Origin of the sequence: Actinomadura sp. 6K520, assembly GCF_004349245.1 — a bacterium.
GTDB lineage: Bacteria > Actinomycetota > Actinomycetes > Streptosporangiales > Streptosporangiaceae > Spirillospora.
In genome coordinates this window covers 1-42,678 of sequence record NZ_SMLC01000051.1, presented here as the reverse complement: position 1 = coordinate 42,678, position 42,678 = coordinate 1, and the positions used below count along the sequence as shown (strand labels likewise).

Annotated in this window: 42 protein-coding genes and 3 pseudogenes; 19 read left to right on the top strand and 26 right to left on the bottom strand. The window is 72.8% G+C overall.

What is annotated here, in order from left to right; translation table 11 throughout:
* On the bottom strand, positions 1 to 617 hold a 617-nt coding region (locus E1289_RS16120), incomplete at its 3' end, for a hypothetical protein (RefSeq protein ID WP_207928995.1).
* Positions 618 to 778: 161 nt separating this feature from the next.
* The gene (locus E1289_RS16115) at positions 779 to 1,063 is read right to left on the bottom strand and encodes an antibiotic biosynthesis monooxygenase family protein (RefSeq protein ID WP_131980852.1); all 285 of its coding nucleotides are present in this window, start codon (positions 1,061 to 1,063) and stop codon (positions 779 to 781) included.
* 90 nt (positions 1,064 to 1,153) lie between these two features.
* Between E1289_RS16115 and E1289_RS16110 the strand changes: the two genes are divergently transcribed.
* From E1289_RS16110 to E1289_RS16085, 6 genes are read left to right on the top strand one after another with little or no spacing between them, the layout of a single operon-like run.
* Entirely contained in the window at positions 1,154 to 1,474 is a 321-nt protein-coding gene (locus tag E1289_RS16110) for a DUF6703 family protein (RefSeq protein WP_131980850.1), read from the top strand.
* A gap of 32 nt (positions 1,475 to 1,506) precedes the next feature.
* On the top strand, positions 1,507 to 2,481 hold the full coding sequence (locus E1289_RS16105) for a metal ABC transporter substrate-binding protein (RefSeq protein WP_243712853.1): 975 nt from the start codon (positions 1,507 to 1,509) through the stop codon (positions 2,479 to 2,481).
* Positions 2,478 to 3,215, top strand: coding sequence for an ATP-binding cassette domain-containing protein (locus tag E1289_RS16100; protein WP_131980848.1), 738 nt, complete (start codon positions 2,478 to 2,480; stop codon positions 3,213 to 3,215). Before E1289_RS16105 ends, E1289_RS16100 begins: the two co-directional genes overlap by 4 nt.
* Complete coding sequence (locus E1289_RS16095; RefSeq protein ID WP_131980846.1) at positions 3,212 to 4,117, top strand: metal ABC transporter permease; 906 nt, start codon at positions 3,212 to 3,214, stop codon at positions 4,115 to 4,117. Before E1289_RS16100 ends, E1289_RS16095 begins: the two co-directional genes overlap by 4 nt.
* Positions 4,114 to 4,500, top strand: coding sequence for a transcriptional repressor (locus E1289_RS16090; RefSeq protein WP_131980844.1), 387 nt, complete (start codon positions 4,114 to 4,116; stop codon positions 4,498 to 4,500). The genes E1289_RS16095 and E1289_RS16090 overlap by 4 nt, the downstream gene beginning before the upstream one ends.
* 53 nt (positions 4,501 to 4,553) lie before the next feature.
* A complete protein-coding gene (locus E1289_RS16085; RefSeq protein ID WP_131980842.1) occupies positions 4,554 to 4,979 on the top strand; it encodes an OsmC family protein in 426 nt (141 codons plus the stop codon).
* 26 nt (positions 4,980 to 5,005) lie between these two features.
* On the opposite strand, the gene E1289_RS16080 is transcribed toward E1289_RS16085, so the two are convergent.
* Both E1289_RS16080 and recO read right to left on the bottom strand, forming a co-directional pair.
* Positions 5,006 to 5,812 carry an isoprenyl transferase gene (locus E1289_RS16080; protein WP_131950688.1) on the bottom strand — a complete coding sequence of 269 codons (807 nt, stop codon included), beginning with the start codon at positions 5,810 to 5,812 and terminating at the stop codon, positions 5,006 to 5,008.
* Positions 5,809 to 6,615 carry a DNA repair protein RecO gene (gene recO, locus E1289_RS16075; protein ID WP_243712852.1) on the bottom strand — a complete coding sequence of 269 codons (807 nt, stop codon included), beginning with the start codon at positions 6,613 to 6,615 and terminating at the stop codon, positions 5,809 to 5,811. The genes E1289_RS16080 and recO overlap by 4 nt, the downstream gene beginning before the upstream one ends.
* A 288-nt stretch (positions 6,616 to 6,903) precedes the next feature.
* On the opposite strand from recO, the gene E1289_RS16070 reads away from it, so the two are divergent.
* Positions 6,904 to 7,155: a protealysin inhibitor emfourin gene (locus E1289_RS16070; RefSeq protein WP_229808125.1), complete on the top strand. Its 252-nt coding sequence runs from the start codon at positions 6,904 to 6,906 to the stop codon at positions 7,153 to 7,155.
* A gap of 90 nt (positions 7,156 to 7,245) precedes the next feature.
* Here the strand turns inward: E1289_RS16070 and leuA are convergent, their stop codons facing one another.
* The 3 genes from leuA to E1289_RS16055 all read right to left on the bottom strand — a co-directional run bounded on the left by leuA (position 7,246) and on the right by E1289_RS16055 (position 10,657).
* Complete coding sequence (leuA, locus tag E1289_RS16065) at positions 7,246 to 8,973, bottom strand: 2-isopropylmalate synthase (protein ID WP_131980840.1); 1,728 nt, start codon at positions 8,971 to 8,973, stop codon at positions 7,246 to 7,248.
* Between the two features lie 243 nt (positions 8,974 to 9,216).
* A complete protein-coding gene (gene ddaH, locus E1289_RS16060) occupies positions 9,217 to 9,990 on the bottom strand; it encodes a dimethylargininase (RefSeq protein WP_131980858.1) in 774 nt (257 codons plus the stop codon).
* Positions 9,991 to 10,045: 55 nt separating this feature from the next.
* Positions 10,046 to 10,657, bottom strand: coding sequence for a hypothetical protein (locus E1289_RS16055; RefSeq protein WP_131980838.1), 612 nt, complete (start codon positions 10,655 to 10,657; stop codon positions 10,046 to 10,048).
* A gap of 101 nt (positions 10,658 to 10,758) precedes the next feature.
* Here E1289_RS16055 and E1289_RS16050 point away from each other — a divergent pair, with 101 nt between their 5' ends.
* Positions 10,759 to 11,550: a hypothetical protein gene (locus E1289_RS16050; RefSeq protein ID WP_131980836.1), complete on the top strand. Its 792-nt coding sequence runs from the start codon at positions 10,759 to 10,761 to the stop codon at positions 11,548 to 11,550.
* On the opposite strand, the gene era is transcribed toward E1289_RS16050, so the two are convergent.
* The 3 genes from era to E1289_RS16035 form a co-directional block, all read right to left on the bottom strand.
* The gene (gene era / locus E1289_RS16045) at positions 11,541 to 12,455 is read right to left on the bottom strand and encodes a GTPase Era (RefSeq protein WP_131980833.1); all 915 of its coding nucleotides are present in this window, start codon (positions 12,453 to 12,455) and stop codon (positions 11,541 to 11,543) included. The two genes, E1289_RS16050 and era, sit on opposite strands and share 10 nt — an antisense overlap.
* 109 nt (positions 12,456 to 12,564) lie before the next feature.
* Positions 12,565 to 15,918 (bottom strand): AfsR/SARP family transcriptional regulator, encoded by a 3,354-nt coding sequence (locus E1289_RS16040; RefSeq protein WP_131980831.1) that lies wholly within the window; start codon positions 15,916 to 15,918, stop codon positions 12,565 to 12,567.
* 53 nt (positions 15,919 to 15,971) lie between these two features.
* Positions 15,972 to 18,104 carry an MMPL family transporter gene (locus E1289_RS16035; protein ID WP_131980829.1) on the bottom strand — a complete coding sequence of 711 codons (2,133 nt, stop codon included), beginning with the start codon at positions 18,102 to 18,104 and terminating at the stop codon, positions 15,972 to 15,974.
* Between the two features lie 132 nt (positions 18,105 to 18,236).
* On the opposite strand from E1289_RS16035, the gene E1289_RS16030 reads away from it, so the two are divergent.
* Positions 18,237 to 18,569 carry a cytidine deaminase gene (locus E1289_RS16030; RefSeq protein ID WP_131980827.1) on the top strand — a complete coding sequence of 111 codons (333 nt, stop codon included), beginning with the start codon at positions 18,237 to 18,239 and terminating at the stop codon, positions 18,567 to 18,569.
* An 18-nt stretch (positions 18,570 to 18,587) separates the two neighbouring features.
* Here the strand turns inward: E1289_RS16030 and E1289_RS16025 are convergent, their stop codons facing one another.
* The 6 genes and pseudogenes from E1289_RS16025 to E1289_RS16010 all read right to left on the bottom strand — a co-directional run bounded on the left by E1289_RS16025 (position 18,588) and on the right by E1289_RS16010 (position 23,030).
* Entirely contained in the window at positions 18,588 to 19,919 is a 1,332-nt protein-coding gene (locus E1289_RS16025; protein ID WP_207928994.1) for a hemolysin family protein, read from the bottom strand.
* Positions 19,919 to 20,392 carry an rRNA maturation RNase YbeY gene (ybeY, locus tag E1289_RS16020; protein ID WP_131980825.1) on the bottom strand — a complete coding sequence of 158 codons (474 nt, stop codon included), beginning with the start codon at positions 20,390 to 20,392 and terminating at the stop codon, positions 19,919 to 19,921. The genes E1289_RS16025 and ybeY overlap by 1 nt, the downstream gene beginning before the upstream one ends.
* A pseudogene (locus E1289_RS39615) lies at positions 20,392 to 20,733 on the bottom strand (PhoH family protein); the annotation flags it as partial. The gene ybeY and the pseudogene E1289_RS39615, both read right to left, overlap by 1 nt.
* A 279-nt stretch (positions 20,734 to 21,012) precedes the next feature.
* Positions 21,013 to 21,243 (bottom strand): annotated as a pseudogene (locus tag E1289_RS39610) (LAGLIDADG family homing endonuclease); the annotation flags it as partial.
* A 564-nt stretch (positions 21,244 to 21,807) separates the two neighbouring features.
* A pseudogene (locus E1289_RS39605) lies at positions 21,808 to 22,542 on the bottom strand (PhoH family protein); the annotation flags it as partial.
* A 143-nt stretch (positions 22,543 to 22,685) separates the two neighbouring features.
* The gene (locus tag E1289_RS16010) at positions 22,686 to 23,030 is read right to left on the bottom strand and encodes a histidine triad nucleotide-binding protein (RefSeq protein ID WP_131980823.1); all 345 of its coding nucleotides are present in this window, start codon (positions 23,028 to 23,030) and stop codon (positions 22,686 to 22,688) included.
* 346 nt (positions 23,031 to 23,376) lie between these two features.
* On the opposite strand from E1289_RS16010, the gene E1289_RS16005 reads away from it, so the two are divergent.
* Complete coding sequence (locus E1289_RS16005; protein ID WP_229808129.1) at positions 23,377 to 23,919, top strand: SigE family RNA polymerase sigma factor; 543 nt, start codon at positions 23,377 to 23,379, stop codon at positions 23,917 to 23,919.
* Positions 23,916 to 24,641 (top strand): hypothetical protein, encoded by a 726-nt coding sequence (locus tag E1289_RS16000; protein WP_131980821.1) that lies wholly within the window; start codon positions 23,916 to 23,918, stop codon positions 24,639 to 24,641. The genes E1289_RS16005 and E1289_RS16000 overlap by 4 nt, the downstream gene beginning before the upstream one ends.
* A gap of 21 nt (positions 24,642 to 24,662) precedes the next feature.
* Here the strand turns inward: E1289_RS16000 and E1289_RS15995 are convergent, their stop codons facing one another.
* The 3 genes from E1289_RS15995 to hrcA all read right to left on the bottom strand — a co-directional run bounded on the left by E1289_RS15995 (position 24,663) and on the right by hrcA (position 27,643).
* On the bottom strand, positions 24,663 to 25,394 hold the full coding sequence (locus E1289_RS15995; RefSeq protein WP_131980819.1) for a 16S rRNA (uracil(1498)-N(3))-methyltransferase: 732 nt from the start codon (positions 25,392 to 25,394) through the stop codon (positions 24,663 to 24,665).
* A 100-nt stretch (positions 25,395 to 25,494) separates the two neighbouring features.
* Entirely contained in the window at positions 25,495 to 26,628 is a 1,134-nt protein-coding gene (gene dnaJ / locus E1289_RS15990) for a molecular chaperone DnaJ (protein ID WP_131980817.1), read from the bottom strand.
* Between the two features lies 1 nt (position 26,629).
* On the bottom strand, positions 26,630 to 27,643 hold the full coding sequence (gene hrcA, locus E1289_RS15985) for a heat-inducible transcriptional repressor HrcA (protein ID WP_131980815.1): 1,014 nt from the start codon (positions 27,641 to 27,643) through the stop codon (positions 26,630 to 26,632).
* A gap of 250 nt (positions 27,644 to 27,893) precedes the next feature.
* On the opposite strand from hrcA, the gene E1289_RS15980 reads away from it, so the two are divergent.
* A complete protein-coding gene (locus E1289_RS15980; RefSeq protein ID WP_243712851.1) occupies positions 27,894 to 28,739 on the top strand; it encodes a DUF3097 domain-containing protein in 846 nt (281 codons plus the stop codon).
* Between the two features lie 191 nt (positions 28,740 to 28,930).
* Here the strand turns inward: E1289_RS15980 and hemW are convergent, their stop codons facing one another.
* Together hemW and E1289_RS15970 are read right to left on the bottom strand one after the other, a co-directional pair.
* Positions 28,931 to 30,139 carry a radical SAM family heme chaperone HemW gene (gene hemW, locus E1289_RS15975; protein ID WP_131980811.1) on the bottom strand — a complete coding sequence of 403 codons (1,209 nt, stop codon included), beginning with the start codon at positions 30,137 to 30,139 and terminating at the stop codon, positions 28,931 to 28,933.
* 38 nt (positions 30,140 to 30,177) lie between these two features.
* On the bottom strand, positions 30,178 to 30,630 hold the full coding sequence (locus E1289_RS15970; protein ID WP_131980809.1) for a hypothetical protein: 453 nt from the start codon (positions 30,628 to 30,630) through the stop codon (positions 30,178 to 30,180).
* Between the two features lie 344 nt (positions 30,631 to 30,974).
* On the opposite strand from E1289_RS15970, the gene E1289_RS15965 reads away from it, so the two are divergent.
* From E1289_RS15965 to E1289_RS15955, 3 genes are all read left to right on the top strand, one after another.
* A complete protein-coding gene (locus E1289_RS15965; RefSeq protein WP_131980807.1) occupies positions 30,975 to 31,889 on the top strand; it encodes a hypothetical protein in 915 nt (304 codons plus the stop codon).
* A gap of 75 nt (positions 31,890 to 31,964) precedes the next feature.
* The gene (locus tag E1289_RS15960) at positions 31,965 to 33,371 is read left to right on the top strand and encodes a hypothetical protein (protein WP_131980805.1); all 1,407 of its coding nucleotides are present in this window, start codon (positions 31,965 to 31,967) and stop codon (positions 33,369 to 33,371) included.
* Positions 33,372 to 33,515: 144 nt separating this feature from the next.
* Entirely contained in the window at positions 33,516 to 34,040 is a 525-nt protein-coding gene (locus E1289_RS15955; RefSeq protein WP_131980803.1) for a DUF4870 domain-containing protein, read from the top strand.
* Between the two features lie 52 nt (positions 34,041 to 34,092).
* Here the strand turns inward: E1289_RS15955 and lepA are convergent, their stop codons facing one another.
* Positions 34,093 to 35,937: a translation elongation factor 4 gene (lepA, locus tag E1289_RS15950; RefSeq protein ID WP_131980801.1), complete on the bottom strand. Its 1,845-nt coding sequence runs from the start codon at positions 35,935 to 35,937 to the stop codon at positions 34,093 to 34,095.
* Between the two features lie 241 nt (positions 35,938 to 36,178).
* Between lepA and rpsT the strand changes: the two genes are divergently transcribed.
* Both rpsT and E1289_RS15940 read left to right on the top strand, forming a co-directional pair.
* On the top strand, positions 36,179 to 36,448 hold the full coding sequence (gene rpsT, locus E1289_RS15945; protein ID WP_131980799.1) for a 30S ribosomal protein S20: 270 nt from the start codon (positions 36,179 to 36,181) through the stop codon (positions 36,446 to 36,448).
* Positions 36,449 to 36,502: 54 nt separating this feature from the next.
* The gene (locus E1289_RS15940) at positions 36,503 to 37,039 is read left to right on the top strand and encodes an RNA 2'-phosphotransferase (protein WP_131980797.1); all 537 of its coding nucleotides are present in this window, start codon (positions 36,503 to 36,505) and stop codon (positions 37,037 to 37,039) included.
* Here E1289_RS15940 and E1289_RS15935 read toward each other — a convergent pair.
* Positions 36,981 to 37,511, bottom strand: coding sequence for a hypothetical protein (locus E1289_RS15935; protein WP_207928993.1), 531 nt, complete (start codon positions 37,509 to 37,511; stop codon positions 36,981 to 36,983). The two genes, E1289_RS15940 and E1289_RS15935, sit on opposite strands and share 59 nt — an antisense overlap.
* A gap of 69 nt (positions 37,512 to 37,580) precedes the next feature.
* Here E1289_RS15935 and E1289_RS15930 point away from each other — a divergent pair, with 69 nt between their 5' ends.
* Positions 37,581 to 38,501 (top strand): LysR family transcriptional regulator, encoded by a 921-nt coding sequence (locus E1289_RS15930; RefSeq protein ID WP_131980795.1) that lies wholly within the window; start codon positions 37,581 to 37,583, stop codon positions 38,499 to 38,501.
* On the top strand, positions 38,441 to 38,860 hold the full coding sequence (locus E1289_RS15925) for an SRPBCC family protein (RefSeq protein ID WP_131980793.1): 420 nt from the start codon (positions 38,441 to 38,443) through the stop codon (positions 38,858 to 38,860). Before E1289_RS15930 ends, E1289_RS15925 begins: the two co-directional genes overlap by 61 nt.
* 67 nt (positions 38,861 to 38,927) lie before the next feature.
* On the opposite strand, the gene holA is transcribed toward E1289_RS15925, so the two are convergent.
* The 3 genes from holA to E1289_RS15910 form a co-directional block, all read right to left on the bottom strand.
* A complete protein-coding gene (gene holA, locus E1289_RS15920) occupies positions 38,928 to 39,881 on the bottom strand; it encodes a DNA polymerase III subunit delta (protein WP_131980791.1) in 954 nt (317 codons plus the stop codon).
* Between the two features lie 232 nt (positions 39,882 to 40,113).
* Positions 40,114 to 42,459: a ComEC/Rec2 family competence protein gene (locus E1289_RS15915; RefSeq protein ID WP_131980789.1), complete on the bottom strand. Its 2,346-nt coding sequence runs from the start codon at positions 42,457 to 42,459 to the stop codon at positions 40,114 to 40,116.
* The coding region (locus E1289_RS15910) for a ComEA family DNA-binding protein (RefSeq protein ID WP_131980787.1) at positions 42,456 to 42,678 on the bottom strand (223 nt) is incomplete at its 5' end. The genes E1289_RS15910 and E1289_RS15915, both read right to left, overlap by 4 nt.

The window sequence follows — 42,678 nt, the reverse complement described above, 5'->3', positions numbered from 1 at the left end:
GGCGGGGCCGGTTCGCGGGTGCCGGGCCGCTCGCGCTCGGCGTCCGTCCGTGACGGCTCGGGGACGCGCGACGCGCGCCCGACCGCACCGTGGGGCGGCCGCCCGGTCAGTCGGGCGCCGCGCAGCATCCGCTGGAGCGCCGCCGGGTCCGTCCCGTACACGCCGGTGATCGTGACTCCGGCCTGGCGAAGGTCGAGCCGCAGCTCCTGGTCGACGGTCCGCGGGACCGTGAGCCGGGCAAGCGAGTCGCCGGTGACGACCCGGCCGGACACCGGCGGCGCCGGGCCGCCGGAGGGCTGGACGTGCACGGCCTCGGTGCGGCCGACGATGCGCGCCGGGCAGTCGGGCTCCGGTCCCGGGCGGCCGAGATAGAGGGCGCGCCGGTCGTAGCGGACGCAGCGGAGCGGGTCCCGGTCGAGGTCGTGGACCTCCCAGCCGGCCGGGACGGGGATGCGCAGCCCCCGGTACTCGACGACGCGGGCCGGCCCGGCGTCGCGCGACAGCGCGGAGGCCCGCCCGGACGCGGTCGGCGCAGGGGCCGTGCCGAGTACGGCCAGCACGGGTACGGCGGTCGCCGCCCCGCACAGGACTACGCTGAACAGGACGCCATGGCGCATCGGTTGTCCCCCGGAGAACACGGGTCCCCCGGGCGGTCGTCCCCCGCAGGACCCACGGCATGATCGTGACGCCGCAAAGATGACCTTGGCGGGGGACGCGAAACCGGTGCCGGAGGCTTCTTGCCGCAGCCTTGACCCGCGAGGTCAGGTGCGCCACGCCGTCAGGCGGAGCTGACGACCTCGTAGGCGCCGGGTTCGTCGACGGCCATGGCGGCGAGCGGGATGAACTGCAACCGCACCTCGTAGGCGCCGAGCGCGCGGCGGTAGTGCCCGGCGCCGTCCCACTCGGTGACCAGGGCCCACAGCTCGGGGTCGTCGACGGTCCTGCCGAGCCGGCCCGAGCGGAAGCCCGGGCTTGCCGCCAGCGCCGTCAGCACCGCGCCCATGCGCCCCGCGAAGTCGTCGGAGTCCTCGCCCGGCACGCGGTACCGGGTTATCGCGATCATCCGTCAATCTTGGCAGCCGTTCCGCCGTGGTCCGTCCTGACCTCCCCGTGACCTCCCCGGAGAGCGCGCGGGGTCGGTACGTTGGGGCACGTGGATGCGCGAGGCGACCAGGCGGGGACGCAGGCGACCGGGCTGCGGGCGACGATCGAGCGGTGGAGCGCGGCACCGGTGGTGTTCCTGCACCGGATACCGCGGTGGACGCTGCTCGCCGCGGTGTTCGTGCTCCTGGCGATCGGCATGATCGGGTCCGGCTGGGTCGCGGCCGCCGGGCTGCTGGTGCTGGCGGCGGTGCTGGCCTGGTTCGCCTACCTGAACTGGCCCGCCCTGGACGGCTCGGGAAGAATTCTGCGGATCGTGGCGCTGGTGATACTTGTCGGCTTTGCCGTGGGACGTGCACTTGAGCAGTTTTGACAACGATTTTCATCTTCGTCCATAATTGCGGGGTGTCCCGCTCTCCTGAACCGCCGCGCCCGCGCCGCCCGCTGCACACCCTCCCGGCCACGGTGCTGGCCCTCGCCGGGCTTGCGGCCGGGCTGACGGCCTGCGGCGGGGGCGCCGACGCCCCGCCCGGCAAGACCGAGGTCGTCGCGTCCATCTACCCGGTGGCCTGGCTGGCGGAGCAGGTCGGCGGCGACGACGTCTTCGTCCGGACGCTCACCGAGCCCGGGACCGAGCCGCACGACCTGGAACTGACGGCCCGCAAGGCCGCGGACATCACGAAGGCCGACTTCGCCGTCTACATCGGAGGCGTCCAGCCGGCCGTGGACGACGCCGTCCGGCGCCACGCCGCGGACAAGTCCCTGGACGCCGTGAGCGTGGTGAAGACGCTGCCGGCGCAGACCGGGGAAGAGGACCACGGGCACGAGGGCGAGGACCACGGGCACGAGGACGAAGAGGCGGACCACGACCCGCACATCTGGCTCGACCCGGCACGCATGGCCACGGTCGCGACCGCCCTCGGCGACCGGCTCGCCGACGCCGACCCCGCCCATGCCTCCGGCTACCGGAAGCGCGCCGGGTCCACCGCGGCCGCACTCGCCGAGCTCGACCGCACCTACCGGGACGGCCTGAAGACCTGCGAGCGCCGGGAGATCATCACCGCGCACGGCGCGTTCGGCTACCTCGCCGACCGCTACGAACTGAAGCAGATCCCCATCGCCGGGGTCGACCCGGGTGACGAGCCCTCTCCCCGGCGGCTGGCCGACCTGGCACGGCGGGTCTCCGCCACCGGCGCGACGACGGTCTTCACCGAGACGCTCGTCAGCCCCAAGGTCGCCGAGTCCCTGGCGCGGGCGGCGGGCGTGCGCACCGCCGTGCTCGACCCCATCGAGGGCATCGAGGACGGCTCATCCGACGACTACCTGACGATCATGCAGCGGAACCTGCGGACGCTGCGTCCCGCACTGGAGTGCACATGACGGATCCGCCGAACGCCCCGCCGTTCGAGATGACCGGGGCGCGCGTCCGGCGCGACGGCCGCGAGGTTCTCGCCGGCATCGACCTGCGGGTCGCGGCCGGCGACGTGCTCGCGGTCCTCGGGCCGAACGGCTCCGGCAAGTCCACCCTGGTCAAGGCGCTGCTCGGGCTCGTCCCGCTGGCGGTCGGCCGCACCGAGATCTTCGGCGAGCCGCCCGCGCGGTTCCGCGGCTGGCGGCGGATCGGCTACGTCCCGCAGCGGCTGCCGGCGGGCGGCGGCGTCCCGGCGACCGTCGGGGAGGTCGTGGCGTCCGGGCGGGTGGCCCGGCGGTCCCGGTGGCTGCCCGCCCTGCCCGGCGACCGGGCGGCCGAGCGGGACGCCGTGGACCGCGCCCTGCGGGCGGTGGACCTCACCCGCCACGCCCGCGACTCGGCCCACCTGCTGTCGGGCGGCGAGCAGCGGCGCGTGCTGATCGCCCGCGCCCTCGCCGGCGAACCCGACGTGTTCGTAATGGACGAGCCCACCGCGGGCGTGGACGCGCGCAGCCAGGCGGCGCTCGCCTCGGCGCTGCACGAGCTCACCCGCGGCGGGCGCACCGTCGTCCTGGTCGCGCACGAGCTCGGCCCGATGGAGCCGCTCCTCACCCGCACGATCGAGCTGGGCCAGGGACGCGTCGTCCGCGAGACCCGGGCCGACGACGCGCCCGAGACGACCGCGGCGGGAAGGCCCGCATGAGCGAGATGCTGCAGTACCCCTTCATGCGGGTCGCCCTGGTGATGGCGGTGCTCATCGGGCTGGCCGCGCCCGCGGTGGGCACGTTCCTCGTCCAGCGCAGGCTGTCGCTGCTCGGCGACGGCATCGGGCACATCGCGCTGACCGGCATCGGGCTCGGCCTGCTCACCAGCACCTCCCCCGTGCTCGGCGCGCTGGTGGTGTCGGTGGCCGGCGCCGCCGCGATCGAGATCCTGCGCGCCCGCAGCCGCAGCGGCGCGGACGTCGCGCTGGCCCTACTGTTCTACGGCGGCCTCGCGGGCGGCGTCATCCTCACCAGCGCGGGCGGCGGCAGCGGGACGACCCTGCACGCGTACCTGTTCGGCTCGATCACCAGCGTGACGGTCACCGACCTGTACCTGGTCGCGGGGCTCACCGCCGCGGTGCTAGGGATCGTCGCGTTCTTCGGCCGGGAGATGTTCCTGCTGTGCCAGGACGAGGAACTGGCACGCGCGTCCGGGCTGCCCGTCCGCTTCCTCAGCGTGCTGATCGCCGCGACCGCCGCGGTCACCGTCGTGATCTCCATGCGCGCGATCGGGCTGCTCCTCGTCAGCGCGCTGATGATCGTCCCGGTGGCGGCGGCGCAGCAGCTCGCCCGCGGATTTCGGGGGACCATGCTGGTGGCGATGGCGGCCGGTGTACTGTCGGCCGTGACGGGCCTGGCGGGCTCCTTTCAGTACGATCTGCCCCCGGGCCCATCGATCGTGCTGCTGGCGCTCGCGCTGTTCGCGGTCGCGGTCGCCGGGGGCTCGGCGATGCGCCGCAGGCGGGCGCGGGCCGTCCCGGCCGGGGCCACCGCTCCCACCGCGGCCGGCCAGGGCGCCGACACGCGCGTGGACGCCGAGGCGGAGGTGCTAGGGGGATGACGACGGCCCGCCGGAACGCGGTGCGGCAGGTGCTGGCCGGTTCCGAGGGGTTCCGCAGCGCGCAGGACATCTACGCCGACCTGCGCGCCGACGGCTCCAAGATCGGCCTCACCACGGTGTACCGGGCGCTGCAGGCGCTCACCGACGCCGGTGAGGTCGACGTGCTGCGCACGGACGAGGGCGAGGCCGTCTACCGGGCCTGCCGCACCGAGCAACACCACCACCACCTGGTGTGCCGCGAGTGCGGACGGACGGTCGAGGTCGAGGGCCCGGCCGTGGAGCGCTGGGCGGACGCGATCGCCGCCGAGCACGGCTTCACCGACATCACCCACACGGTCGAGGTGTTCGGCACCTGCGCGGAGTGCACCCGGAAGACCCGCTGACGCTACCTGCGGGTTCATGATCCGTACGGCCCGCGGCGTGGGAGGATCGGGGCATGGCTACGACACGAACCGCTAACGCGCACTGGGAAGGGCCGCTCACCAGCGGCCAGGGGACCGTCTCTCTCGACTCCTCTAAGCTCGGCACCTACGACGTGACCTGGCCGGCGCGGTCCGAGGAGCCGAACGGGAAGACGAGCCCCGAGGAGCTCATCGCCGCGGCGCACTCCACCTGCTACTCGATGGCGCTCTCGCACGGCCTCGCCGGCGCGGGCACGCCGCCGGAGAAGGTGGACACCAAGGCCGAGGTCACGTTCCAGCCGGGCGAGGGCATCACCGGCATCCACCTGACCGTCCGGGCCAGCGTCCCCGGCCTCTCCGCGGCCGACTTCGAGAAGGCCGCCCAGGACGCCAAGACCGGCTGCCCCGTCAGCAAGGCCCTGACCGGCACCAAGATCACCCTGGACGCCGCCCTCGTCTGACCGCGATCGCACGCGGTATTTGGGGTTCAGGCGCCCCCAGGCGCCTGAACCCCAAAAACCGCATTAGGCACCGCGCCGCCGTAGCGGCGGTCTCTGGAGGCGTAGATCTCGCAGGCGTGCCACAGGTGGCGGCGGTCGAAGTCGGGCCAGAGGGTGTCGAGGAAGACCATCTCCGCGTACGCCGACTGCCAGAGCAGGAAGTTGGAGGTGCGCTGCTCCCCCGACGAGCGCAGGAACAGGTCCACGTCGGGGATGCCGGGCTCGTCCAGGTAGCGGGCGAAGACCTTCTCGGTGATCTTGTCGGGGTTGAGCCGGCCGGCGCGGACGTCCCGGGCGATCGCGGCCGCCGCGTCCGCGATCTCAGCGCGGCCGCCGTAGTTCACGCAGAACTGCAGGGTGAGGACGTCGTTGCCGCGCGTCATCTCCTCGGCGGTCTCCAGCTCGCTGATGACGCTGCGCCACAGCCGGGGCCGCCGGCCCGCCCACCGGACCCGGACGCCCATCGAGTGGAGCTGGTCGCGGCGGCGGCGGATCACGTCCCGGTTGAAGCCCATGAGGAAGCGCACCTCGTCCGGGGAGCGTTTCCAGTTCTCGGTGGAGAAGGCGTACGCCGACAGGTACGGGATGCCGAGTTCGATCGCGCCCATGATGACGTCGAAGAGGGAGTCCTCGCCGCGCGTGTGCCCCTCGGTGCGCGGGAGGCCGCGCTCCTTGGCCCAGCGGCCGTTGCCGTCCATCACGATGGCGACGTGCCGCGGCACCAGCTCCGCGGGGATCGGGGGCGGGACGGCGCCGTCCCGATGCGGCTCCGGCGGCGAAACGGCCCTGCTCAAACTCGCTCCCTGGGGATGTCGGTGTCGTCGGCCGGTGCTTCCCGGGCGGGTGCGGCCTCGTCGGCGGACCCGGTGTCGCGCTCCACATGGCGGAGGGACCGGATCCCGTGTTCCAGATGCCACTGGAGGTAGGCGGCGACCAGGCCGCTGGTCTCCATCCGGTGGCGCTGCTCGCTGGCGTCGGCGTACTCCCAGTCGCCGCGCAGCAGCGCCAGCATCAGCGCGAACGTCGGCGGCGCCGGGGTCGCGGCGCCGGGTCGGCGGCAGTTCGCGCAGACCGCGCCGCCCGCGGCGATGGCGAACCCGCGCAGTCCGCCGCGGACGCCGCAGCGGCAGCACTCGTCGAGGGCGGGGGCCCAGCCGGCGACCGACAGCGAGCGCAGCAGGAAGGCGTCCAGGACGAGCCGCGGGTCGTGGGCGCGCTCGGCGAGCGTGCGCAGCCCGCCGACCAGGAGCAGGAACTGCCGCAGGGCGGGCTCCCCCTCCTCGGAGGTGAGCTTCTCCGCGGTCTCCAGCATCGCCGTCCCGGCGGTGTAGCGGGGGTAGTCGGTGACCAGGGCCTCCCCGTACGGGCGCAGCGTCTCGGCCTGCGTGATCAGGTCGAGGGAGCGCCGCTCGTACAGCTGGAGGTCCACGTGCGTGAACGGCTCCAGCCGCGCCCCGAAGCGGGATTTCGTCTTGCGGACCCCCTTCGCCGCGGCGCGGATCCGGCCGGTGCGCCGGGTCAGCACCGTCACGATGCGGTCGGCCTCGCCCAGCTTCTGGGTGCGCAGGACGATGCCTTCGTCGCGGTAGAGGGTCACCCGTTCATTCTGACGCACGGCACCGGATGCCCCGGCGGATGGCCGGGCATCTCTCCCGGATCTTCACAAGTCCGCCCGGACCATAGCACTGTGCTGGATAACAATTACATACCGTGACCGGATTCGGCCGTCCCGTCCCGCCGGAAGTTGTGGCTTGAACCATCCGAAGCTGACAGCGTTGGGGCATGAGATGCCCCATCGTTCCGCGGCCCGCGCCGAACGCACACCTGACGACGCCGGAGACCCGGCCGGGAGCAGGTGTCCTCATGGAGGCGAACGGATAGCACAGTGAGAGTGACAGTCGTCCGCAGCGGAGGATTCGCGGGGATCGAGCGCCGCGCCGAGTCCGACAGCGCAAGCGACCCCATGCTGACGAGGCTCGTCGGCCGCGTCGACCTGACCGCGGTCCCGCCCCCGGGCCGAATCCCCGACCAGTTCCTGTACGAAATCGATATAGACGGCGACCGGACCACGGTCGGTGAGGCCCAGTTGCAGGGTGCCCTCCGCGAGCTCGTCCACCATGTCCTCGGACGCGCCTGAACCGTCCGGCGGACCCGCCGCGGACCGTGCGCACCTGAGCCGTCCCGGGTGGCCCGGCGGTGGTGCCGCCGGGCCACCCGGTCGCGCGGGTTACTTCGCCTGCGGGCGGGCCACCCGGTTCACCGCGGACAGCATCGCCTTGAGGGACGCGGTGACGATGTTCCCGTCGATGCCCACGCCCCACACGGACGTGCCGCTCCCGTCCCCGAACCGCACGTCGCACTCGACGTAGGCGGCGGCGCGCGCGTCGCCGCCCGCGCTCATCGCGTGCTCGGCGTAGTCCAGGACGCGGACGTCGACGCCGACGGTCGCGAGGGCGTCCTCGAACGCCGAGACGGGGCCGTTGCCGACGCCCTCGATCTCGCGGATCTCGCCGTCGATGCGGACGTCGCAGCTGATCGCGTCCTTCTCGTCCACCCGGGAGGTCGTGCGGTGCGCCAGCAGCCCGACGCGGGGACCGCCGGTGAGGAACTCGCTCTGGAAGATCTCCCACATGCGCTCGGCGGTGACCTCGCCGCCCTCGCTGTCGGTGTGCTCCTGGACGACGCGGGAGAACTCGATCTGCAGCCGGCGCGGCAGTTCCAGGGAGTGCTCGGTCTTCATGATGTAGGCGACGCCGCCCTTGCCGGACTGGCTGTTGACCCGGATGACGGCCTCGTAGGTGCGGCCGACGTCGTGCGGGTCGATCGGCAGGTACGGGACCTCCCACGGCTGGTCGTCGACCGGCACCCCGGCCGCCTCGGCGTCCCGCCGCAGGTGGACGAAGCCCTTGTTGATGGCGTCCTGGTGGGACCCGGAGAACGCGGTGTACACCAGGTCGCCGCCGTAGGGGTGCCGCTCGTGGACGGGCAGCTGGTTGCAGTACTCGACCGTCCGGCGGATCTCGTCGATGCCGGAGAAGTCGATCTGCGGGTCGACGCCCTGGGTGAACAGGTTCAGGCCCAGCGTGACCAGGCAGACGTTGCCGGTGCGCTCGCCGTTGCCGAACAGGCAGCCCTCGATGCGGTCCGCGCCCGCCATGTAGCCCAGCTCGGCGGCGGCCACGGCGGTGCCGCGGTCGTTGTGGGGGTGCAGCGACAGGATGACGGAGTCCCGGTAGGCGAGGTTCCGGTTCATCCACTCGATCTGGTCGGCGTACACGTTCGGCGTGGCCATCTCGACCGTCGCCGGCAGGTTGACGATGACCTTCCGGTCCGGGGTGGGCTTCCACACGTCGTTGACGGCGTTGCAGACCTCGGCGGCGTACTCCAGCTCGGTGCCGGTGAACGACTCCGGCGAGTACTGGAAGAAGATCTCGGTGTCGCCCATGTCCTCGGCGAGCTTGGCGCACAGCTTGGCGCCCTCGACGGCGATCGCGGTGATGCCGTCGCGGTCCTGCTCGAACACGACGCGGCGCTGCAGCGTGCTGGTCGAGTTGTACAGGTGGACGATCGCCCGCTTGGCGCCGCGCACCGACTCGAAGGTCCGCTCGATGAGCTCGGGGCGGGCCTGGGTCAGCACCTGGATCACCACGTCGTCGGGGACGCGGTCCTCCTCGATGATCTGCCGGACGAAGTCGTAGTCGGTCTGGCTGGCCGCCGGGAAGCCGACCTCGATCTCCTTGTAGCCCATCCGTACCAGCAGCTCGAACATACGCAGCTTGCGGTCGGCGTCCATGGGGTCGATCAGGGCCTGGTTGCCGTCCCGCAGGTCGACCGCGCACCAGCGCGGCGCCTCGGTGATGACCGCGTCCGGCCAGGTGCGGTCGGTCAGCTTGACCGGGGCGAACGGGCGGTAGCGCTGGAAGGGCATACCGGAGGACTGCTGTGGCGGAAACATCCGATGAGAACTTTCTGCTCGAACCTCGCGGCCGACGGCACGTCGCAGTCCCGCAGCGAGGGAGCCGGCCTGTTTACAGGCCCCCGCTGCGGCCGCTAAGGAGGAGCAGCTCACGGAACACGTCCGCCAAGCTAACAGATGCCATCCGCGTTGCGGAAACCGACGTCCGGATACTGAGACAACGGGGGCCTCTTCCGTCTCATTCCGAACGGCGCCGCGGCCGGGCGGCATTCCCCGGCCCGGTCAGGGCACCAGCACGGAGAGGCAGGTCACGCAGCCGTCGAGGGCCTCGAACTCGCCGATGTCGACGCTAGTGACGCGCAGCCCGTCGGCGGCGAGCCGGGCGGCGGTGCGCGGCGCGGACGCCGCCATCAGGACGTGCTCCGGCCCGAGCACGACGACCTGGGCGCCGGTCGGTTCGCGGGGCACCCGCAGGCACGGCAGCACCGAGGTGTCCACCATCTCGGGCACGCCGATCAGGGCGCCGTCCGGCAGCGCGGTCATCGCCGACTTCAGGTGGAGGCAGCCGCCGATGTCCACGGGTACGACCCGCCGCCCGCCCACGAACCTGGCGAGCTGGCAGATGCCCTCCTCGTTGGTGCGGGTGCCGCGCCCCACGTAGACGGTGTCGCCGGCCTGCAGCACGTCGCCGCCGTCCAGGGTGCCCGGCGCCTCGATCCGCTCGATCCGCAGGCCGAGTCCCCGCGCGGCCCGCTCCGCGCCGGCGAGTTCGCCGCGGCGGCGCTCCTCCCCCGAGCGGCCGACGACGGCGACGTCGCCGCAGACGACCAGCGCGTCCTCGACGAACACGGCGTCGGGCTGGTCGTCGGCGGGGGCGACGGCCCGCACCCGCCAGCCGGCCGACCGCAGCGCCGCGACGTACGCCTCGTGCTGGCGCGCGGCGAGCGCCACGTCCACGGGACGGCGGGCGGCATGGGTGACGATCCCCTCGGCCAGCCGCGGGCCGGGTGCCCGGACCAGCGCCCGCCCGGCGCCGCCCCGCCCGGCACCGCTCATCCGCGCGGCGGGGCCCGGGTCCGCGGCGGGCCCCGCGTCGATGACGGGGGTCATGTCAGCGCGACGCCCCCTCGGTCGTCACGATCACGCCGAGCGCGTAGGCGGGGGACATGCCGAGCAGGTCCGCGATCCCGTGCAGCTCCCGCCGCTCCCCCTCGCCGAGGGGCCCGTCCGCCAGCCCGATCCGGACGGCCTGCGCGAGGAACCACTCCTTGGCCTCCACGGCGAGCTGGGCCCCCGCGCGGACGACCTCCTTCTCCAGGAAGGTGCGCCGCTCCGCGAGGTCGGCGTTGACGGCGGTCCCGTCGTAGCCGGGCTCGCCGTAGCCGGTCACGATCGCGATGGCGCGGGCGCGGGCGGCCGGGTCGGCGGGGTCGCCGGCGCGCAGCACCAGCGCCGCGGCGGCGCGCATGCCCGCGGCGAGGGTCTCGGCCATCTGCCGCGCGGTCGGCGTCCGCAGCACCGCCACCGGGAAGCGGCCCCGGCACGCCCGGCACTCCACGGCCTCCCGGAGCCGCCACAGCGGCACCAGCGGGACGAAGAAGATCGAGAAGAAGCGGCGCCCGGCGCGCCTCCGGAAGGCACGGTCGCCCCCGCACTGCGGGCAATGGAACGTCCCCTCGCCGACGGTGCGGGACACCGCCGTAAGGCCGAAAACGAGCAACACCGGGGATCTCCTCCCATAACGGACTTCGTTCCAAACTACCGAGCCACACGGCGCGACGTGGTCGTACCAGGCAATGCCGCTCGTGCATTTACGCTGGGTCCATGACCGGTGACCTGGGTTCCGAGGCGGGCCGCCAGCGGTCGCGGCCGTCCTTCCTGCCGCCCGTGGACGGCTATCCGCCACCTCCGGAAGGCATGTGGGAACCCGCCCCCGCCCCCGCCGCCCCGGCGTCCGGGAGCCGGCGCGGCACCGGCTGGATCGTCGCCACGCTCGTCGCCGCGGCGGTGCTGCTCGTGTCGGCGTTCCTGCCGTGGGCCCACGCGCAGATCGTCGTCGAGCTGTTCGGGCGGCCGATCGGGCGCGACCTGGGCAGCCTCGCGGGCATCGACGCCGACACCATGGTCGTCGCCGTCCCGGTCCTGGCGGTGGCCGCGATCGCGCTCGCCGCCTGGGACCTGATCGGGCGGGACGCGCGGATCGGCTCGCTCGCCGCGATCCCCGGCACGCTCGGGCTGCTGGTCTGCGGCATCTTCGTCGTGCGGCTCGGCGACGTCCGCGACAACCTTCCGCAGACCGGCCTGGACTTCGGCTACCAGATCAGCATCCGGTACGGCTGGTACCTGGCCGTCCTCGCGTCCCTGCTGGTGGCCGCGTTCAGCCTCGCCCGCACCGTCGCCGACCGGGTGTCCAGGCCGTCCCGGGGGCGGCCGGGCCGGTACCCCGCGCAGCCGGAGCAGCAGTACACGGAGCAGCAGTACGCGGAGCAGCAGCACTACCCGGCCGACCCGGACGCCGTCTGGCCCCGGGAGGACCAGGCATGGGGGCGCCGGGCCGAGGACGAACCGTCAGGCGAGCCGGACGAGCCGGACGAGCCGAAGAAGGATCAGTCGTAGAACCCGAGCCGGCGTAGCTGCTTGGGGTCGCGCTGCCAGTCCTTCAGGACGCTGACGCGCAGGTCGAGGAAGACCTTGCTGCCGAGCAGCGCCTCGATCTGCCGCCGCGCCGCCGCGCCCACCTCGCGCAGCCGCGACCCCTTGTGCCCGATGATGATGCCCTTCTGGCTCGGGCGCTCGACGAACAGGTGCGCGTAGATGTCGACGAGGCCGTCGCGGCCCTCGCGGGGACCCATCTCGTCCACGACCACGGCGATGGAGTGGGGCAGCTCGTCCCGGACGCCCTCCAGCGCCGCCTCGCGGATCAGTTCGGCCACGAGGAGCTGTTCCGGCTCATCGGTGAGATCGCCCTCCGGGTAGAGCGGCATGCCGTCCGGCAGGTGGGAGATCAGCAGGTCACCGACGAGGTCGACCTGGAAGCCGGTCTCGGCCGAGCACGGCACGATGTCGGCGAACTCGCCCAGCTCCCCCACCGCGAGGAGCTGCTCGGCCACCCGCTCGGGCGGGGCGAGGTCGGCCTTGGTCACGATCGCGACGACGGGGGTCTTCCCCACACCCGCCAGCTCGCGGGCGATGTACCGGTCTCCGGGCCCGACGGGCTGGTCGGCGGGCACGCAGAAGCCGATCACGTCCACCTCGGTGAGCGTGGACCGGACGAGGCTGTCGAGCCGCTCGCCCAGCAGCGTCCGGGGTTTGTGCAGGCCCGGGGTGTCGACGACGACGAGCTGCGCGTCCATCCGGTGCACGATCCCCCGGATCGCGCGGCGCGTCGTCTGCGGCCGGCTGCTGGTGATCGCCACCTTGGTCCCGACCAGGGCGTTCATCAGCGTCGACTTGCCGACGTTGGGCCGCCCGATGAAACATGCGAACCCGGCCCGATACCCCTCGCGCACCCCACTGCCCATCACTGTCACCACTCAATTGTCGCTCATGTCGCCCGCAGGCCGGGCCGACTGCGCCGACGCGCGCTCCGTGACCGTGTCCGGTGCGGAGCCGAGGTCACTCGAACACCTGCTAGGCGGCGGGGGTGCCCAGGGCGGTCATCGCGGCGTTGGCCCTCTCCGTCCACAGGGTGGCGCCTAGGCGGGTCGCCACCTCGGCCGCCTTCCGGTAGTGGGCGGCGGTGGTGCCGGCGGGGCGGTCGAGGAACCTCGCGAGATCGCCCAGTACCTGTGACACGGGGCCGAGGGTGCCGATGGCGGTCGCGCCGCCGGTGAACTGCTCCGCGTAGGGCAGCAGCGCCGCGTAGCACTCCTCGGCCAGGTCGCGGTCGCCGAGCGCGATCGCGCGCAGCGACCGCATCGGCATGGTGAGGTCGAAGAAGTAGTCGAGGCGGATGGGACCGGCCCCGGCGACGACCCGCTCGGCCTCCGCGGTGCGGCCGGCGGCGATCAGCGCCAGGGCCTGCAGGTCGGCGGTGGCCCCGACGTGGCCCCACTGGCGGTGGAGCCAGGCGGAGCCGTCCAGCATCTCCGCGGCCCTGCCCTGGACGAGCCGCAGGCAGAAGACGCCGAGGAGCCCCACGGCCTGCTCGCTCGACCAGATCCTCGTCCGGCCGATGGCGTCGGACAGCCGCTCGTACGCGCGTTCCGCCTCCTCGAACGTGGCGGTGAAGGCGCGCGACAGCCCGGCGTACCAGCTCCCGATCTCGGCGAGCAGCGGCAGCCCGTACTGGTCCGCGAGCCGCCGCCCCTCCTCCAGGTGCCGCCGCGCGGTGGGCGGGTCGAGGGCGGACAGGGCAGCCTGCTGCAGCTGCAGGTGCGCGAGGACGAGGTAGGTTCCGAGGTCGTGCCGGGTCGCGAGGTCGAGCAGCTCGGACGCGAGCCGGTACCGGTGGGCCAGCCCGTCCGCGGACCGGTAGCCGTTGACGTAGGCGCCGTTCAGCGCGACGGCGAGCAGTTCCGGGACGCCGAGGGCGCGGGCGGTGCGGACCGCCTCGTCGGACGCGGTGACGCCCCGTTCCTGCGGCTCGCCCTCCAGCTCGATCGCCAGGGTCGTCAGCAGCCGGACGCGCAGCTCCCGCTCGTCCTCGGGGAGCCGGGCGAGCGCCTCCTCGGCGGCCTCCACGACGGCGTGGTCGAGGGTGCCGTACTCGCGGCTCGTCCACAGCGTGGGGACGTCGAAGCTCGCGATGATCCGGGCGAGCAGCCGGACGTCGCCGGACGCGCGGGCGTCGGCGATGGCGGCGAGCCGCCGGTCCCGGGCGTCGACGACGTTCCCGGCGAGCGCGGTCGCGCGGATCGCGGCGACCTCCGCCTCCAGCCGGTCGCGGGCCGCCCCGGGGCCCTGCCCGCGCAGGGTCTCCACCGCGCGGACCCACAGGTCCGCGGCGGTCCCGTGGGCGAACCGGGCCTCGGCGGCCCGCGCGGCGCGCCGCGCGTACCGGACGGCCCGGTCGGGGTCCGTGCCCGCTTCGAGGTAGTGGTGCGCGATCGCGGCGACCTCGCCGGCGGCGTGCCGTTCGAGCGCCGCGGCGACGCGGCCGTGCAGCCGGGTGCGGCGGGCCCGGGAGATCCCGTCGTAGAGGGTGTCGCGGACGAGCGCGTGCGCGAACCGCATCCGGCCGGGGGCCGGCTCGGTGACCAGGCCGCTGCGCAACCCCGCCTCGACGGCGTCGATCACGGTCTCCTCGTCGCCGGCCAGGTCGGACAGCACGTCCAGACCGGCGTCCCGGCCGACGACGGCCGCGTCGCGCAGGACGGTCCGCACGGGCGCCGGGAGCCGGGCGATGCGGCGGCGCAGCACGTCGCCGACCCCGGCGGGCACCCGGCGGGTGGCGGCGGGCAGGCCCTCGGCGTCGATGAGCCGGGCCGTCTCCCGGGTGAAGAACGGGTTGCCGCCGGTCCGCTCGGCGATGGCGGACAGCTCCGCGTCGCCGAGGCCGGTGGCGCCGGTGCCGCGGACGAGGGCGGCGACCTCGTCCGCCGACAGGCCGCCGAGCTCGATCCGCAGCGGCTCGTGCCGGGCGAGGTGGGCGAGCGCGGTCACCAGGCCGCCCTCGACCTCGGTCTGCCGGAAGGTCGTCAGCAGCAGGACGGGGCGGTCCCGCAGCCGCCCGGCGAGCCGGACGAGCAGCGCGAGGGTCTCCTCGTCCGCCCAGTGCAGGTCGTCGAGGACGAGCAGGAGCGGCGCCGTGTCCGCGACCCCGGCGAGGTAGTCGCCGACGGCCAGATGCAGCCGGAACCGTCCCGTGCCGACGTCGGCGTCCCCGCCCGCGGTGAAGGCGTCGTCCAGCAGCGGCCCGAGGCGCGCGGCCAGTCCGGCACCGGGCGGCACGGCGGCGGCCAGCTCGCGCAGCAGCTCGGCCCACGGCCAGGCCGCGGGGGCTCCCCCGGTCTCCTGCGCCCGGCCCCACGCGCAGGTCCAGCCGCGCTCGGCCAGGCCCCGCGCGAACCGTTCGGCGAGCGCGGTCTTGCCCATGCCCGCGTCACCGGCGACGAGGACGGCGCCGCCCCGCCCGGCGGCGGCGTCCCGGGCCGCGTCGTCCAGCCGGGCCAGCTCCTCGACACGTCCGACGAACGCGGGCACGTCCCGCTGGGGGTCGGGCACCGGTCGCAGGACGGGCCGCGCGTCGCGTAGCACCGCCCTGCCCCCGTCGGCCGGTCCCGGGTCGAGCGACTGGGTCAGGATGGCGGCCTCAAGGCGGCGCAGTGCCGGGCCGGGATCGACGCCGAGTTCCTCGGTGAGGGTCGCGCGGGCGCGGCGGAGCGCGGCGAGCGCGTCGCCCTGCCGTCCCGCCCGGTAGAGGGCCAAGGTCAGCAGCCGCCACGCCTCCTCCCGCAGCGGGTCGCCGGCGGCGTGGGCCTCCAGGTCGGGGACGGCCTCCGCCGCGGACCCGAGCCGCAGCATCGCCTCGGCGCGGCGCTCCACGGCGAGGCGGCGCCGCTCGTCCAGGCGGGCGGCCTCGGCGGCGGCCCACGGCAGGCCGGCGAACTCGGCGTACGCGGGGCCGCGCCACTCGGCGAGCGCCGCCTCGGCGCGGCGGCGGGCCCGCGCCGGGTCCGCGTCCAGCAGCCCGGCGGCCTCGTCGATCAGGGTGTCGAACCGCCACGCGTCGACGCTCGCGTCCGGCAGCCGGAGCGCGTACCCCGGCGGTTCGGTGACCAGGACCGTCGCGGGAGTGCGGGGCGGCCGGTCCGGTTCGAGCGCCCGGCGCAGGTGGGACACGAACGACTGGAGACCGGCGGCGGCGCGGGACGGCGCCGTCCCCGCCCACAGGTCCTCGACGAGCCGGTCGGCGGTCACCATCCGGCCCCGCGCGGCGACGAGCCGCGCGAGGACGGAGCGCTGGCGGGGGCCGCCGAGGTCGGCGGGCTCTCCCGCAACCTCGGCGGCGAAGGCCCCGAGAACGCGTACGACAGGCGGCATGTCCCGCTCAGCCTAACCGGGACATGCCGCCTCATCGCGGTCGCTCCCCGCCGTCACGCGCGGCTGGGTTCGGGCTCCCGTTCGGGCGCCGCCGGGGGCGCGGACCCGCCGTGCACGTCGATGTCCGGCAGGACCCGGGCGAGCGGCCGCGGCAGCCACCAGTTCGCCCGGCCGAGCAGCGACATCGTGGCGGGCACCAGCACCAGCCGGACGACCGTCGCGTCGAGCGCCACGGCGACCGCGAGCCCCACCCCCATCTGCTTGACCACCAGCCCTGGGTCGGCGGCGAACCCGAGGAACACCGCCACCATGATCATCGCGGCGCTGGAGATGACCCGGCCCGTCGCGGCCAGGCCGGTGGCCACCGACCCGCGGGCGTCGCCGCTCTGCAGCCACGCCTCCCTGACCCGCGACAGCAGGAAGACCTCGTAGTCCATCGACACGCCGAACAGCACCGCGAACAGCAGCAGCAGGATGAAGCTCGACACCGGGACGCTGTGCGGGAGCCCGAGCAGCTCGGCGCCCCAGCCCCACTGGAACACGGCCGTGAGCACCCCGTACGCGGCGCCGATCGACAGCAGGTTCATCGCCGCGGCCTTCAGCGGCGCCAGCACCGACCGGAACACGACCATCAGCATGATGAACGAGGTGGCGACGACCGCGCCGATCACCGGCCAGAGCCGGTCCGACAGCGTCCGGGACAGGTCCACGTAGGCGGCGGTCAGCCCGGTGATCTCCGAGCCGGGCGGCAGCACGTCCGCGCGGATCCGGTCGACGAGGCCCGTCACCCGCTCGTCCTGCGGCCCGTACTCCGGCGTCACCATGATCACCGCGGCGTCGCCGGCCTCGGACAGCCGGGGCGGCGCGACGTCCGTGACGCCGTCCGTGGCGGCCAGCCGCTCGCCCAGGCCGGGCAGGGCGTCCCGCTCCACCTTCGTGAGGTCGACCGCGACGGCCAGCGGCCCGTTCGCGCCGGGGCCGTAGGCGTCGGCGACCAAGTCGTACGCCTGCCGGACGGTGTTGGACGCCGGCTCGCTGCTGGCGTCGCTGGGCCAGGTGCGCATGCCGAGGGCGGGCGCGGCCAGCGCGAGCATCAGCACCGACGCGGCCAGCAGCCACGGCCAGGGGTGCCGGCCCACGTGCTCCGCCCACCGCCGGATCCGCGGCGACTCCACGACGATCGTCGCGCCGGCGGCCCGGTCGCGGCGGCGCAGCACCCGGTGTCCCGCCAGCCCCAGCACGGCGGGGAGCAGCGTGACCGCGCCCAGCATCGTCGTGGTGACGACCAGCCCTGTCGTGAACCCCATCGTCATGAAGACGGGGATCCGCGACAGCACCAGCCCGCACAGCGCCAGCAGCACGGTGCACCCCGCGAAGATCACCGACTGGCCGGCGGTCGCGTTGGCCCGCGCCACCGACTCGGGGACGGTGAGGCCCTCCGCGATGCCCTCGCGGTGCCGGGTCAGGATGAGCAGCGCGTAGTCGATGCCGACGCCCAGCCCGACCATGGTGGCCAGCGTCGGCGCCGTCGTCGCCACGTCGGTGAACGCGGCCAGGAGCGTGATCCCCGACACCCCGGCGCCCAGCCCGGCCAGCGCCACCACCAGCGGCAGTCCCGCCGCCACGACCGACCCGAACGCCAGCAGCAGGATCACCAGCGCGGCCCCGACGCCGATCGCCTCGGCGACACCGCTCGGCGCCGTCACGTTCTCCGGCACCTGGCCGCCGAACTCGACCTGGTAGCCGGCGTCCGAGAGGCCCCGCGTGGCGGATCGCAGCAGGTCGAGGGTCTCCCCCGGCTTCAGGTCCGTGACCGGCACCGAGTACCGGACGGTCAGCAGCGCGGTCGCCCCGTCCGGGCTCGGGAGCACCGGGTCCACGACGCTGACGTGCGGCATCTCGCGCAGTTCCCCGGCCGCCGCCGCCAGCGCCGCCCGGTCGACCGTCCCGGAGCCGGCGTGCACGACGACCCTGGCGTCCGCCCCCGACAGCGCCGGGAAGCGCTCCTCCAGCAGGTCGGTGGCCTGCTGCGACCCTGTGCCCTCCAGCGTGTAGTTGTCGTGCAGGGCGCCTCCCGCGACGCCGGCGAGGCCCGCCAGCACCGCGACGATCGCCAGCCAGGCGGCGATGAACCGCCAGGGCCGCAGGGCGGCGGCCTTTCCCAGTCGGTAGAGCAGCCGGGACATCTCTTCTCCCCCAGATGAGCGTTGCCGTACGCCCCGAGGATCACCCGCGGCCCTTGCCGCACACTTGCCGGTGACTTGCGAGTCACCGGTGCCGCCGCAAGTGCCGCTTGCGATACCCGTACGCTGGGGGACGTGAGCGAGCTGAACCCCGAGGACGCGAAGATCATCACTCTGGCCAGGGCGGCGCGGGCCCGCAGCGGCGCGCCGGAGGGCGCCGCCGTCCGCGACGAGACAGGCCGCACCTACGCGGGCACGAGCGTGGACCTGCCGTCCCTGAAGCTCTCGGCCCTCCAGGTCGCGGTCGCGATGGCCGTCTCCTCCGGCGCCGGGGACCTGGAGGCCGCCGCCGTCGTCACGGCCGCCGACGCCCCCGCCCCGTCCGACCTCACCGCCGTCCGCGACCTGGGCGCCAAGGCCCCCGTCCTCGTCGCCGCCCCCGACGGCACCCTCAAGACGACCCTCTGACCCGCCCCGGGGCTCCGGTCAGCGGGTCCGGTCGTCGCTTCCGGCGCCCGCCTCGGCCGCCGGCCCGCCGTCCAGCCGCCGCACCAGCACGGTGCCGACCCGGTTGCGGCGCCCGGCGATCGTCTCCGCCTTGAGGGACAGCACGGGGCCGCCGTCGCGGGCGCCGACCTCGGCGGTGGAGCCCTCGATGGGGACGCGGCCGAGCGCGTGGGCGAGCAGCCCGCCGACGGTCTCGACCTCCTCGGTGTCCATCTCCACGTCGAACAGCTCGGCGAGGTCCTCGACGGGGAGGCGGGCGGTGACCCGCGCGGCGCCGTCCTGGAGCCAGGTGACCGGCGGCGTCTCCCGGTCGTACTCGTCGGTGATCTCCCCGACGATCTCCTCCAGGATGTCCTCGATGGTGACCAGGCCGGCGGTGCCGCCGTACTCGTCGATGACGATCGCGAGGTGGATCTGCCGGGCCTGCATCTCCCGCAGCAGCTCGTCGATCGGCTTGCTGTCGGGGACGTAGGTGGCGGGCCGCATCACCGAGTCGACCGTCTCCACCGACTCGCCCTCGCGGTGCTCCTGGCTGCGGCGGACGACGTCCTTGAGGTAGGCGATGCCGACGACGTCGTCCTCGTTCTCGCCGACGACGGGAATGCGGGAGAAGCCGCTGCGCAGCGCCAGCGACATCGCCTGCCGCAGCGTCTTGCCGCGCTCGACGAACACGATGTCGGTGCGCGGCACCATCACCTCGCGGACGAGGGTGTCGCCCAGCTCGAACACCGAGTGGATCATCTCCCGCTCGACCGGCTCGATCAGGCTGCGCTGCTCGGCCAGGTCGACGAGGTCGCGCAGCTCCGCCTCGGACGCGAACGGGCCCTCCCGGAACCCCTTGCCGGGGGTGAGGGCGTTGCCGAGCGCGATCAGCAGCCGGGGCAGCGGCCCGAACACCCGCGTCACCGGGTGGATCACCGCCGCGCCGGCCAGCGCGATCCGGTCGGCGTGCTGGATGCCGAGCGTGCGGGGCGCGACGCCGATCACCACGTAGCTGACCAGGATCATGGCCGCGGCGGCGGTGACGTAGGCGCGCCAGGTCTCGTCCAGCCAGGAGATGCACAGGTCCGCGACGATCACCGTGGCGACCAGCTCGCACGCGATGCGCAGCAGCAGGACCATGTTGACGTAGCGGGCCGGGTCGGCGACCACCTCGGCCAGCCGCTTCGCGCCGCGCCGCCCCTCCCGGACGATCTCCTCGACGGTGACCCGCGACACGCGGGCCAGCGCCGCCTCCGTGCTCGCCAGCAGGCCGGCCATGAAGACCAGGCCCACCGCCAATGCGGACAGCCACGCTTGCGAGGTGCTCATCAGCCGCCGCGTTTCTCCCGCCAGGAGGTCAGCAGCCCGGCCTGCAGGCCGAACATCTCCCGGTGCTCCTCCGGCTCGGCATGGTCGTAGCCGAGCAGGTGGAGGATGCCGTGCGTGCACAGCAGCTCAAGCTCGTCCCCCGTGCTGTGGCCCGCCTCGCGCGCCTGCTTCTCGGCGACCGCCGGGCACAGGACGACGTCGCCGAGCAGCGCCGGGTCGGCCTCCTCGTCCTCGTCGCCGCCGGTCAGGTGGCCCGGGCGCAGCTCGTCCATGGGGAACGACAGCACGTCGGTGGGGCCGGGCTCGTCCATCCACTTCTCGTGCAGCTCGGTCATCGCGGCCTCGTCGACCAGCAGGATCGACAGCTCCGCCAGCGGGTGGACGCGCATGCCGTCCAGGACGTGCCGGGACAGGCCGGCGATGGCCTGCTCGTCGACCTCGGCGCCCGACTCGTTCAGCACCTCGATGCTCACTACCGCCCCCGCTTGCGGGGCCCGCCGCGGCCGGCGGCGTCCCGCTGGAACTCCGGCACCTGCTCGGCGTGCCGGTTGTACGCGTCGACGATGTCGGTGACGAGCTTGTGCCGCACGACGTCGCGGCTGTCGAGGCGGCAGAAGTGGATGTCCGCGATGCCGTCCAGGATGTCCTGGACGACGCGCAGCCCGCTCTGCTGCCCGTTCGGCAGGTCGACCTGGGTGACGTCGCCGGTCACCACGACCTTCGAGCCGAACCCCAGCCGGGTCAGGAACATCTTCATCTGCTCGGGCGAGGTGTTCTGCGCCTCGTCCAGGATGATGAACGAGTCGTTCAGAGTGTTGTGGGTCAGGAGGAAGTCCTCCGTGACATACAGCGAGTCCGGGGCCGCGACTTGGATGCACACCGCTTCCGCGGTCCCTTCCGGCTCGATCGAGTCGACGAACCGCATCGGCCGCCCGCCACCGGTCGAATTGTACTTCTCTAGCTTCCGCCTGAGTCTGAACGGAGCGATGCCCTCCGGAAGCCGAATACCGAGAATGTACGCGTCGTGGCGGTGGTGAACGGGCCGTCCTTTCGCATTGCCCGGCGGACGGCCAGTTGCCGGGCGCACACGCTGATAGACGACACCACCCAACGACTGCACGAGGAAGACTACGTCATCCCGGAGGCGAGGGGACGTGGTCGTGAACTCCACACGGCAAGTTCGGTCCCGCTGCGTGACAGGCCCGCCATCGGAATCCAGCAGACCCTGAAGAACGGCAAGCCTGACTGCTGCGGTGTTGTAAAGGTAGAGTTCAGGGACGAACTTGGCCGGTGCTTTCTTGCCCCACAGTCCAAGTCCACGCATGACCGTCTCGATCGGATGCTCGAGAACGGCAACGGAGCCTGAGTGAGGCACCCGTTTCAGCATGTAGTCGACGTTGCTCCTCTGATGGATCTCCACACCGGGCAGAAGCCGTATGAGAGCGTCAGCGAGCTCAGGGTCACCCGTGGTAAAGCTCGGCCAGCTGGAACCTGTCATGCACCCATCGCCGAGCATCAGCCCGAGCGCATATGGATCCATCGGCATATCCCGAGGGGGGAAAGCCACCGGGCGGCTCAGCAAGGGAAGCTCATACCGGTGGTAATGGGCCGCTCGGAGGTTCCCGATCATCTCCCGGGTGGTAAGGATCCGATGTGGCTTTCCGCGACGACGATCGTCCCTAGTGTGAACCGCCCAGAGGTGATCGGCCGAGGCGAGAGTGGATGCCCCGTCCTGGGTCGAGACCCGGAAGATCTCTTTCTCGCCTTGGGGGTACACCCCTATGACCGGCGTCGGCTCGCCGTCCGAGCCGATGACCAGGTCCCCAACCGCCAGCTCGCCTATCGGGCGAAATCCCTCGGGAGTAAGCACGTTGGTGAAGACGGGGTGACTCCTGCCCCGCATGTACGCGAGGGGGGCGACCTCGATGGTGCCGGCGGCCATCAGGCGGGGGATCGAGTCGGGGTCGACCATGTCGTGCAGCGCGTCGTAGAGCGGGCGCAGGTACGGGTCGATCTTCTCGTAGAGCGTGCCGGGCAGGAACCCGAGCCGCTCCCCCGCCTCGACGGCGGGGCGCGTCAGGATGATCCGGTTGACCTGCTTGTCCTGCAGCGCGCGGACGGCCTTCGCCATCGCCAGGTACGTCTTGCCGGTACCGGCCGGGCCGATCCCGAACACGATCGTGTGCTTGTCGATCGCGTCGACGTAGCGGCGTTGGTTCAGCGTCTTCGGACGGATCGTGCGGCCCCTGCTGGACAGCACGTCCAGCGTCAGGACCTCGGCGGGCCGCGCGTCGCCCTCGCCGCGCAGCATCGCCAGGCTGCGCTCGACGGCGTCGGGGGTGAGCTGGGTGCCGCCCTTCAGCAGGGCGAGCATCTCGGTGAAGAGCCTGGAGACGAGGTCGGTCTCCGTCTCGGGGCCCGTCACGGTGATCTCGTTGCCGCGGACGTGGATGTCGATGCCGTCGCCGAACGCCTGCTCGATGACGTGGAGGAACTCATCCCGGGAGCCCAGCAGGCTCACCATCGAATGGTCGTCCGGCACCACGATCCTGATCTGGGACTGCGAGCCTGTGCGGTCGTCACGCCCCGTGCGTGCTGACCTAGGGTGAGTTGATTCGACCATCAGCCGGGCCTTGCGGCCTCTCCGACCTGCCTTCTGTCTGCTCCGGGTGTCCAGGTGTGCCGGTTCCATCGTACTGGCCGCCCCCGACACGACGCGGATGGTTTTCCCGCGGTGCCGGGCACCCGGCACGGCCGGGCGGGACGTCAGCCGGGCGGCCAGCCCAGTCCGCGCCCGCCGAGGACGTGGGCGTGCACGTGGAACACGGTCTGGCCGGCCTGCGCGCCGGTGTTGAACACGAGCCGGTAGCCGTTGTCGGCGATGCCCTCGTCCACCGCGACCTGGCGGGCCTCGCGCACCAGCTCGGCGAGCAGCTCGGCGTCGGCAGCGGCGAGGTCGCCGGCGGTCGCGTGGTGCGCCCGCGGGATCACCAGCACGTGCGTGGGCGCCTGCGGGTTGATGTCGCGGAACGCCACCGTGCCCGCCGACTCCCGGACGACCTTCGCGGGCACGTCCCCGGAAACGATCTTGCAGAACAGGCAGTCGGTCATCCCTCTCCCCTCGCCGGGCGGCCCGTGACCGCCCCGGAATCCTACCGAGACCCGCGCCCTCGTGGCTCGCGGCGGCCCGCCGTCGGTAGGGTTTCGGCGATCGACCTCGCGTAGCGGTCGGCATTCTCACCGCCCACTCGTTAAGGTTGTCAGCTCAAGGCGTACCCCCCGGTTCGCAAGGCATTGCGGCACGCCTGGATCCGGCGGGGCGCGCCTGATCCACGCCGTTCCGACGCGACCGTACGAATGAGCGGCCGGGAACGGCAAAGGCGGCGGACAGGTGACCGAGGCAAACCAGGACATGCCCTTTCGTAAACCCACCGACGAGGGTGCGCGTCCAACTGACGTGACCGAGACCCTCGTGGCCAGGGGCACGGCGGGGGCGGTGGCCGTCGCCTGGGATGCCGATCAGGCGGTGACCGCGCTCTACAGCGCCAACTACCGTTCGCTGGTGCGGCTCGCCGCCATGCTCGTCCGGGACGCGGGGACGGCCGAAGAGGTCGTCCAGGACGCGTTCGTGGCGATGCACGGCGGCTGGCGGCGCCTCCGCGATCCCGACAAGGCCCTGTCGTACCTGCGCCAGTCGGTGGTCAACCGGTCGCGCTCGGTGCTGCGGCACCGCGCCGTCGTGGAGAAGTACGCCCCCAAGGGCCTGCCGGACGCGCCGAGCGCGGAGGCCGGGGCCATCGGGGAGCTGGAGCGGTCGGCGGTCATCGACGCACTGTCCCGGCTGCCCGCCCGCCAGCGGGAGGCGCTCGTCCTCCGCTACTACGCCGACCTGTCCGAAGCGGAGATCGCCAGCGCGATGGGCATCTCCCGCGGTGCCGTGAAGAGTCACACGGCACGCGGCATGACCGCGCTGAGAAACGTCCTGGAGCAATTCTCATGACCACCGACCCCCACGACGAGCACGGCGAGATCCTCCGCCGCGCCCTGCACGCGGAGGCGGACACGGTCAACCCCGCGGGCGACGGACTGGAGCGCATCCGGGCCCGCATAGCCGACAACCCCGGCCGCCGGTTCGGGCTGGGACGCTTCGGACCCGGCGCGTTCGGGCTCGGCGGTCTCGGGTTCGACCGGCTCACCGTCGGCTGGGCGCGTCCCGTGCTCGCCGTCGCCGCCGCGGTCGCGATCGCCGGGCTCGGCGTGACCGCGCCGCAGACCATCGACCTCATCCAGCAGTCCGTGGGCAGCAAGGGCCCGTCGGGCGGCGGGCACGACCACGCCGCCGGCGACCACACCGCCACCGGCGGCGAGCCGCGGTTCCCCGACCCGTCGACGCCCGGCGGCTCCGCGTCCGGCGTCCCGAGCAGCGCGGAGACGCCGAGCTCCAACTCCTCGCCGGGGCTGTCGTCGTGCAGCATCCAGCCGCCCTCCGGCACTCCCACGACCGCCGCGTCGCCCGGCTCGAAGCCGCCGGACGCCCCGGAGTCCGCGCCGTGCCCGAGCGGCAGCCCGTCGCGGCAGCCGACCACGACGCCGAGCCCGCCGACGTCCACGACGCCCGAGCCGGAGCAGCCCACCCAGGCGCCGACGTCGCCCCCGCCGAGCGAGACCTCGCAGGGCGCGGGGCAGGGCGGCGGGGACGCCGGAGCCGCCGCCACCCCCTGAGCAGGCCGGGCCGGGGCGCGGCTACCAGCGGCCGGCCGCCGCCAGCATGACGGCGGCGGCCGCCACTCCCGCCGTCGACGTCCGCAGCACGGTGGGGCCGAGGCGCACCGGGCGCCCGCCCGCCGCGGCGAACCGCTCCAGCTCCTCGGCGGTGATGCCGCCCTCGGGGCCCACCACCAGGACGATCTCGCCGTCCGCGGGGGGTGCCACCGCGCTGAGCGGCGTGCCGGCCTCCTCGTGCAGGACGAGCGCCAGCGACGCGGCGGCGACCCGTTCCGCGGCTCCGGCGGTGGACGCGAGGTCCGCGACCCGGGGCAGGCGGCTCCGCCGGGCCTGCTTGCCGGCCTCGCGGGCGGTGCCGCGCCAGCGTCCGAGGGCCTTCTCGCGGCGTTCGGGCCGCCACTGGGTGACGCAGCGGGCCGCCGACCACGGGACGATCTCGTCCACGCCGACCTCGGTCATCGTCTCGACCGCCAGCTCGCCCCGGTCGCCCTTCGGCAGCGCCTGCACGACGACGATGCGGGGCGACGGCGCCGGGTGCCGGTGCCGGGCCAGCACGTCCAGGGTGAGGGACGTCCGGCCGGCGTCGGTGACGACGCACTCGGCCAGCAGGCCCTCGCCGTCGGTCAGGTCGACGCGCTCCCCCGGTTTCAGCCGCCGCACGGTCGCGGCGTGCCGCCCCTCGGGGCCGTCGAGGACGACGGTGCCGCGCTCCAGCGCGTCCGTCCCGGCGATGAAGACCGGCGGGCTCATGCGCCGTCCCCGGGGGAGTCGGCTTCGCTCATGGGTGTCCCGTACCGCCCTGCTCCGGTTCGCCGCGGCGGCCCTCCTGATAGGCCGCCGCCGCTGTCCTTCAGTGCTGGTTGAAGACGTCCTTGAGGCGCGAGAACATGCCGCGCTGGCCCGGCGCGAACTTGCCGGGCGGGCGCTCCTCGCCGCGCAGCGCGGCCAGCCGCCGCAGCAGTTCCTCCTGCTCCTCGTCGAGCCGGTTCGGCGTCTCCACGTTCACGTGGATCATCAGGTCGCCGCGGCCGGACTCGTTCAGGTGCCGGACGCCCCGGTTGTAGAGCGTGATGACCTGCCCCGACTGCGTGCCGGGCTTGATGTCGATGCTCTCGGCGGCGTCCAGGGTCTCGATGGTGACGCTGGTGCCGAGCGCCGCCGCGGTCATCGGGATCTCGACCGTGCAGTGCAGGTCGTCGCCCTCCCGCTCGAAGATCGGGTGCGGCCGCTCCACGATCTCCAGGAACAGGTCGCCGGGCGGTCCGCCGCCGGGGCCGACCTCGCCCTCGCCGGCGAGCTGGATGTGGATGCCGTTCTCCACCCCGGCCGGGATCTTGACCTTGACGGTGCGCCGGGTGCGGACCCGGCCGTCGCCCGAGCACTCGGTGCACGGGTTGCGGATCACCGAGCCGAACCCGCCGCACGCGGGGCACGGCCGGGCCGTCATGACCTGGCCGAGGAACGAGCGCTGGACCTGCTGCACCTCGCCGCGCCCGTGGCACGTCTCGCACGTGTCGGGGTGGGTGCCGGGCGCGCAGCCCGACCCCTCGCAGTTGGTGCAGGCGACCGCGGTGTCGATGGACAGCTCGCGGGTCGTCCCGAACGCCGTCTCGCTCAGGTCGAGCTCCACCCGCAGCGTCGCGTTGCGGCCGCGCCGCGCCCGCGACCGGGGGCCGCGGGACGTCGCGGTGCCGAAGAACGCGTCCATGATGTCGCTGAACGGGAACCCCGCGCCGCCGAAGCCGCCGGCGCCCGCACCGCCCGCGGACGCGAACGGGTCCGCGCCGAGGTCGTACATCTCGCGCTTCTTGGGGTCGGAGAGCACCTCGTACGCCTGGGTGATCTCTTTGAATTTGTCCTGGGTCTCCGGATCCGGGTTGACGTCCGGGTGGAGTTCCCGCGCGAGCCGGCGGTACGCCTTCTTGACCTCGTCGGGGCTGGCGTCCCGGCGGACGCCCAGGGTCGCGTAGTAGTCGTTGGCCACCTTACGACCCCGCCAGGATCTGTCCCACGTAGCGTGCCACTGCCCGTACCGCTCCCATCGTGCTGGGGTAATCCATGCGTGTCGGCCCGAGCACTCCCAGCCGGGCCAGTGTGAGGTCGCCCACGCCGTAGTCGGCGGCGACGACCGAAGTCGATCGGAGCCCCTCGTCGGGGTTCTCGGTGCCGATCCGCACCGTAACTGTAGAGGAATCGCCGGTCTCGCCGAGCAAGCGCATCAACACGACCTGCTCTTCGAGCGCCACGAGCACCTCCCTCAGGCTCTGCGAGAAGTCCACGGCGGCCAGGTTGGCGGCACCCGCGAAAACGATCTTCTCCTCGTGCTTCTCGACGAGCGTCTCCAGCAGCACCGACAGCACCGCCGCCGCGAGCGGCCGGTCCGACGGGCCGACCTTCTCGGGAACGTCGGCCACCGCCGTCGGCACGTCACTCAGACCGAGCCCGTCCAGGCACGTGTTGAGCAACGCCCGCAGGTGCCCGATCGATTCCTCCGAGACGCTGCCGCTCGTCTCGATGACCCGCTGCTCCACCCGTCCCGTGTTGGTGATCAGGACGAGCAGCAGCCGGCCCTCCGCGACCGGCACCAGTTCCACGTGCCGCACCGACGAGCGGGTCAGCGACGGGTACTGCACCACGGCGACCTGCCGGGTGAGCTGGGCGAGCAGCCGCACCGTCCGGCCGACGACGTCGTCGAGGTCGTAGGCGCCCGACAGGAACGTCTCGATCGCGCGGCGTTCCGCGACCGACAGCGGCTTGATCGTGGACAGCCGGTCGACGAACAGCCGGTAGCCCTTGTCGGTGGGGACGCGCCCCGCACTGGTGTGCGGCTGGGCGATGTACCCCTGCTCCTCGAGGACCGCCATGTCGTTGCGGATCGTGGCTGAGGAAACGCCGAGGTTGTGCCGGTCCACCAGGGCCTTGGAGCCCACGGGCTCGTTGGTGGAGACGTAGTCCTCGACTATGGCGCGCAGGACCGCCAGTTTCCGGTCGTCCAGCACCGTGTCACCTCCTTCATCCCCTGCCATGGGCCCCCGATCGCTCATCACGGCGACCCGGGGGCCGTCCGCACACGCGCTGCTGGCACTCAATACTCCCGAGTGCCAAGTGTACGACCCGGAACGCCGCTCCGGAGTGCCCGTGCCCACCCCCGCACGGCTGCGCGATCCTACCCGTACCGGACGGGGCCGCCACGCCGAGGGACGAGGAACGACACCGCGCGGGCGCTCCGCCGGGTTAATGTGCGGACCCGTGCGGAGTAAGGACTACGGAAACGACGTGCTGGCCGGTGACTGGCGCAGGCCGCGCAAGGGGCAGATCCCGGAAGTCCCGGCCGAGCCCGGCCTGGTCGCCGAGGACCCCGGCAGCGGCTTCTGCGGCGCGGTCGTCACCTGCGACAAGTTCGGCGTCACCCTGGAGGACCGCTTCGGCAAGCGGCGCGTGTTCCCGCTCGCCAAGGCCGGCTTCCTCATCGACGGCAAGCCGGTGACGCTCGTCCGGCCGAGCGCCGCCCCGCGGGGACCGGGCCGGTCCGCGTCCGGCTCCATCGCCGTCCAGGGCCTGCGCGCCCGGGTGGCCAAGGAGAGCCGCATCTACGTGGAGGGCGTCCACGACGCCGAGCTGGTGGAAAAGATCTGGGGCCACGACCTGCGCGTCGAAGGCGTCGTCGTCGAGTACCTCGAAGGCGTCGACGACCTGCCCGCCATCGTCGAGGAGTTCGGCCCGGACGAGCAACGCCGCCTCGGCGTCCTCGTCGACCACCTCGTGGACGGCTCCAAGGAATCCCGGATCGCCGCCCAGGTGTCCTCACCCCACGTGCTGATCACCGGTCACCCGTTCATCGACATCTGGGAAGCCGTCAAGCCCGCGACCGTCGGCATCCGCGCCTGGCCCCGCATCCCCCGAGGCATCCCATGGAAAGAGGGCGTCGTAGCCGAACTCGGCTGGGGCGACAACACGGGCGCCGCCTGGAAACACATCCTGAGCAAGGTGAACAGCTACACGGACCTGGAACCAGCCCTCCTAGGCCGCGTGGAAGAACTAATCGACTTCGTGACTGAGTCTGCCCAGGGGGGCGACCCCCTGGAACCCCCGTGACGCACGGCGAACCGTTTCCCGATCCGCTCCGCGTCTCGTGAAACGGCTCGCCGTGCGGCGGGTCGTGCGGCCTCCGGTCGCAGAGCGACCTCCGGCCGCACGACCCGTGGGGTGATCATGTAGGTAGGCGCGTCGCTGAAAATGCCTTCACGAGCCGGTTGATGCCGCTGTTTGCCGCAGCCGTGCTGGGTTCAGGTCAGGGTGCGGGTTACGGCGTCGGCCAGGAGGCGGCCGCGTCGGGTCAGGACGGCGCGGCCCTGTTCGTAGGGGGCCGGCCGGATCAGACCTTCATCGATGGCCTGGCGGACCTCCTTGTCGTCCAAGAGGTCCGTGGGGCAGCCCTGGGCCAGGCGTAGTTCCAGCATGATGCGCTCGATGCGCCGGTCCTCGTCGTCCAGGACCTCCCGGGCGTGGGCGGGAGTCGTGCCCTCTGCGAGACGGGCGGCGTAGGCGGCGGGGTGTTTGACGTTCCACCAGCGGGTTCCGCCGACGTGGCTGTGCGCGCCCGGGCCGACGCCCCACCAGTCGGCGCCCGTCCAATACAGCATGTTGTGGCGGCACACGGCGTCCGCGCCGGTGGCCCAGTTGGAGATCTCGTACCAGTGCAGGCCGTGCGCGCCGAGCATCGCGTCCGCGATCAGGTACCGGTCGGCCATCGCGTCGTCGTCGGGGGCGGTCAGCTCTCCCCGCCTGACCTGCGCGGCGAGCCGTGTCCCGTCCTCGACGATGAGCGCGTACGCCGACACGTGATCGGGTTCCGTCTCCAGGGCGGCCTCCAGGGACGCCCTCCAGTCGTCGTCGGTCTCCCCTGGCGTCCCGTAGATGAGGTCAAGGTTGATGTGCTCGAACCCGGCCTTGCGCGTCCACTCCACCACCTGCGGGATGCGTCCCGGCGTGTGGCTGCGCTCCAGGACGGCCAGGACGTGCTCGCGCGCGCTCTGCATGCCGTAGGAGACGCGTGTGAAACCGACCTCGCGCAGCCTGGCCACATACGCCTCGTCGACCGACTCTGGGTTGGCCTCCGTTGTCACCTCGGCGTTCGCCGCCAGACCGAACTCGTCCCTGATCGCGTCGAGTACGCGGCCCAGGTCGTCGGCCGGGAGCAGCGTCGGTGTGCCGCCGCCCACGAAGACGGTCTCGACGGGCAGGTCCGCGTCTCCCAGCACCCGCCGCGCCATCCGCACCTCCGCGATGGCGGTGTCGGCGTAGGAGTCACGGTCGGCGCCCGGCCCCAGCTCCGTCGCCGTATAGGTGTTGAAGTCGCAGTACCCGCACCGCGTCACGCAGAACGGCACGTGCACGTAGAACGCGAACGGCCGCGTCCCCAGCCCCTCCCGGGCACGGCCGGGCAACGCACCGTCTACCGGCACGGGATCACCACTGGGAAGCGTCGAGGGCACATTGTGATTTTATGCAGCACCCTTACGCGGTCGGGCCCTCAGGACTCGCTCTTGCTCGCGGTGAGTTTCGTGCGGAGCCAGTCCGGGATGTTCTCCTGGGTGCGGGGGAAGCGGTCAAGGTCCAGCGCGTAGGCGGAGGGCGTCAGGGGCGGGGTGAAGTCCGGTTCGCCGTCGTAGTCGAACTCGGCGCTGAAGTGCCCCGAGCGCTCGATCTGCAGCCGCGCGGTGAACCAGGCGCCCTTGTCGCGGCGGTACATGACGCGGCGGAGCTCGTCCATCTTGCCGACTGCCTGTCCCGGGGGCATGGCCTGGCGGCGCTCGCCGTCCGGGCCCTCGACCTCCAGGGAGGCGCTGTCGATGCCGACCGTGGCGCGGAACTCGAAGTCGAGCCTCTCCCAGCCGGACGGGGCCGCGGAGCGCAGCGCGCGGACGGCGCCGTTCACCGTCTCCCGCTCCTTCGGAGAACGCAGAACCTGCTCGGGGTGGGTCACGCTACCTCCGGGAGGTCGTCAAGGTCGGCCGATCGGAACGGTACCCGTCCGACCGTACCGATATCTGGACCCGGTCCAAGCGCGCAGCCCCCGTGTCGTACGCAATTGATCTCCTCCTTGGCGGTCGTCCACCGGCGTGACGACACCGGCCACCACCGCAACCCCGCGACAACCTCAACGCCTGCGATCGCGTCCGAAGGCAGGTGTCGAGCGAAGCGAGAAACCTGATCGCGCAGCGAGCCCCTGGGCGAGCCGGAGCGATGCAGCGATCGCGCGCAATGCCTGCCGAAGGAGGGCCCCCAGGGCCCGACGCCAAGGGCATTGCAAGCAGTACAGTCATCCGAATGCGGGATGAGGGTGCGGCTGAGGGGGGACGGGCGCCCGCGCGGGTGGTGCTCTGCGGCGAGCCCGACGGGTGGCACTACGTGATCGTGGACGCCGCGGGCGCCGAGCGGCGCCGGACTTTCCCCGTGGCGGGCACGCGCTGGCAGACGGGTGCGGTGTCCGGGCCGGAACCGGCGTGGTGGCGGCGCAGGCTCGCGGAGACGGCGGAGGCGCTGCGCGAGGTGGTCGCGGAGCGGCTGACCGACGCCACGTTCCGGGACCTCGGCGTCGAGGCGGACATCACCTGGTTCGCGGTGGACGAGCCCGTCGCGTGGGAGGGCCTGGTCACGCTGCGGGAGGCCGACCCGGCGCGGTTCCCCGGCCAGGTCGCGCCGTTCGTGGTCGCGCTGGAGCCCGGCCGCGGCGCGCTGCTGCCCGACGCGAGCCTGCTGTTCTCCACGCGCGCCGCGGACGCCTGGAGCACCCTCGCCGCGATCGCCGAGCGCTGCGGCACCCCTCCGCCGGAGTCGTCGCTGCTGTGCGGGTGGGCCGGTCACCGCAGCGTCCGGGTGGGGCGCGGGAGGCTGGCGCTGTCCACCGGCCGGGACGAGGACGGCGTGGAGCGGCTGGCGGAGATCTGCGCGACGCGACCGCCCGGCTGGAGCGGCAATCCCGAACTGCGGCCGCGTTTCGAGAGCGTCGACCTGCTCGACGAGCCCGCCGGGGACGTCGTCGCCCTGCTGCGGGAACTCGGGCACGAGATCGTCCGGCGGGGGCGGACGGCGCGGCTGCCCGCGGCGGGCCTCACCCTCTACGAACCCGACGACGCGGAGGCCGCCACGGAGCGGTTCACCGGGGTGTCCCTCCGGCCGCCGGCCGCGGCGGCGCCGGTGTGGGGGCCGCTCCGGACGCCCGACGCCGCCGACGCCCCGTAGCCCGCACGAACCCGACACCCAGCGGGGATCGCGCCGTCACCGGATCGCGACCCGGCCGGTCTAGCTTCGCCGATCATGAGAAGCCGTGCGCGTCATGCCGTGCTCGCCTTGACCGGTGCCGCCCTCGCCGGCGCTCCGCTCGCCCTCGCCGCGCCGGCCGGTGCCGCCGCGTCCGGCACGGTCATCGTCGACCGCGGCGGTCCCGCCCGGTCGCTGCCGTTCACCGCGGACCGGGACGGCGAGGCCGTGATCTCCTTCGCCGCGTCCGCCCCCGGTGTGTCGTGGGTCCGCGAGGGAGCCGAGTCCGCCGTGGTGTCGATCGCGGTGGACGGACGTCACGTGACCGACCTGGTCGTCCCGTCGTCCGAGCCGGTGGACCGGAGCCTCGGCCTCGGGCACGTCCGGAAGGGCGACCATGAGGTGACGCTGCGGTTCGCCAGGGGCAGCGCCCCCGCGGCCGACCGCGTCAGGCTCGGGGATGCCCGCGTGCGCATGCCGGCGGACGCGCTCGCCCTGCGCCACGCTCCCATCGTCGTCGGCCGGACGGGATGGCCGTTCGGGAACCCGTACCAGAACGCCACAACCGACACCCCGCTGCTCGCCTGGCACGAGACGCGGCCCGCCGCGCCCCCCGGGCACCGGGTCATCGAGTACTCCATGGTGTGGAGCAACGAGGACGGCGGCACGGACACGCCCGCGCTGATGGCCCGCTGGGGCCGCACGACCGACATCGAATGGGTGTACCGCGTCGAGGTGGACGAGTCGGGCGAGCGCGTGGAAGGCACCGCCGTCTACCAGGCGCCGCTGCACCTGACGTTCCAGTTCACGGGCCGCTTCGAGGGCGACCACCCGCTCCTGCAGACCTGCACCGAGAACAACAACATGTGCGACGTCATCTCCCCGGACCCGCCGCTCCGGTTCCTGCTGGACGCCTCCAGGACCCGCCCGCAGGGACGTGCCCGCGAGGCCGTCATGGACCGTGACCCGTGGACGTACCGTGTCGCGGCCCAGGAGATGGTGCGCGAGGGGAAGATCGAACAGCCGTCCGACCCGGCGACGCGCGAGGTCGGCGACCAGCGCACGTACCTGTTCGTCGAGTTCGCCAAGACGACCGGTGCCCCGGCCGCGTGGGGTTCGGCGCCGGGTGTGGCGCTCGGCGTCCGCCTCAAGGCCGACCCGTCGGCGCTGTACCGGTCCGACCACGACCAGCCCACCTGGTCGGTCGAGCGTGACGGCGCCGTCGCCACCACCGTCGAGCTCCCGGAGGGGACGACGATGTCCGACATCGCGTCGATCGAGGCGCTGCGCAGGCCCGTCGGGCTGGGCGACAACGGCGCCCCGGCCACGGTCACCTCCATCAACCGGGGCTTCTTCCTGGACGACTCGTACCTGCCGCAGCTGTCGGCTGTCACGTGGCAGGGCTCGGTGACGCTCACGCGAGCGAACCCGTCGGCCGTCCTCTGGCGTCCCGGGCTCGCCTGACGCGGCCGCCCGTGGCGTGAACCGGCCACGGGCCGAGGAAAGCGGGAACTTCCGCGAACTCCGGGTGCGTCCAAGGAGTCATACACTTCGCCAATAGGTCGCACAGCGAACGTGCAGAGCGAACTTAGGAGAGGACGTCCCGCCATGGCCTACGGGCCTCCCCCGTCGCCCGGCCACGGGCAGCCCCAGCAGGCCCCGTGGCAGCAGCCCGGAAACCTCTGGCAGCAACCGCAGCAGCCCCACCAGGCACCGCAGCAGCCCCAGCAGCCGCCCGGCCCGGCCTGGCAGCAGCCGCAGCAGGGCGGGGGCACCGTCCAGATGCCCGGCAACTACGGCCCAGTCTCGGACGACGAGAAGACGTGGTCGCTCATGGCGTACGTGGGCCAGTTCCTCATCGGGGCGATCGCACCCGCCATCGTCTACGTCGGAAAGGCACGCTCACCGTTCGTGCGCCGGCACGCCGTGCAGGGCCTCAACATGGGCATCGCGGCCATCGCGGTGTGGTTCGTGGCCGGCCTGCTCTCCCTGGCCGTCGAGGTGCTCATCTGGGTGCCGATGCTCTTCACGGCGGCCGTGATGTTCTTCCTCGTGTTCGCGGCCCGTGCCGCCAACCGCGGCGAGTTCCGCCGCGTGCCGCCCGCCGTGGCCTGGCCGCTGCTGAAGAAGTAGGACCGCTCGTTGCAGGAGCCCCTGCCTCGGCAGGGGCTCGCCGAGCCGACTCCTACTTGCGTCCCTTGTCGGTGGACTCGCCGCCACCCGTGGACAGCGCCGCGACGAAGGCCTCCTGCGGGACGTCCACCCGCCCGATGGTCTTCATCCGCTTCTTGCCTTCCTTCTGCCGCTCCAGCAGCTTCCGCTTACGGGAGATGTCGCCGCCGTAGCACTTGGCGAGGACGTCCTTGCGGATGGCGCGGATGTTCTCCCGGGCGATGATCCGGGCGCCGATCGCCGCCTGGATCGGCACCTCGTACTGCTGCCGCGGGATGAGCTCCTTGAGCTTGGACGTCATCATCAGCCCGTACTCGCGCGACTTCTCCTTGTGGACGATCTGGCTGAACGCGTCCACCGACTCGCCCTGCAGCAGGATGTCGACCTTCACGAGGTCGGACTCCTGCTCCCCGCTGGGCTCGTAGTCCAGCGACGCGTACCCGCGGGTGCGCGACTTCAGCTGGTCGAAGAAGTCGAAGATGATCTCGGCGAGCGGGAGCGTGTAGCGGATCTCGACGCGGTCCTCGGACAGGTAGTCCATGCCGAGCAGCACGCCGCGGCGGCCCTGGCACAGCTCCATGATCGCGCCGATGTGCTCGGCCGGGCTCAGCAGCGTCGCCCGCACCACCGGCTCGTACACCGTGGCGATCTTGCCCTCGGGGAACTCGCTGGGGTTGGTGACGGTGTGCTCCGTCCCGTCCTCCATCACGACGCGGTACACGACGTTCGGGGCGGTCGAGATCAGCGAGAGGGCGAACTCGCGCTCCAGCCGCTCGCGGACGATCTCCATGTGCAGCAGCCCGAGGAAGCCGCAGCGGAAACCGAACCCGAGCGCCGCCGAGGTCTCCGGCTCGTAGACCAGCGCGGCGTCGTTCAGCTGCAGCTTGTCGAGCGCGTCGCGCAGCTCGGGGTACTGGTCGCCGTCCACCGGGTAGAGGCCGGAGAACACCATCGGCTTCGGGTCGCGGTAGCCGCCGAGCGGCTCGGGCGCCTGCCGCGACGCGCCGGTCACCGTGTCGCCGACCCGCGCCTGCCGGACGTCCTTCACCCCGGTGATCAGGTAGCCGACCTCTCCGACGCCGAGGCCCTGCACCGGCTTCGGCTCGGGGGAGATGACGCCGACCTCCAGGGTCTCGTGCGCCGCCCCCGTCGACATCATCATGCTCTTCTCGCGCCGCGACAGCCGCCCGTCGATGATCCGCACGTAGGTGACCACGCCGCGGTAGGTGTCGTACACCGAGTCGAAGATCAGCGCGCGGGCGGGACCGTCGGGGTCGCCGACCGGCGCCGGCACGTCCCGCACGATCTTGTCGAGCAGCTCGCGGACGCCCTCGCCGGTCTTGCCCGACACCCGCAGCACGTCCGACGGCTCGCAGCCGATGATCCCGGCCAGCTCCTCGGCGTACTTCTCCGGCTGCGCCGCCGGAAGGTCGATCTTGTTGAGGACGGGGATCAGGTGCAGGTCCGCCTCAAGCGCGAGATACAGGTTGGCGAGCGTCTGCGCCTCGATGCCCTGCGCCGCGTCCACCAGCAGGACCGCGCCCTCGCACGCCGCGAGCGACCGGGACACCTCGTAGGAGAAGTCGACGTGCCCCGGGGTGTCGATCAGGTTGAGCACGTGGTCGACGCCGGCGGACGTGTAGGGCAGCCGGACGGCCTGGCTCTTGATCGTGATGCCGCGCTCGCGCTCGATGTCCATGCGGTCGAGGTACTGGGCGCGCATCTGGCGCTCCTCGACCACGCCGGTCAGCTGAAGCATCCGGTCCGCGAGGGTCGACTTGCCATGGTCGATGTGCGCGATGATGCAGAAGTTGCGGATGATCGCGGGATCGGTCTTGTCAGGCTCGGGCGCTGCCACCGGGGTCCGTTCGAAAACTCACTGGATGGACAAGGACATGTGTACGTCCCATGGTCCCATGCCACGCGCGATGCTCTGTGCACGGTTCGGTTTGGGCACGGCCCCGGTGATTGGTAGGCTGTGCGACTGCGTGTGGCGTAGCGTCGTGCCCCGGGGGCACCGTCCGCCCCCCGTTCAGACCTTTCGTCAGAGCCTGCCGTCGCGCAGGCGAGGATCGCGATCAAGCTGAGGCACTGCAGACGTGGCTAACATCAAGTCCCAGATCAAGCGCAACAGGCAGAACGAGAAGGCCCGCGTGCGCAACAAGGCCGTCAAGTCCGAGCTGAAGACGGCGATCCGCAAGTTCCGCGAGGCCGCCGACTCCGGCAACGTGGACGACGCCGTGGCCGCGCAGCGGCACGCCGCGCGCAAGCTGGACAAGGCCGTCAGCAAGGGCGTCATCCACAAGAACCAGGCCGCCAACCGCAAGTCGGCGATCGCCAAGCGCGCCGCCGCGCTCCAGGCCGAGTAAGCACCACCACGCACGGGGCCGGCCGGGTCGTCGCGCCGGCCCCGGCGCATGTCCATGGACGAGCGGCGCGCGGTGAAGATCTCCAAGTATCTCGCCAGGCATCTGCGGCACCGCCCCGAACGGATCGGCCTCACCCTCGACCACGGAGGCTGGGCCGACGTCACCGAACTGCTCGCGGCCTGCGCCGCCCACGGGTTCCCGCTCACCCGCGCCGAACTCGAGCACGTCGTCGCGGTCAACGACAAGCAGCGCTACGTCCTCGACGGGGACCGGATCCGCGCCGCCCAGGGCCACTCGATCCAGGTCGACCTGGGCCTGCCTCCCGCGTCCCCGCCAGAGCTCCTCTACCACGGCACCGTGAGCCGCTCCGTGGCGGCGATCCTGCGTGACGGGCTGCTGCCCATGGGGCGGCACGCCGTGCATCTCTCCCCCGACCGCGAGACGGCCCGCCGCGTCGGCGCCCGCCGCGGCGAACCGGTCATCCTCGTCGTCGAGGCCGGGCGGATGGCCGCCGGCGGGCACGAGTTCCGCGTCAGCGAGAACGGGGTGTGGCTGACCGGCCGCGTTCCGCCGGAATATCTTCGCGAATGACCTCGGCGGCCGCCGCCCAGTCCGGGACGTGCCGCACCCACCCGGGCCCTTTCGCCGACCCGAACAGGTACCGGTGAGGGACGACGTCCCGGATGGCCGCGTGCACGTCGATCCGGTCGTCGATCATGTGGGTGATCCCGAGTTCCCGGCAGTGCCGCGCCTTCTCCGCCCGCTGCCGGCAGAACCGGACGTTCTCCCTCGGCAGGCCGGTCCGCGTATAGAAGTCGTGGTGGTCGAGCCAGGCCAGCGTCCGCCGCCGAATCCGGTCGCCGCACTTGGAGATGATCCAGGCCCGCCCACCGAACACCTCGATCAGCCCCGGCAGCACGTCGTACACGCCCTCGGTCGCCGGTGAGGCGAGCGCCTCCTCGAAGCTCCCGTCGAGGAACACGGTGTCCTCGGGCCCGGACGCCAGCAGCCCTCCGTGGATGACCCGGCCGAAGTCGACGCCGAGCCGCGGTTCGATGTTCATGCCCCAACTGTCGAACCAGCAGCCCTAAAACAGAACTATCAATGTCCCCACTGGCTATAGTCACTGCCTATGGAGCTGAGTCGCCTCTCGACGGACGCGCTCGCCTCCTTCGCCGTCTTCGCCGACCACCTCAATTTCACGCGCGCCGCCGAAGAGTTGCACATCTCGCAGCCCGCGCTCCACGTCAAGGTGCAGAAACTCGCCGAGACCCTCGGCCGCCCCCTCTACACCAGGCACGGCCGCCGCCTCGCCCTCACCCCCACCGGCGTCGAGGTCGCCCGCTTCGCCCGCGACCTCGACGGCCGCGTGGCGGCGTTCCTCGCCGGCGTCCACGGCACCGCGCCCACCCGTGTCCCGGCACTCGCCGCCGGCGAAGGCGCCTACCTCTACCTGCTGGGCGACGTCGTCCGCCCCGGCATCCGCCTGATCAACGGCGACCGCGCCCGCACCCTCGCCGCCGTCCGCACCGGCCGCGCCGACCTCGGTGTCTCGGTTCTGGACGTCATGCCCGCCGACGTCGACGCCGTCCCCCTGGCCACCTACCCGCAGGTCCTCGTCATGCCGGACGACCACCCCCTCGCCGAGCGACCGGACCTCATCCTCACCGACCTCGCGGGCGCCTCCCTGGTCGCCCCGCCGCCCACCGGCCCGCACCGCATCGCCCTCGAACGCGCGCTCCGCGCCGCCGGCGTCCCGTGGTCACTCGCCGTCGAGGCCGAGGGCTGGCCCCTCACCCTGCACTTCGTCTCCCTCGGCATCGGCCTCGCCATAGTGAACGGCTGCGTGACCCCTCCCCCCGGCCTCGTCACCCGCGAGATCATCGACCTGCCCGCCGTCCCCTACCACGCCCTCCACCTCCCGTCCCGCGCCGACGACCCCTTGGTCACCGGCCTCCTGGCCGAAATCCGCACCGCACTGGAGAAAAGACAATGCACGTCGAAACCACCGTCGACATCAACGCCACTCCCGAAGCCGTCTGGAAACTCCTGATCGACGTGGAACGCTGGCCGGAGATGACCGCCTCCATAGACCGCGTCGAACTCCTGGACAAGCCCATCGCCCTCTCCGCCCGCGCCCGCGTCCACCAGCCCAAACTGCCCGCCGCCGTCTGGACGGTCACCGCTTTCGAGGAGAACAGGACCTTCACCTGGGAGTCCCGCTCCCCCGGCGTGACCACCGTCGGCGCCCACGAGCTCGTGACCACCCCCGACGGAACGGTCACCCTCCACCTGACCCTCGACCAGAAAGGCCCCCTGGCCCCCCTGTTCGCGATCCTGACGGGCCGCCTGACCCGCCGCTACGTCACCATGGAAGCCACCGGCCTGAAAACCAAAGCCGAAACCGCCTGACCCCTGCCAAAGAAGCCACCCCCGCCCCCGAACGGACTGCGCCCCGGCGCGCGGCGCGAGCGGGTGGTCAGCCGCGGGCGGCGACTATTTCGGCGACCGTTTTCTCCAGGGCGTAGGCGGGGTCGGCCGAGCCGCCCTTGACCTGTTCGTCGGCCTTGGCAACGGCCGTTAGGGCCTGTGCGACGCCGTCCGCCGACCACGCGCGCAACTGCTTCTGCACGCGGTCGATCTTCCACGGTGGCATGCCGAGGTCCTTCGCCAGGGCGGCGCCGCGCGCACCGCGCGGCGCGCCACCGACCTTCGCCAGGCCCCGCACGCCCTGCGCGAGCGCGCTGACGATCAGCACCGGCGGCACGCCCGTCGCGAGTGCCCAGCGGAGCTGCTCCAGTGCCTCGGCGAGCCGTCCCTCGATCGCCTTGTCCGCCACCGTGAACCCGCTCACCTCGGCACGGCCCCGGTAGTACCGCGCCACCGCGGCGTCGTCGATCTTCCCCCCGGTGTCGGCGACGAGCTGGCTGCAGGCGCCCGCGAGTTCCCGCAGGTCGTTGCCGACGGCCTCGATCAGCCCGCGCGCACCGTCCGCCGAGATCTTCCCGCCCGCCCGGCGGACCTCGGCCCGGACGAAGTCGACCCGCTCCCCCATCTTGGTGACCTTCGGGCACACGATCTTGCGCGCCTTGAGCTTCGTCAGCCCGTCCACCAGCGCCTTGCCCTTGGCGCCGCCATGGTGGACGGCGATCAGCACCACATCGTCCGCGGGCTGCCTGGCGTAGGTGAGCACCTCGGCCGTCAGGTCCTTCCCCAGGTCCTGCGCCGCCCGCAGCACGAGCACCTTCCCGCCACCGAACAGCGAGGGCGACGTCAACTCCGAGATCCGCCCGGGCTCCAGGCCACCCGGCCCAAGGTCGATCACCTCGGCCTCCGGGTCGCCCGCCCTGACAGCGGCGGCGACATCACCGATGGCCCGCTCCACGAGCAGCTCTTCGTCTCCGACGATCAGGATGTTGGGCTCGACCGACACCCCAGCAGCATGCCACGCCCGACCACCCGCCCGCGCCCCGAGAACGCCACCGCCACTTTCACGAAGGCGCCACGGCGAGCCCCGAGGGTTTTCGGGCGGTGCGACGAGCGCCGCCTCGCCGGTAGGCGTGACGGGCGCTGCCGCTCATGGCCACCGGCATGCCCATCGGCCCCTCCTAGGCGTGCGGGCGCGGGCGGTGCGGTGGGTTCGCTCTTGATCGGGTGGCTCCGGGTCAGTGGCGGGGGACTACGGCTATGCCGGTCCTGGTGCGGGTTATGGCTATGTCTCCTTCCTGGTCGGTGCGGTGGATCCGGGTGCCGAGCCGTTGGAGGAGTCTGACGGTCGCCGGGGACGGGTGGCCGTAGTCGTTGCCCTCGCCTACGGAGATCAGGGAGACGGAGGAGCGGGCGGCGGCCAGGAAACCCGGGTCCTGGCCGCGGGCACCGTGGTGGGGGACTTTGAGGACCTGGACGTGGGGGACGGTCGTCACCAGGGCGCGTTGTGCCTCCTCTTCGATGTCGCCTGCCAGGAGGGCGCTGAAGCCGGGGCTGCGGGCCACGACCACCACGCTGGCGTTGTTGATCGTCGTGCCGCCGTCCGCGGGTGTGAGGGCTGGGCCGGTTCGTGGGGCGAGCACCGAGAGGGTCAGGCCGCCGATGCGCCATTGCTGGCCTGCCCGGGCGTGGTGAGCGCGGACGCCGGGGGCGAGGCGCGCCTCCCGGCCGGAAGTGCGGGAGGTCGTCAGGATCGCGTGGACCTGCCGGCCGTTCCTGACGCCGGACGTGCCGTTGATGTGGTCGGCGTGAGGGTGGGTCAGCACGAGGAGGGGGACGTCCTTCACAGCAAGGCGGCGGAGACATCGGTCTACCAGTGCGGGGTCTGGGCCGGTGTCGACGACGACGGCCTGGGCGGGTGCGGTGGAAAGGACCAGTGCATCGCCTTGACCCACGTCGCAGGCGACCATCTGCCAGCCGGGCGGCGGCCAGCCAGGAGCCGTCACGCGCATGGCGATGACCGCCGCCATGATCCCGGTCATCACGGCGGCGGCGAGCAGGCGCAGGGGGCGGCTGCGCAGGATCAGGAGGGCGATTCCGGCTGCGAGCAGCAGCGTCATGGCACCCAGGCCACCGCCCGTCCACGGGATCGTGGCGTAGGGCAGTGCGGCGGCGGTGCGGGCCACCCGGATGATCCAGCCGACCGCCAGGCCCGCGGGCCACACGATGCCCTGCGCCAGGGGAAGGGAGAAGAGGGCGGTGACGGCACCGAGTGCGCCGAGGAGGGTCGCGGGGGCGACGGCGGGAGCGGCCAGCAGGTTCGCGAACACCGCGACGACGCCTATCTCTCCCGAAAGCATCACCAGGACCGGAGAGACGGCGACCTGGGCGGCGGCCGCGACGGCCAGGGCGTCGGCGAGGGGGCCGGGCAGCCGGCGGGCGAGCCGCTCCCGCCAGCGTGGCGCCAGGACGAGCAGGCCGGCGGTCGCCAGGACCGACAGCGTGAACCCGTAGGAGCGCGCCAGGGCGGGATCGATCAACACGAGGAGCAGCACGGCCGCGGCGAGAGCGGGGATTCCCTGCCGTTGCCGCCCGGTGACCAGCGCAAGGAGGCCGATGAGGCCCATGACGGTCGCCCGCAGGACGCTCGGTTCCGGCCGCGCGACCAGGACGAACGCGAGCACCGCGACAACGGCGACGGGCGGTGCGCGCCGGCGTCCGAGACCGAGGAGACGGCACAGGCCGAGGACGGCTCCGATGACGATCGCGAGGTTCGCTCCGGACACGACCATCAGGTGGGTGAGCCCGGCGGCGCGGAACTCCTCGGCCAGCGCCGGATCGAGCCCGGAGGTGTCCCCGACGACCATGCCGGGCAGGACGCCGCGCTGATCGGGCGGGAGACGCGCCACCGCGGCCCGCAGCCGCGCCCGCACATGCTCGGCCGCGCGCTGCATCCGCGACGGCGGCCCGAGCACGGTGGGCGGACCACGGACGATCACCACCGCGGCGAGCAGGTCGGCGCCCTCGGGAAGCACGAACCTGCCGTGGAGCCGCACCCGCTGGCTGGGCACCATGCGCAGCCAGCGGGTATCGTCCGCGATCAGCAGCACGGGCACGCGGACCTCCGCCCGAGGGACCACTTCCGCCCGGCCCCGGAGGATGATCAACGGCCGGCCCTTTCCCGGTTTCGCCCGGGGATCGCCCGTGACGACCACCTCTGCGGTCGCGAACCGCCCCTCCCCGGCAAGGTCGCGCACCGGCCCGGTACCGACCGCCGTGGCCCGCAGCGCAACACCGGCAGCGGACGCGGCCGCGCACACGAGCACCACCCCGACCAACCTCCGCCGCGCGCCCGTCACCCCCTGCCGTCCACCCAAGCGCCCCGACGGCGCACCGGCCTCCGGCTCAAGGACCCGCGAGAGGCGTCCCTTCCGCGCGACTCCCCCGCCCGCGGCTAGGAGGTAGAGGGCTGTGAGGGTCGTGGTGGCGGCGATCGCGTAGGTGACGGGTGGAGGGAGGGCGATGGTCACGGCTGCGGCCAGCCAGGTCGCCAGGGCCGGGGCCAGCAGGCGCAGGTCGGTCATACGCGGACCAGGGCCTTCAGGTCGGCGTAGCGGCGGGCGCCTATGCCGCTGACGTCCTGGAGTTGCTCGACGGAGCGGAAACCGCCCTGCTCGGTGCGGTAGTCGAGGATGCGTTGGGCGAGGACGGGCCCCACACCGGGGAGGTCGTCGAGCTGGTCGAGGGTGGCCGTGTTGAGGTTCAGGGGGGCGTCGGGGGCGCTGGATGCCGCGGGGCCAGGC

Excerpts from the sequence above, each read along its gene's own strand:
- leuA (WP_131980840.1), bottom strand. The coding sequence starts at position 8,973 with ATGTTTCCGCCACAGCAGTCCTCCGGTATGCCCTTCCAGCGCTACCGC.
- era (WP_131980833.1), bottom strand. The coding sequence starts at position 12,455 with ATGGGCAGTGGGGTGCGCGAGGGGTATCGGGCCGGGTTCGCATGTTTC.
- E1289_RS15925 (WP_131980793.1), top strand. The coding sequence starts at position 38,441 with ATGCACGTCGAAACCACCGTCGACATCAACGCCACTCCCGAAGCCGTC.
- E1289_RS15955 (WP_131980803.1), top strand. The coding sequence starts at position 33,516 with ATGGCCTACGGGCCTCCCCCGTCGCCCGGCCACGGGCAGCCCCAGCAG.
- E1289_RS16095 (WP_131980846.1), top strand. The coding sequence starts at position 3,212 with ATGAGCGAGATGCTGCAGTACCCCTTCATGCGGGTCGCCCTGGTGATG.
- E1289_RS15940 (WP_131980797.1), top strand. The coding sequence starts at position 36,503 with ATGGACGAGCGGCGCGCGGTGAAGATCTCCAAGTATCTCGCCAGGCAT.
- E1289_RS15915 (WP_131980789.1), bottom strand. The coding sequence starts at position 42,459 with ATGACCGACCTGCGCCTGCTGGCCCCGGCCCTGGCGACCTGGCTGGCC.
- E1289_RS16010 (WP_131980823.1), bottom strand. The coding sequence starts at position 23,030 with ATGACCGACTGCCTGTTCTGCAAGATCGTTTCCGGGGACGTGCCCGCG.
- E1289_RS16050 (WP_131980836.1), top strand. The coding sequence starts at position 10,759 with ATGACCGGTGACCTGGGTTCCGAGGCGGGCCGCCAGCGGTCGCGGCCG.
- E1289_RS16025 (WP_207928994.1), bottom strand. The coding sequence starts at position 19,919 with ATGAGCACCTCGCAAGCGTGGCTGTCCGCATTGGCGGTGGGCCTGGTC.
- E1289_RS16085 (WP_131980842.1), top strand. The coding sequence starts at position 4,554 with ATGGCTACGACACGAACCGCTAACGCGCACTGGGAAGGGCCGCTCACC.
- E1289_RS15960 (WP_131980805.1), top strand. The coding sequence starts at position 31,965 with ATGAGAAGCCGTGCGCGTCATGCCGTGCTCGCCTTGACCGGTGCCGCC.
- E1289_RS15935 (WP_207928993.1), bottom strand. The coding sequence starts at position 37,511 with ATGAACATCGAACCGCGGCTCGGCGTCGACTTCGGCCGGGTCATCCAC.
- E1289_RS15995 (WP_131980819.1), bottom strand. The coding sequence starts at position 25,394 with ATGAGCCCGCCGGTCTTCATCGCCGGGACGGACGCGCTGGAGCGCGGC.
- E1289_RS16040 (WP_131980831.1), bottom strand. The coding sequence starts at position 15,918 with ATGCCGCCTGTCGTACGCGTTCTCGGGGCCTTCGCCGCCGAGGTTGCG.
- E1289_RS15930 (WP_131980795.1), top strand. The coding sequence starts at position 37,581 with ATGGAGCTGAGTCGCCTCTCGACGGACGCGCTCGCCTCCTTCGCCGTC.
- E1289_RS16100 (WP_131980848.1), top strand. The coding sequence starts at position 2,478 with ATGACGGATCCGCCGAACGCCCCGCCGTTCGAGATGACCGGGGCGCGC.
- E1289_RS16115 (WP_131980852.1), bottom strand. The coding sequence starts at position 1,063 with ATGATCGCGATAACCCGGTACCGCGTGCCGGGCGAGGACTCCGACGAC.
- E1289_RS15965 (WP_131980807.1), top strand. The coding sequence starts at position 30,975 with ATGCGGGATGAGGGTGCGGCTGAGGGGGGACGGGCGCCCGCGCGGGTG.
- E1289_RS16090 (WP_131980844.1), top strand. The coding sequence starts at position 4,114 with ATGACGACGGCCCGCCGGAACGCGGTGCGGCAGGTGCTGGCCGGTTCC.
- ddaH (WP_131980858.1), bottom strand. The coding sequence starts at position 9,990 with ATGAGCGGTGCCGGGCGGGGCGGCGCCGGGCGGGCGCTGGTCCGGGCA.
- E1289_RS16035 (WP_131980829.1), bottom strand. The coding sequence starts at position 18,104 with ATGTCCCGGCTGCTCTACCGACTGGGAAAGGCCGCCGCCCTGCGGCCC.
- E1289_RS16000 (WP_131980821.1), top strand. The coding sequence starts at position 23,916 with ATGACCACCGACCCCCACGACGAGCACGGCGAGATCCTCCGCCGCGCC.